57 protein-coding genes and 1 pseudogene (2 of these 58 only partly in view) are annotated in these 55771 nt (G+C 61.6%); 33 read left to right on the forward strand and 25 right to left on the reverse strand.

What is annotated here, in order from left to right:
- From sufD to ELH03_RS10460, 5 genes are all read right to left on the reverse strand, one after another.
- Window positions 1–365 carry the 5' portion of a Fe-S cluster assembly protein SufD gene (gene sufD / locus ELH03_RS10440; RefSeq protein WP_130766276.1) on the reverse strand. 910 nt of this gene lie to the left of the window's left edge, so 365 of the gene's 1275 nt are visible here — the first part of the coding sequence; its start codon is at window positions 363–365; its stop codon lies off the left edge, out of view.
- 24 nt (window positions 366–389) lie between these two features.
- Entirely contained in the window at window positions 390–1145 is a 756-nt protein-coding gene (gene sufC, locus ELH03_RS10445) for a Fe-S cluster assembly ATPase SufC (protein ID WP_018445225.1), read from the reverse strand.
- Between the two features lie 12 nt (window positions 1146–1157).
- A complete protein-coding gene (locus ELH03_RS10450; RefSeq protein WP_128402597.1) occupies window positions 1158–1424 on the reverse strand; it encodes a hypothetical protein in 267 nt (88 codons plus the stop codon).
- The gene (sufB, locus tag ELH03_RS10455; protein WP_130766277.1) at window positions 1424–2893 is read right to left on the reverse strand and encodes a Fe-S cluster assembly protein SufB; all 1470 of its coding nucleotides are present in this window, start codon (window positions 2891–2893) and stop codon (window positions 1424–1426) included. The genes ELH03_RS10450 and sufB overlap by 1 nt, the downstream gene beginning before the upstream one ends.
- Window positions 2894–3037: 144 nt before the next feature.
- Window positions 3038–4204 (reverse strand): cysteine desulfurase family protein, encoded by a 1167-nt coding sequence (locus tag ELH03_RS10460; RefSeq protein ID WP_128402599.1) that lies wholly within the window; start codon window positions 4202–4204, stop codon window positions 3038–3040.
- A gap of 217 nt (window positions 4205–4421) precedes the next feature.
- Between ELH03_RS10460 and ELH03_RS10465 the strand changes: the two genes are divergently transcribed.
- Window positions 4422–5099: an alpha/beta hydrolase gene (locus ELH03_RS10465; protein ID WP_003559715.1), complete on the forward strand. Its 678-nt coding sequence runs from the start codon at window positions 4422–4424 to the stop codon at window positions 5097–5099.
- 142 nt (window positions 5100–5241) lie between these two features.
- The gene (locus tag ELH03_RS10470; protein WP_128402600.1) at window positions 5242–6417 is read left to right on the forward strand and encodes an acyltransferase family protein; all 1176 of its coding nucleotides are present in this window, start codon (window positions 5242–5244) and stop codon (window positions 6415–6417) included.
- Here the strand turns inward: ELH03_RS10470 and ELH03_RS10475 are convergent.
- Together ELH03_RS10475 and ELH03_RS10480 are read right to left on the reverse strand one after the other, a co-directional pair.
- Window positions 6414–6941 (reverse strand): GNAT family N-acetyltransferase, encoded by a 528-nt coding sequence (locus ELH03_RS10475; RefSeq protein WP_128411326.1) that lies wholly within the window; start codon window positions 6939–6941, stop codon window positions 6414–6416. The two genes, ELH03_RS10470 and ELH03_RS10475, sit on opposite strands and share 4 nt — an antisense overlap.
- Window positions 6938–8056, reverse strand: coding sequence for an anhydro-N-acetylmuramic acid kinase (locus ELH03_RS10480; RefSeq protein ID WP_128402602.1), 1119 nt, complete (start codon window positions 8054–8056; stop codon window positions 6938–6940). The genes ELH03_RS10475 and ELH03_RS10480 overlap by 4 nt, the downstream gene beginning before the upstream one ends.
- 131 nt (window positions 8057–8187) lie before the next feature.
- On the opposite strand from ELH03_RS10480, the gene tyrS reads away from it, so the two are divergent.
- Complete coding sequence (tyrS, locus tag ELH03_RS10485) at window positions 8188–9444, forward strand: tyrosine--tRNA ligase (RefSeq protein ID WP_128402603.1); 1257 nt, start codon at window positions 8188–8190, stop codon at window positions 9442–9444.
- Between the two features lie 62 nt (window positions 9445–9506).
- Here the strand turns inward: tyrS and ELH03_RS10490 are convergent, their stop codons facing one another.
- Window positions 9507–9827: a hypothetical protein gene (locus ELH03_RS10490; protein ID WP_128411337.1), complete on the reverse strand. Its 321-nt coding sequence runs from the start codon at window positions 9825–9827 to the stop codon at window positions 9507–9509.
- Window positions 9828–10050: 223 nt separating this feature from the next.
- Between ELH03_RS10490 and ELH03_RS10495 the strand changes: the two genes are divergently transcribed.
- Window positions 10051–11712 carry an alpha-amylase family protein gene (locus ELH03_RS10495; RefSeq protein WP_130766278.1) on the forward strand — a complete coding sequence of 554 codons (1662 nt, stop codon included), beginning with the start codon at window positions 10051–10053 and terminating at the stop codon, window positions 11710–11712.
- Window positions 11713–11753: 41 nt separating this feature from the next.
- Here the strand turns inward: ELH03_RS10495 and ELH03_RS10500 are convergent, their stop codons facing one another.
- Window positions 11754–15152, reverse strand: coding sequence for a YhdP family protein (locus tag ELH03_RS10500; RefSeq protein WP_128402605.1), 3399 nt, complete (start codon window positions 15150–15152; stop codon window positions 11754–11756).
- A 125-nt stretch (window positions 15153–15277) separates the two neighbouring features.
- On the opposite strand from ELH03_RS10500, the gene ELH03_RS10505 reads away from it, so the two are divergent.
- The 5 genes from ELH03_RS10505 (at window position 15278) to ELH03_RS10525 (ending at window position 20151) form a co-directional block, all read left to right on the forward strand.
- Entirely contained in the window at window positions 15278–15751 is a 474-nt protein-coding gene (locus ELH03_RS10505) for a peroxiredoxin (protein WP_018242176.1), read from the forward strand.
- Window positions 15748–16575, forward strand: coding sequence for a ferritin-like domain-containing protein (locus ELH03_RS10510; protein ID WP_128402606.1), 828 nt, complete (start codon window positions 15748–15750; stop codon window positions 16573–16575). The genes ELH03_RS10505 and ELH03_RS10510 overlap by 4 nt, the downstream gene beginning before the upstream one ends.
- A 125-nt stretch (window positions 16576–16700) precedes the next feature.
- Complete coding sequence (locus ELH03_RS10515; protein WP_128411328.1) at window positions 16701–18020, forward strand: peptidoglycan DD-metalloendopeptidase family protein; 1320 nt, start codon at window positions 16701–16703, stop codon at window positions 18018–18020.
- A gap of 138 nt (window positions 18021–18158) precedes the next feature.
- On the forward strand, window positions 18159–19721 hold the full coding sequence (locus ELH03_RS10520; RefSeq protein WP_128411329.1) for a DEAD/DEAH box helicase: 1563 nt from the start codon (window positions 18159–18161) through the stop codon (window positions 19719–19721).
- A gap of 7 nt (window positions 19722–19728) precedes the next feature.
- Window positions 19729–20151 (forward strand): NUDIX domain-containing protein, encoded by a 423-nt coding sequence (locus ELH03_RS10525; RefSeq protein ID WP_128411330.1) that lies wholly within the window; start codon window positions 19729–19731, stop codon window positions 20149–20151.
- On the opposite strand, the gene ELH03_RS10530 is transcribed toward ELH03_RS10525, so the two are convergent.
- Window positions 20152–20469, reverse strand: coding sequence for a TfoX/Sxy family protein (locus ELH03_RS10530; protein WP_018072246.1), 318 nt, complete (start codon window positions 20467–20469; stop codon window positions 20152–20154). It lies immediately after the preceding gene.
- 76 nt (window positions 20470–20545) lie between these two features.
- Window positions 20546–21040 (reverse strand): flavin reductase, encoded by a 495-nt coding sequence (locus tag ELH03_RS10535; protein WP_128402610.1) that lies wholly within the window; start codon window positions 21038–21040, stop codon window positions 20546–20548.
- 183 nt (window positions 21041–21223) lie between these two features.
- On the opposite strand from ELH03_RS10535, the gene ELH03_RS10540 reads away from it, so the two are divergent.
- From ELH03_RS10540 to purB, 5 genes are all read left to right on the forward strand, one after another.
- Window positions 21224–22306 carry an ABC transporter substrate-binding protein gene (locus ELH03_RS10540; RefSeq protein ID WP_128402611.1) on the forward strand — a complete coding sequence of 361 codons (1083 nt, stop codon included), beginning with the start codon at window positions 21224–21226 and terminating at the stop codon, window positions 22304–22306.
- Between the two features lie 64 nt (window positions 22307–22370).
- Window positions 22371–23048 (forward strand): ribulose-phosphate 3-epimerase, encoded by a 678-nt coding sequence (gene rpe / locus ELH03_RS10545; RefSeq protein WP_018242183.1) that lies wholly within the window; start codon window positions 22371–22373, stop codon window positions 23046–23048.
- Window positions 23045–23767, forward strand: a complete 723-nt coding sequence (locus tag ELH03_RS10550) for a DUF2259 domain-containing protein (RefSeq protein ID WP_130766279.1) — start codon at window positions 23045–23047, stop codon at window positions 23765–23767. The genes rpe and ELH03_RS10550 overlap by 4 nt, the downstream gene beginning before the upstream one ends.
- Before the next feature lie 17 nt (window positions 23768–23784).
- Window positions 23785–24270 (forward strand): hypothetical protein, encoded by a 486-nt coding sequence (locus ELH03_RS10555; RefSeq protein ID WP_128402613.1) that lies wholly within the window; start codon window positions 23785–23787, stop codon window positions 24268–24270.
- A gap of 73 nt (window positions 24271–24343) precedes the next feature.
- Window positions 24344–25651 carry an adenylosuccinate lyase gene (gene purB / locus ELH03_RS10560; RefSeq protein ID WP_018072252.1) on the forward strand — a complete coding sequence of 436 codons (1308 nt, stop codon included), beginning with the start codon at window positions 24344–24346 and terminating at the stop codon, window positions 25649–25651.
- Window positions 25652–25703: 52 nt separating this feature from the next.
- Here the strand turns inward: purB and ELH03_RS10565 are convergent, their stop codons facing one another.
- Together ELH03_RS10565 and ELH03_RS10570 are read right to left on the reverse strand one after the other, a co-directional pair.
- Window positions 25704–26183, reverse strand: a complete 480-nt coding sequence (locus ELH03_RS10565) for a low affinity iron permease family protein (protein WP_128402713.1) — start codon at window positions 26181–26183, stop codon at window positions 25704–25706.
- Between the two features lie 151 nt (window positions 26184–26334).
- Window positions 26335–27141, reverse strand: coding sequence for a DUF2189 domain-containing protein (locus tag ELH03_RS10570; protein WP_130766280.1), 807 nt, complete (start codon window positions 27139–27141; stop codon window positions 26335–26337).
- Window positions 27142–27315: 174 nt separating this feature from the next.
- Between ELH03_RS10570 and ELH03_RS10575 the strand changes: the two genes are divergently transcribed.
- From ELH03_RS10575 to ELH03_RS10605, 7 genes are all read left to right on the forward strand, one after another.
- Window positions 27316–27870 carry an RBBP9/YdeN family alpha/beta hydrolase gene (locus tag ELH03_RS10575; protein WP_003559738.1) on the forward strand — a complete coding sequence of 185 codons (555 nt, stop codon included), beginning with the start codon at window positions 27316–27318 and terminating at the stop codon, window positions 27868–27870.
- 96 nt (window positions 27871–27966) lie between these two features.
- Window positions 27967–30264, forward strand: coding sequence for a putative bifunctional diguanylate cyclase/phosphodiesterase (locus tag ELH03_RS10580; protein WP_130766281.1), 2298 nt, complete (start codon window positions 27967–27969; stop codon window positions 30262–30264).
- Window positions 30265–30514: 250 nt separating this feature from the next.
- The gene (gene purC / locus ELH03_RS10585; protein ID WP_018242191.1) at window positions 30515–31279 is read left to right on the forward strand and encodes a phosphoribosylaminoimidazolesuccinocarboxamide synthase; all 765 of its coding nucleotides are present in this window, start codon (window positions 30515–30517) and stop codon (window positions 31277–31279) included.
- A gap of 15 nt (window positions 31280–31294) precedes the next feature.
- Window positions 31295–31537 carry a phosphoribosylformylglycinamidine synthase subunit PurS gene (purS, locus tag ELH03_RS10590; protein WP_012757626.1) on the forward strand — a complete coding sequence of 81 codons (243 nt, stop codon included), beginning with the start codon at window positions 31295–31297 and terminating at the stop codon, window positions 31535–31537.
- A gap of 44 nt (window positions 31538–31581) precedes the next feature.
- Complete coding sequence (locus ELH03_RS10595; protein ID WP_130766282.1) at window positions 31582–32136, forward strand: RNA 2'-phosphotransferase; 555 nt, start codon at window positions 31582–31584, stop codon at window positions 32134–32136.
- Window positions 32133–32804, forward strand: coding sequence for a phosphoribosylformylglycinamidine synthase subunit PurQ (purQ, locus tag ELH03_RS10600; RefSeq protein WP_105006267.1), 672 nt, complete (start codon window positions 32133–32135; stop codon window positions 32802–32804). The genes ELH03_RS10595 and purQ overlap by 4 nt, the downstream gene beginning before the upstream one ends.
- Window positions 32805–32891: 87 nt before the next feature.
- Window positions 32892–33284, forward strand: a complete 393-nt coding sequence (locus ELH03_RS10605; RefSeq protein WP_130766283.1) for a hypothetical protein — start codon at window positions 32892–32894, stop codon at window positions 33282–33284.
- A gap of 43 nt (window positions 33285–33327) precedes the next feature.
- Here the strand turns inward: ELH03_RS10605 and ELH03_RS10610 are convergent, their stop codons facing one another.
- Window positions 33328–33585 (reverse strand): DUF1127 domain-containing protein, encoded by a 258-nt coding sequence (locus ELH03_RS10610; protein ID WP_128412363.1) that lies wholly within the window; start codon window positions 33583–33585, stop codon window positions 33328–33330.
- Window positions 33586–33666: 81 nt separating this feature from the next.
- Here ELH03_RS10610 and ELH03_RS10615 point away from each other — a divergent pair, with 81 nt between their 5' ends.
- From ELH03_RS10615 to ELH03_RS10630, 4 genes are all read left to right on the forward strand, one after another.
- A complete protein-coding gene (locus ELH03_RS10615) occupies window positions 33667–35085 on the forward strand; it encodes an aminotransferase-like domain-containing protein (protein WP_130766284.1) in 1419 nt (472 codons plus the stop codon).
- A 125-nt stretch (window positions 35086–35210) separates the two neighbouring features.
- A complete protein-coding gene (locus ELH03_RS10620; RefSeq protein ID WP_130766285.1) occupies window positions 35211–35792 on the forward strand; it encodes an acyloxyacyl hydrolase in 582 nt (193 codons plus the stop codon).
- A gap of 131 nt (window positions 35793–35923) precedes the next feature.
- Window positions 35924–38155, forward strand: coding sequence for a phosphoribosylformylglycinamidine synthase subunit PurL (gene purL, locus ELH03_RS10625; RefSeq protein ID WP_130766286.1), 2232 nt, complete (start codon window positions 35924–35926; stop codon window positions 38153–38155).
- A 19-nt stretch (window positions 38156–38174) separates the two neighbouring features.
- Window positions 38175–38408 carry a BolA/IbaG family iron-sulfur metabolism protein gene (locus tag ELH03_RS10630; RefSeq protein WP_003579540.1) on the forward strand — a complete coding sequence of 78 codons (234 nt, stop codon included), beginning with the start codon at window positions 38175–38177 and terminating at the stop codon, window positions 38406–38408.
- Between the two features lie 34 nt (window positions 38409–38442).
- Here ELH03_RS10630 and ELH03_RS10635 read toward each other — a convergent pair whose 3' ends face one another.
- The gene (locus ELH03_RS10635) at window positions 38443–39702 is read right to left on the reverse strand and encodes a hypothetical protein (protein WP_130658921.1); all 1260 of its coding nucleotides are present in this window, start codon (window positions 39700–39702) and stop codon (window positions 38443–38445) included.
- A 165-nt stretch (window positions 39703–39867) separates the two neighbouring features.
- Here ELH03_RS10635 and ELH03_RS10640 point away from each other — a divergent pair, with 165 nt between their 5' ends.
- From ELH03_RS10640 to ELH03_RS10670, 7 genes and pseudogenes are all read left to right on the forward strand, one after another.
- On the forward strand, window positions 39868–40098 hold the full coding sequence (locus tag ELH03_RS10640) for a hypothetical protein (RefSeq protein WP_128402625.1): 231 nt from the start codon (window positions 39868–39870) through the stop codon (window positions 40096–40098).
- Between the two features lie 11 nt (window positions 40099–40109).
- Window positions 40110–40280, forward strand: a pseudogene (locus ELH03_RS37905) (c-type cytochrome); the annotation flags it as partial.
- Window positions 40281–40427: 147 nt separating this feature from the next.
- The gene (gene grxD / locus ELH03_RS10650; RefSeq protein WP_018242201.1) at window positions 40428–40763 is read left to right on the forward strand and encodes a Grx4 family monothiol glutaredoxin; all 336 of its coding nucleotides are present in this window, start codon (window positions 40428–40430) and stop codon (window positions 40761–40763) included.
- Window positions 40764–40900: 137 nt separating this feature from the next.
- Window positions 40901–42106, forward strand: a complete 1206-nt coding sequence (locus ELH03_RS10655; protein ID WP_128412358.1) for a multidrug effflux MFS transporter — start codon at window positions 40901–40903, stop codon at window positions 42104–42106.
- A 34-nt stretch (window positions 42107–42140) separates the two neighbouring features.
- Window positions 42141–43421 carry a multidrug effflux MFS transporter gene (locus ELH03_RS10660; RefSeq protein WP_128412357.1) on the forward strand — a complete coding sequence of 427 codons (1281 nt, stop codon included), beginning with the start codon at window positions 42141–42143 and terminating at the stop codon, window positions 43419–43421.
- A gap of 103 nt (window positions 43422–43524) precedes the next feature.
- Window positions 43525–44364: an alpha/beta hydrolase gene (locus tag ELH03_RS10665; protein ID WP_128402715.1), complete on the forward strand. Its 840-nt coding sequence runs from the start codon at window positions 43525–43527 to the stop codon at window positions 44362–44364.
- Window positions 44365–44438: 74 nt separating this feature from the next.
- Window positions 44439–44912, forward strand: coding sequence for a GNAT family N-acetyltransferase (locus ELH03_RS10670; protein ID WP_128402627.1), 474 nt, complete (start codon window positions 44439–44441; stop codon window positions 44910–44912).
- Window positions 44913–44935: 23 nt separating this feature from the next.
- On the opposite strand, the gene ELH03_RS10675 is transcribed toward ELH03_RS10670, so the two are convergent.
- The 10 genes from ELH03_RS10675 to ELH03_RS10720 form a co-directional block, all read right to left on the reverse strand.
- Window positions 44936–45760, reverse strand: a complete 825-nt coding sequence (locus ELH03_RS10675; protein WP_128402628.1) for an inositol monophosphatase family protein — start codon at window positions 45758–45760, stop codon at window positions 44936–44938.
- Window positions 45761–45800: 40 nt separating this feature from the next.
- Complete coding sequence (locus ELH03_RS10680; protein ID WP_128402629.1) at window positions 45801–46628, reverse strand: inositol monophosphatase family protein; 828 nt, start codon at window positions 46626–46628, stop codon at window positions 45801–45803.
- Between the two features lie 46 nt (window positions 46629–46674).
- Complete coding sequence (gene ttcA, locus ELH03_RS10685) at window positions 46675–47544, reverse strand: tRNA 2-thiocytidine(32) synthetase TtcA (protein WP_128412355.1); 870 nt, start codon at window positions 47542–47544, stop codon at window positions 46675–46677.
- Window positions 47545–47604: 60 nt separating this feature from the next.
- A complete protein-coding gene (locus ELH03_RS10690) occupies window positions 47605–48534 on the reverse strand; it encodes a glutaminase (protein WP_128402631.1) in 930 nt (309 codons plus the stop codon).
- 102 nt (window positions 48535–48636) lie between these two features.
- Entirely contained in the window at window positions 48637–49254 is a 618-nt protein-coding gene (gene rpsD / locus ELH03_RS10695) for a 30S ribosomal protein S4 (RefSeq protein WP_003540107.1), read from the reverse strand.
- 224 nt (window positions 49255–49478) lie between these two features.
- The gene (locus ELH03_RS10700) at window positions 49479–50990 is read right to left on the reverse strand and encodes a helicase HerA domain-containing protein (RefSeq protein ID WP_128402632.1); all 1512 of its coding nucleotides are present in this window, start codon (window positions 50988–50990) and stop codon (window positions 49479–49481) included.
- 180 nt (window positions 50991–51170) lie between these two features.
- The gene (gene murI, locus ELH03_RS10705) at window positions 51171–51971 is read right to left on the reverse strand and encodes a glutamate racemase (RefSeq protein ID WP_128402633.1); all 801 of its coding nucleotides are present in this window, start codon (window positions 51969–51971) and stop codon (window positions 51171–51173) included.
- On the reverse strand, window positions 51952–52782 hold the full coding sequence (locus ELH03_RS10710) for an RNA methyltransferase (protein WP_027684518.1): 831 nt from the start codon (window positions 52780–52782) through the stop codon (window positions 51952–51954). Before ELH03_RS10710 ends, murI begins: the two co-directional genes overlap by 20 nt.
- A 4-nt stretch (window positions 52783–52786) precedes the next feature.
- Window positions 52787–54826: an FUSC family protein gene (locus ELH03_RS10715; RefSeq protein ID WP_130766287.1), complete on the reverse strand. Its 2040-nt coding sequence runs from the start codon at window positions 54824–54826 to the stop codon at window positions 52787–52789.
- Between the two features lie 97 nt (window positions 54827–54923).
- Window positions 54924–55472, reverse strand: coding sequence for a hypothetical protein (locus tag ELH03_RS10720; RefSeq protein WP_128402635.1), 549 nt, complete (start codon window positions 55470–55472; stop codon window positions 54924–54926).
- Between the two features lie 186 nt (window positions 55473–55658).
- Here ELH03_RS10720 and ELH03_RS10725 point away from each other — a divergent pair, with 186 nt between their 5' ends.
- Window positions 55659–55771 carry the 5' end (the start) of an NADP-dependent isocitrate dehydrogenase gene (locus tag ELH03_RS10725; RefSeq protein WP_018242215.1) on the forward strand. The gene runs 1099 nt beyond the window's last position, so 113 of the gene's 1212 nt are visible here — the first part of the coding sequence; the start codon lies at window positions 55659–55661; the stop codon falls past the right edge of the window.

A 55771-nucleotide genomic window follows, 5' to 3' on the forward strand; every position in this document is an offset into this window, starting at 1 on the left:
GCGGCAGAGCCGTCAAGCAGACGTTCGGAAAAGGCCGAAACGCCAAGACCGTCGGCCGTAGCCTTCTGGTTGGAATGGCCCTGGATCACCGCCAGCACCGTGGCATCAGCAACGAGTGGCTCCAAAGCCTCCGAGCCGGCATCGCCCGCCTGCGGCGGAACGGTGCGCAGCAGATTCTTGAGGTCGGTATAATGCCAGGCTTCGATGCGGCGCGTCGGCAGGCCGGCCTTCTTCAGGTCGTCGAGAAGCCGGTCGCGCAGGGCCGTCACCGCGCCATTGCCCGGCAGCTCGCCGATCTGCTGGTTGAAGGCCTCGATCAGCGCCGTCTCGGCCGCAGTCAGGCGGCTCGTCGTCTGCATGTTCATGGACGTCGTCCTTTCCACCCGAACTCAGGCCGCCGTGCCGATGATGTCGGCATAGCCATTGGCTTCCAGCTCATGCGCCAGCGTCTTGTCGCCCGACTTGATCACCTGGCCCTTGTAGAGCACGTGGACGGTATCCGGCACGATATAGTCGAGCAGGCGCTGGTAATGGGTGATGACCACAACCGCGCGGTCCGGCGAACGCAGCGCGTTGACACCGTCGGCGACGATCTTCAGCGCGTCGATGTCGAGGCCGGAATCGGTTTCATCAAGCACACAGAGCTTCGGTTCGAGCAGCGCCATCTGCAGGATTTCGGCGCGCTTCTTCTCGCCGCCGGAAAAGCCGACATTCAACGGGCGCTTCAGCATCTCGGTATTGATCTGCAGCTTGCCGGCGGCATCCTTGACCCGGCGCATGAAATCCGGCGTCGTCAGCTCGTCCTCGCCGCGCGCCTTGCGCTGCTCGTTCATCGCCACCTTCAGGAACTGCATGGTGGCAACACCCGGGATTTCAACCGGATACTGGAAGGCAAGGAAGATGCCCTTGGCGGCGCGTTCGGCGGGATCGAGCTCGAGAATGCTCTCGCCATTATAGAGAATGTCGCCCTCGGTGACTTCGTAATCGCTGCGACCGGAGAGCACATAGGAGAGCGTCGACTTGCCGGAGCCGTTCGGCCCCATGATGGCGGCAACTTCGCCGGCCTTCACCGTCAGGTTCAAGCCACGGATAATCTCGGTGCCGTCCTCGGCGATGCGGGCATGAAGGTTTCTGATTTCAAGCATAGTCTCGATCTTTCACTTGGGGCTTTTCCATCCAGGGAAAATGCGTTCCATCAATTCTAACAATTCATCGACCAGTTCGGCTGCTCTACCAAGCAGCAGCACAACGGCACACAGGCCAAGAGACGAAAGGACGATCAGTTTGCCGATATTCCAATTAGCGAAAGCGACAAACATTCCCACGATGACACCGGCCAGCGACGTGGAGAACAAAAACATCAGAGCATTTGCTATCCAATGCCTTTGTTTGCCCGTCTGCCAAAGCGGCGACTTATCGTCCATTACCCCACCGAGCCCTCGAGCGAGATGCTGATCAGCTTCTGCGCCTCGACGGCGAATTCCATCGGCAGTTCCTGCAGGACTTCCTTGACGAAGCCGTTGACGATCAGTGCGATCGCCGCTTCGGTCGGGATGCCGCGCTGCAGGCAGTAGAACAGCTGGTCCTCGGAGATCTTCGAGGTCGTGGCTTCATGCTCGAACTGCGCCGTCGAATTCTTCGCCTCGATGTAGGGCACGGTATGGGCGCCGCACTTATCGCCGATCAACAGCGAATCGCACTGGGTGAAGTTGCGGGCATTCGACGCCTTGCGGTGAGCCGAGACCTGGCCGCGATAGGTATTGTTGGAAACGCCCGCAGCGATGCCCTTGGAGACGATGCGGCTCGACGTATTTTTGCCGAGATGGATCATCTTGGTGCCGCTGTCGATCTGCTGATGGCCATTCGAAACGGCGATCGAGTAGAATTCGCCGCGGCTGTCGTCGCCGCGCAGGATGCAGGACGGATACTTCCAGGTGATCGCCGAGCCGGTTTCGACCTGCGTCCAGGAAATCTTCGAACGGTCGCCGCGGCAATCGCCACGCTTGGTGACAAAGTTGTAGATGCCGCCCTTGCCGTTCTTGTCGCCCGGATACCAGTTCTGCACCGTCGAATATTTGATCTCGGCATCGTCGAGCGCAACCAGCTCGACCACGGCGGCATGCAATTGGTTTTCATCGCGCTGCGGCGCCGTGCAGCCTTCGAGATAGGAGACGTAGGCGCCTTCTTCCGCAATGATCAGCGTGCGCTCGAACTGGCCGGTGCCCTTCTCATTGATGCGGAAATAGGTGGACAGCTCCATCGGGCAACGAACGCCCTTCGGCACGAAGACGAAGGAACCGTCGGTGAAGACAGCCGAATTCAGCGTCGCATAATAATTGTCCGAGGTCGGCACGACCGAGCCGAGATATTTCCGCACGAGATCGGGATATTCGCGAATGGCTTCCGAGATCGACATGAAGATCACGCCGGCCTTCTTCAGCTCTGCCTTGAAGGTGGTGACGACCGAAACGCTGTCGAAAACGGCGTCGACGGCGATCTTCGGCCTCTCGACGCCGGCAAGAATCTCCTGTTCACGCAGCGGAATGCCGAGCTTCTCATAGACCTTCAACAGCTCCGGATCGACCTCGTCGAGCGACTTCGGACCCGGCGTGCTTTTCGGCGCGGCGTAATAATAGATGTCGTTGAAATCGATCTTGGGATAGTTGACGCGCGCCCAGTTCGGCTCTTCCAGCGTCAGCCAGCGCCGATAGGCCTCAAGACGCCATTCCAGCATCCATTCCGGCTCCTGCTTCTTCGCCGAAATGAAACGAATGATGTCCTCGGACAGGCCTTTCGGCGCCTTGTCCATCTCGATAACGGTCTCGAAACCGTATTTGTACTGGTCCACATCGATCAGGCGGACCTGGTCGATTGTTTCCTGCACGGCAGCCATCTCATTCTCCAATCTCGCCGGATACAAGGTCCGGCAGCTTGTAGCGTTTGGGCAATTGTCTTGCCCTTTATGTAAGAGGCCAAAAGGGACTTTTCAGCCCGATTGGCAAGCAGAAATTTGCGTTTCCGCAAGTTTTGACGCGGGTCAAGCCGCCTCGCCCGCCGACCTCCGCCGACAGGCAATCTTCGCGAAAGCCGCAATCGCCCTGTCGACATCGTCTTCCGTCGTCGAAAAGCCGAGCGATATCCGTAGCGCTCCGAGCTTGGCGTCACGTCCCATCGCCGTCAGAACATGGCTCTCCCCGAGCCGACCGGATGAGCAGGCCGAACCCGCAGAAAGGGCAACGCCTTCGAGATCGAAGGCGATCTGCCCGGTCTCAGCCTTCAGCCCCGGCAGGGTGAAGAAGATCGTATTGGCGACACGCTCGCCGCCCTCGCCGTGGATCATCACATCGGCAGCCGCCTCACGCATGCCGGCTTCCAGCCGCTCGCGCAGCGCACCGATCGTCGCATTGCGCGCCTCGAGTTCGTCGGACGCGGCTTCTGCCGCCGCGCCGAAGCCGATCAGCGCCAGCGAATTCTGTGTCCCTGAGCGGTGACCTCGCTCCTGCCCACCGCCCTGGATCAGCGGCCTGGGCATCAGCGCCTCGCCGCGTGCGATGAGCGCGCCGGCCCCCTTCGGCCCGCCGATCTTGTGCGAGGAGACGATGATGAAATCGGCGCCGATCTTCTCGATATCGAGGGCGATGCGACCCGCAGCCTGCACGGCGTCGACGACGAAGAGCCCGCCATGGGCGTGGACGATCGTTGCCGCCGCCTCAACCGGCTGCACGATGCCCGTCTCGTTGTTGACGAGCATGATAGCGACCATCGGCAGCCCGGCGGCCTTGTCATGCGCATCAAGCAGGTGGCCGAGCGCATCGAGATCGACGATGCCGGCTTCCGTCACCGGGATCTCCGTCATACTCTCTCTGGCGAAGCGGCCGCCTTCGCGCACAGCCGGATGCTCGATCGCCGAGAAATAAAGATGGCCGAGCCGAAGCGGCGTGCGGCCCATGCGGAAATCCGGTGTCAGCACCAGGTTAGCGGCTTCAGTCGCACCGCTGGTAAACACCACATTGCCAGCACCGGTGCCGGCAAGTGCCGCCACCTTGCGTCGTGCGCCTTCGATGGCGGCGCGCGCGGCGCGGCCCTCTCCGTGCACGCTGTTCGGATTGCCAAACACATCGATGGCGCGCATGATCGCCGCGCGTGCTGCGGGGTGCAGCGGCGCTGTGGCATTCCAGTCGAGATAAAGGCGTGGCGGCGCCATGATCTTCAGTCCTGCGCTTGACGAGCTTGCTTCAGCGGCCGCGGTTCATTTTTCTTGAAATTTCCGCCGGGCTTGCCTTATGACACGTTCCACGATGCGTGGATCGCCATGCAAGTTTCGAATTGTTCTAAACTGCGTTTTAGAAAAGCTGACAACACTAGTCAAGTCATGTTGTCATCCGGCGCAGTGCGAACGCGAAATAAAACCCGGAGTACCAATGCCCGAAGTTATTTTCAACGGCCCAGCCGGCCGTCTTGAAGGCCGCTACCAGCCCTCCAAGGAAAAAAGCGCGCCCATCGCCCTGATTCTGCATCCGCATCCGCAGTTCGGCGGCACGATGAACAATCAGATCGTCTATCAGCTCTTCTACATGTTCCAGAAGCGCGGGTTCACGACGCTGCGCTTCAATTTCCGGGGCATCGGCCGCAGCCAGGGTGAATTCGACCATGGCGCCGGCGAACTCTCGGATGCCGCCTCGGCGCTCGACTGGGTGCAGAGCCTGCATCCCGATTCCAAGACCTGTTGGGTCGCCGGTTATTCCTTCGGCTCCTGGATCGGTATGCAGCTCCTGATGCGCCGGCCGGAGATCGAAGGCTTCATGTCGATCGCGCCGCAGCCGAACACTTACGACTTTTCCTTCCTGGCGCCCTGCCCCTCTTCCGGCCTGATCATCAACGGCGAGGCCGACAAGGTGGCGCCGGAAAAGGATGTCAACGGCCTGGTCGAGAAGCTGAAGACCCAGAAGGGCATCCTCATCACCCACCGCACCGTTGCCAATGCCAACCACTTTTTCAACGGCCAGGTGGAAACGCTGATGGGCGAATGCGAAGATTATCTCGACCGTCGCCTCAACGGTGAACTGGTGCCGGAACCGGCCGCCAAGCGGATTCGCTGACACCTCCACATCTCTCCGTCATGACGCGGAGACGCTGCGGGACATACCCGGCCGGCTGTGTCAGAACAGATCACCTATCGTGTTGCAATGCATGTTGCAGTGCGGTAGGGTCCTCGCGATCCTAACAAAAGCGAGGTCCGCAATGACCAAGTCGTTCGGGGAAGTCCTGGATAAGTATAGGGGAATTGGTCCGGGGTTCGATTTTCTTCGAATAGGGCTCGCCTTTTCCATCGTATTGACCCATTCCTTTTTGTTAACCGAGAACAATGCCTTCATCAGGGGGTCGGTATTCTGGTTCACTGAATACGCTCTAGTTCCGATGTTCTTCGCTTTGAGCGGATTTCTGATCGCCGGCAGCGCCCAGCGCCTGAGCCTCCGGAATTTCCTGATCAACCGAGGCTTGCGCATCGTACCGGCTCTTGCGGTCGATATCGTCGTTTGTTCGTTGATTATCGGGCCGATCATAACGGTCGTTTATCACTCCGAATATTTTACCGATCAGCGGTTTTTCAAATACTTCCTGAATATCGTCGGCTGGATCCATTACGAGCTGCCGGGCGTGTTCGAGAATAATCCAAGCCAGCGTGTCAATGGCGCTCTCTGGACGGTTCCCTGGGAGATCTTCTGCTATATCATCATGTCGTTCCTGATGATCACCGCCATCGTCAAGACGCGCTACAAGCTGCTCGCGGTGACGATCGCCTACATTGTCATCGGCATTATCGTGCAGAAGATGCCCTACCTGCTGCCGGGCTCGATCAAGCCAATCGCTCGCTTCCTGTTTATGAGCCGAGGCTCCCAGCTGATAACGGCCTTCATGATGGGCATCGTCGCCTTTCAGTTCAAAGCGGTCATTCCGCATTCCCGCTGGCTGTTCGCCGCCGCCTGCCTGGTTTGCATCGTCGCCATTCTGACCCTGGACAGCCGGGCGACAGAGTCGGTGATGAACCGGCCCCTGGTCATCACCTCTCTCGTTTACATCACCGTCTTCGTCGGCCTGTCCGAAGTGCCCATTCCGGCCTTTTTCAGGAAGGGCGACTATTCCTACGGCGTCTATCTCTATCACGACCCGTTTTTGCAGATCTGGATCAGCTCGTTCCCGTCGGTGTTTCTCTACCCGAAATATGGCGCGCTGGCGCTCTATCTCGTCGGCCTGCCATCGGCTCTCGCCGTCGCGGTGCTGTCCTGGCATTTCATCGAGAAGCCGATCCTCGGCCTTCGCAAGAAGTTCTCGTTCATTGCCCAGGTCAGGGGCGTCGAGGATGGCAACCAGGCTGGGCGCGAATCCAATGTCCGGCCGGTCGCCGTAAAGAGTTAGCACTTTGCCGGCTGGATATCGGCGGTGAGTTCAAAAGCTGGGCCAAGCACTCCATCGATCAGGATCGGCGAGCATTCGCGCATGCCGATCTTTCTGAGGACACGCTGCGAGGCGATGTTTTCGGGATGTGTGAAGGCGATGAAGCCTTGCGCAAACTGCCTTTCGAAGAACCAGTCGGCCAACGCGCCTGCCGCCTCGGTTGCCAGGCCCTTGCCCCACGCCTCCTCGCGCAGGGAATAACCGAGTTCGAATTGCTCGCTCCTGAACTGCGAAATGCCCGCGCGGCCGACGAAGCTGCCATCCTCGGCGAGGAGCTTGTATTTGGTCGTACCGTCGCGCGCCTGCTCTTCGAACCAGCCCCGCAGCCGCTGCTCAGCCTTCTCGAGGCTCCACGGCGCATTGCCGGACAGATATCGGGTCGTCGCCATCGTCGAATGCAGCTGCTGCACCAGGGCCGCATCGCCTTCGTCCCACATGACCAAGCTCAGCCGTGGCGTCTTCAGTATGACCCTCTGCTCTCTCATGGCCTTGCCAGTACCCCGCCGCTGACCGGGACGCCCACTCCCGTCGTGCCGGGGAATGTCAACGGCAGCCCGTCCAGCGACCGGACGGCGAGATAGGCCCAGGCCTCGGCTTCCATCGCATCACCGTCGAAGCCTGCCTCCTCGGCGCTCAGTACCTTCGAGCCGAACCTTTCGGCCATGACCGAAAATTCCGCCATCAGAGTGGCATTCAGGCGCCCGCCGCCGCAGACGATATAGATCGCTGGGGTCTCGGCCAGGAAGCTGGCGGATTTGATGATCGAGGCGGCGGCGACATGCGCCAGCGTCCGGGCGCCGTCTTCAAGGCTCGCCTCCTCGGGCCGAAGCGTCGCGAAATCGCCGCGGTCGAGGGAACGGCGAACATTGCCGCGAAAAAACGGGCTTTCCAGGTAACGCTCCGCCAGGCTGGCCACGACCTTGCCGCGCCCGCCGATCTCGCCGCCGGGATCATAGGTTCTGCCGGTCTGCATCTCCACCCACTGGTCGATCAGCGTATTGCCCGGCCCGCTGTCGAAGGCCGATATCCGGCCATCCGTGCCGATGGAGGTGAGATTGGAGATGCCGCCGATATTGACGAAGCAGACCGCCTGTCCCTGCTGCTGGAATTTTCCCGCAAGTGCTGCATGATAGGCCGGCACCAGCGGCGCCCCCTGCCCGCCATGAACCATGTCGTTGGCGCGCATGTCGTAGACCACCGGTATGCCGGTTCGGCGCGCCAGTTCCGGGCCGTCGCCAATCTGGATCGTTAATCCCTCATCAGGGCGATGAAGCACCGTCTGGCCATGGAAGCCGAGAACATCGACGCCATCGGCTAAGAGCCCGAAACGCTCCAGGAATGCCGTAACGGCAATTACATGCCGTAAGGTCAGTTCAAGTTCGATTTCCCGAAGCTCAGCGGGTCGTTCGTTCCTGGCGCTCAGCGGGCGAGCCAGTTCCAGCGCCCGTTTGAGCTGCCCGCGAAAATCGGCGTCATAGGGCACGCCCATGAACGGCCCGCGCTCGATGAAGCCGCGGCCGTCGGTCCTGATCAACGCGACGTCGATTCCGTCCATCGACGTGCCGCTCATCAAACCGATTGCGGTCCTGATGACATCCATGAGGCTTGCCTCCCCTGCGATTCCCGGATGCACTTTTATAAAAACAGTGCTAAACGCGCCGCGACAGATCAACAACAACGAACTTGCGTGAGGCCCACACGGGCAAGCGCAGACACCAAGAGACGAAACCCATGTCCGAGTTCAAGTCCGATTTCCTCCGCACGCTGAAAGAGCGCGGCTTCATTCATCAGGTCTCCGATGAAAGCGGCCTCGATGACCTGTTCGCCAAGGAAACCGTGACGGCCTATATCGGCTTCGATCCGACGGCACCCAGCCTGCACGCCGGCTCGCTGATCCAGATCATGATGCTGCACTGGATGCAGAAGACCGGTCATCGCGCCATCTCGCTGATGGGCGGCGGCACCGGCATGGTCGGCGATCCCTCCTTCAAGGAAGAAGCGCGCCAGCTGATGACCGTCGATACGATCGAAGGCAACATCGCCTCGATCAAGCGCGTCTTCTCCAATTACCTGAACTACGGCGACGGTCCGAAGGACGCGCTGATGATCAACAATGCCGAATGGCTGCGCTCGCTGAACTACCTTGAATTCCTGCGCGACGTCGGCAAGCACTTCTCGGTCAACCGCATGCTGTCCTTCGACAGCGTCAAGACGCGTCTCGACCGCGAACAGTCCCTGTCCTTCCTGGAATTCAACTACATGATCCTCCAGGCCTATGACTTCGTCGAGCTTGCCAAGCGCTACGATTGCCGACTGCAGATGGGTGGTTCGGACCAGTGGGGCAATATCGTCAACGGTATCGATCTCGGTCACCGCATGGGGACACAGCAGCTCTATGCGCTGACATCGCCGCTGCTGACGACGTCATCCGGCGCCAAGATGGGCAAGTCAGCAACGGGCGCTGTCTGGCTGAACGCCGACATGCTCTCGGCCTATGATTTCTGGCAGTACTGGCGCAACACCGAGGATGCCGATGTCTCGCGCTTCCTGAAGCTCTACACGACGCTGCCGATGGATGAAATCGCCCGTCTCTCCGCACTCGGTGGTTCGGAGATCAACGAGGTCAAGAAGATCCTTGCGACCGAGGTAACGGCGATCCTGCACGGCCGCCAGGCCGCTGAACAGGCTGCCGAAACGGCACGCAAGACCTTCGAGGAAGGTGGCCTTTCGGAAAACCTGCCGTCGGTCGATGTGCCCGCCTCCGAGCTCGACGCTGGCATCGGCCTGCTGTCGCTGATCGTTCGCGCCGGCCTTGCCTCATCGAACGGCGAAGCGCGCCGTCACGTCCAGGGCGGCGCAGTCCGCATCAACGACGAGGCGGTCAGCGACGAACGTAAGATGATCGGCAGCGGCGAAATCACTGCCGACGGCATCATCAAACTCTCTCTCGGCAAGAAGAAGCACATCCTGATCCGCCGCGCGGCGTAAACGGCCTTATTTCCGAACAGATACCAAAGCCGGCGCCTGCGCCGGCTTTTTTCTTTGCCTCACTATTCGGGTCGGCGAGCAAGATCATTCAGCTCCCCGCCGGTATTCGGCGTCACCTCGTTTGGTCTCTCGGAGAAGATAGCCGGCGGATCGACGCTTGAAGCGGGCTTCACCCGCGACCACCAGCTGATCGAGAAGATCGGCGGCGTCATCATCGCGTCGAGGGGAACCATGAGGACGTGGTCGGAACGGATGACCGCCTCTTGCGATTTCAGCCGCACGACCTTTTCCGCGGCAAGCGAAGCGTCGGCAATTGTCAAAGCCATCATGGCGGCCGATGCGAAAGAAACTGTCCGGGCGCACTGCATCGCATCCTCCGACATTGCACCGGCCGTTGCTTCATGACCGGGACAGCATAGTACATCAGATTTCCCTAAAATAGGCAAAGCATCACTGCTGGATTTGTCAGCCTGGCTTGGAATCGGCTTGTCGAGGAGGAGCCCGCGCATTTTTCTGCCACGAAGCACTACCACCCCATAGCGAACGCTTTATCGGAACCTTTTCCGCCCGCCGGGATTTGCGACCAGATTGGATTGGAGCGCCGGCATGATCAATGACCTTTGGTATAAGAACGCCATCATCTACTGCCTGTCCGTCGAGACATTCATGGATGCGAACGGTGACGGCGTGGGTGATTTTCAGGGCCTGATGCGGCGCCTCGACTATCTCTCCGGCCTTGGCGTGACAGCGATCTGGCTCATGCCGTTCCAGGCTTCGCCCGGGGGCGACGACGGTTATGACGTCTCCGACTATTACAATGTCGATCCGCGTTATGGCTCGCTCGGCGATTTCGTCGAATTCACCCACGGCGCCAAGCAGCGCGGTATCCGCGTGCTGATCGATCTGGTGATCAATCATACATCCAAGGACCATCCCTGGTTCCAGGACGCCAGGAGCGATCCGCGCTCGCGCTATCGCGACTGGTACGTCTGGTCAGACAAAAAGCCCGCGAATGCGGACCAGGGCATGGTCTTCCCGGGGGTCCAGAAGACGACCTGGACCTATGACGACAAGGCCAAGGCCTATTATTTTCACCGCTTCTACGATCATCAGCCCGATCTCAATACCTCCAACCCCGAGGTGCAGGCGGAAATCCTCAAGATCATGGGCTTCTGGATCCAGCTCGGCGTCTCCGGTTTTAGGATGGATGCCGCCCCCTTCATCATCGCGACGAAAGGCGCCGACGTTATCAAGCCTGTCGAGCAGTTCGACATGTTGAGGAAGTTTCGTGAATTCCTGCAATGGCGCCTAGGGGATTCCATCGTGCTGGCAGAGGCCAACATCCTGCCGAAGGACAATTTCGAATATTTCGGCGATGACGGCGACCGCATGCAGATGATGTTCAACTTCCAGGTCAATCAGGCGCTGTTTTATGCTTTCGCCAGCGCCGATACCCGGCCGCTCAAGAAGGCCATGGAGGCTACGAAACCGCGCCCCGCGACCGCGCAATGGGGCCTCTTTCTTCGCAACCATGATGAACTTGATCTCGGCCGGCTGACGGACAAGCAGCGCGGCGCGGTATTTGCCGCTTTCGGAGCTGAAAAGGATATGCAGCTTTACGACAGAGGCATTCGCCGTCGCCTGGCGCCCATGCTCGGCGGTGACCGCCGCAGGATCAACATGGCCTACAGCCTGCTGTTCTCGCTGCCTGGAACGCCTGTCATCCGCTACGGCGACGAGATCGGCATGGGCGATGATCTAAACCTGCCGGAGCGTGACTGCGCACGCACCCCGATGCAATGGTCGACCGAACCGGAAGGCGGTTTCACCAAGAGTAAAAAGCCTGTTTCACCCGTCATCAAGGAAGGCCCCTACGGTTTCCAGCATGTCAACGTTGCCGAACAGCGGCGCGATCCCAATTCCTTGCTGAACTGGACCGAGCGGATGATCCGGATGCGCAAGGAAGCCCCTGAGATCGGCTGGGGCGACTTTTCTGTGATCGACACCGGGAACGACGGCGTGCTGGCGCTTCGTTATGACTGGCGCGGCAATTCCGTGTTGATCCTGCACAATTTGCATGCGCAGCCGGCGGAAGTGACTTTCGATCCCGACATCGGTGAAGACGGACGACAATTGATCGATATTGCCGATGGTGCAAGCAGCAAGGCAGACGGGAAAGGATTTCATACCGTCATGCTCGATGCATACGGCTATCGCTGGTATCGCGTCGGCGGCCTCGACTATCTCCTCAGGCGCAAGGAGATTTAGGTACGTCTCGCCACGACCTCAGCCGTGACGGTTTCCCCGACTCACTGGAATTCGAAGATCTGCCGGAAAACACCAGGCGCAATGATCGACAGCGGGTTGATCTGCAGGTTCGGCTGGTCGAACTTGCCTGTCAGCTTGAAGGTGATGCCGATCAGGCCGCGGTCGCTGCCATTGCCGAGGATGACGCCGATCAGCGGCAGTTCGGCAAAAAGGCGGTTGAGGCCATAGGCCGGCATGAAGGTGCCGGTCATGTCCATGTTGCCCTTGCGGTCGCGCACGATGCCTTGGAAGGTTGCGCCGATCTGGTCGCCGCGCAACACACCGTTCTCGATGCCGACCATGCCATTGCGCGAGACGACACGGGCAAAGCCGCGCTGGAAGCGCTGCGACGAGGTATCGATATCCCGTTTGACGGCTTCGTTGAGGCTGCGCTGCTCATTTCCGACAGGCGTCGAAACGATCGACTGCAGGCGTTGTTCGTTGACGATCGCGAAGCGGCGCACGTCGAGCGAGCCATCCCAACCGCCCTCCGCCCCCAGCCGGATCGCCAGATTAAGCAGGCCGCCCTGCATGTGCTGGTAGAGATCGGCGAAACGCGATACCGCGCCGGCATCGCCACTGGTGATGTTGATGACGCCGCCGTCCTTCATCTGGCTGACCACGGCCTCGCCGCTGTCGGTAACGGCGGAGAAATTGAGCGCCTGCAGCTTGTCGCCGCGCAGTGATATTTGCGCCTGGAAATTGCCGACCTTCTCGTCGTTGAAGCCGATGACGTTTTTCAGCCTGGCACGCACCGATACGCCGGTGTCGCCGGCATCGCCATCACCATCGCCGTCCGAGCCCGATTTCAACCGCGCGATGACCGGCCGCGCATCGGCGCTGTCGCCGGAGACCGAGACGTCGAAATTGCCCTTGCTGCGTTTCACCGACAAGGCGAAATCGTCGAGCGAGGAGAGCTTGACGCTGTCGAAATCAGCAGAGATCAGCCCGCCTTTGCCAATGTTCAGCGACCCGTTGGCGCCGAAACCATCGCCCTTTAATCGAAAATTCTTGATCTGGGTATTGTCGGCCGGGCCAGACGTTTCAAATTCGGCCGTGGCGGCAATGCCGCTGCCCTTCGACCAGCCGATCCACGGCAGTTGGAGCAGCGATTTGGTGAGGTCGAGTTGGACGTCCTGCCGGTCGTCGTCGATCCGCGTCAGTACCATCTTTACGTTGCCGCCGACGATGCCGGAAAGGCCGGGTATCAGCTTGTTGCGCTGGTCCTCGGAAAGCGTCGCGGTGATCACCCGCTGCCGCACCGCCGTGTCGGATGCCTCGACCGGTTCGGTAAGATCGATATCGGCCGGGACGCCGTCGATTTGGCCCTTGGCGTCGAGCGTGATCCGTTTCGGATTGCCGTTCAGCGTGCCATCGAGATTGCTGATCGTACGGCCGGAAAACGGCTTGGCAAGATCGATATCGGTGAGCTTCATTGCCGCCGTCCATTCGGCCGGCGGCGGGTTTTGCGAGGAGAGCAGGCCGAAATGGGCCTTCACATTCGCCTCGATCCGGCCCTTGAGATCGTCGGGCGTAAAGCCGGCGCGCTGCAGCACGCGGATCGGCCTGTAGGTCAGAAGCTCGCCGACGGCGTCCGCCGCCCCGGAGACCGCGAGATCGATATCGGCCATCAGCGGTTTATCGTAGGTGGCAGGCAAGATGAACGTCCCCTGCCCGAGACCGACGGACCGGCCGGAGGGGAAATAAGACGTGCCACTCTTGATCGCGATCGTCGCAACCGGGCCGGTCAGGTCAAAATGTGCTGACGTGTCGCGGATCGGCGGAATGTCTCCGGCGACGTTCATCCGCGCCCCCGTGATATCGAAGCCGATGCGAATCTGGTTGGCATCGAGCTTCAATCCCTTGCCGCCGGCTGCCTCGTCCAGCCTGCCGAAGGGAATGAAGACGGAAATGGAGGCGTCGGTGACGGTGCCGCCGAAGAGATTGCCGTGCACCCAGGTGCGTACCTTGGGCGCCATCCAGAACGGCCAGAGCTGCTTGATCGCTATCGTCTGCAGTTGCGCCGACTGGCCGGCGAAGCTGATCTCCGGTGATTTGTCGCCGAGTTTGACATCAAGTGATCCGTAGAGCGCCCCGAGCGGGCTGGAAACGGTCATGTTGGGAAACTGGAATTCGCGGCCGGCGACCATGTAGCGCCCGGTCGCCTGGATGTCGAAGGAGAGCGGCTGCTCGCCGGAGCCGCCGGGAGCTGCCGTGCCGCCGCTGACGAGCAGGTCGATACCGAAGCCTTTGCCGGCCTGCGGGTCGAGCTTGTCGAGATCGATCAGCGCGCCGTTGATGGGAAGCGTGGTCGCGCCGAATCGGGCGTTTGACCTGGCGATCTCGAGCGTCTGCTTGGAGAAATCATAGACGAGATTGATTTGCCCGCCTGACAGCTCCTGCGGATCGCCATCCGTATAGATCTGGCCAGGATCGATGTCGATCGTCGCAGCAAGCGCCGACGGCACCCCATCGCGCGCTCTGGTGGCCGACACTGTCAGGTCGGCAAAGGCGCTGAGCCCCTGCCGTATCACGCCCTGATCGTTGCGTTTCAGCGCAAAGGGCGTGAGGTCGGCATGCTTGAGCGTCGCCACGACCTTCGACACGTGGCCGTCTTCCTTCTCGGCCAGCACGTCGAGATCCGCCACCTCGCCGTTGAGCGCGACTTCGCCGGTCAATTGCAGCGAGGACGGGCCGGCATGGGCAAAGACGAGATTGTCGATCACAAGCGACAGTGGACCGTTGGCGGTATCGGCGAGCTTGATGTCGATGCCGGAGATGCGCACCGAATTGGTCGAGCCGCGCGTCACTATGCTGTCGAACATGTCGAACTGCGAGAAGATCTTCTCCATCGCCGCCGGCACGGCGTCGATGCGCAGATCGTCGAGCTTGACGGGATTGCCGGAAGGCAGAAGCGCAGTATCGAGCGCAATATCCTCCGCTTCGATGTCCGCGACGGCGATGCGGCCGCGGAAAAGCTGCAGCGGATCGAGCCCCAGGCGCACCGAACCAGTCGTCGACAGGTGCTGGCCGCTCTCCTGGTCGATCATGTTGACGTTGCGCGCTTCAAGCGCCAGCCGGAAATCCGAGGTGAAGCGGATGACGGTGGAGCCGACCTCGGCGCGGTAGCGCGGTCCGGCCACGCCATTCAGCGCCGCCTGAGCCTGCTGCGACAGCGGCTTGTCGAACATGCCGCTCTCGACGGTGAAAACGATGCCAGCGAGAATAACGAGGATCAGTCCCAGAAATCCTGAGGTCAGCTTCGCCGTGCGGCGCATCTGCGAACGCGGCGGCGGGCAATGAACGATGATCGGATCCTCGGCCTGGGCGGACGGCAAGCGGTCCAGCGCAACGATATCCTTCTTGCGAAACGTGACCTTTTCGCCGCGGATGGCTGACATGCGCCCTCGGGCTCTCCCTTTAACTGAAGAATTGAACCCGGCCATGCTGGACGGGTATCCGTCCACTATATAATTCGGGGAGAGAAAGTGTCATCCACAAACCCGGCAAAAGAAAGGTTTTCCCAATGGCGGTTCCCGGCATCGGCGTCTCGGCCCCTGATTTCAACCTTCCCCGCGACGGCGGCGGCCGCGTCACGCTGGCCGAATTCCACGGCAAGCCGCTCGTATTGTTCTTTTATCCCAAGGACGACACGACGGGCTGCACCGCCGAATCATTGGCTTTCACAGCGTTAGCAAGCGAGTTCGAAGCGGCCGGTGCTGCCGTCATCGGCATGTCGCCCGATTCGGCCGCCTGCCATGACAGGTTCATCAAGAAGCACCGTCTTTCGGTGGCGCTTGCCTCGGACGAGGAAAAGACGACGCTGCAGGCCTATGGCGTCTGGAAGGAAAAGAGCATGTACGGCCGCAACTTCATGGGCGTCGAGCGCACCACTTTCCTGATCCGCCAGGACGGGACGATCGCCACCATCTGGCAGAAGGTGAAGGTGCAGGGCCATGCCGAAACCGTGCTCGAGGCCGTGAGGAATCTGGCGGCGTGACCGGAGATCTGGCGATAAGCTCGCTGCGCGGTGGCGCCATCGATGCCATCTGCTCGGCCGATCTCGACCGCAAGACGGCACTTGCGCAGGAAAGCGCTACCCGCTGGTTCGCCCGCCGCGTGTCGCTGCGCTCGCCGCTCGATGCGGCCCTGCCCGACAGGCCCGGCCGTCCCGAGAAACCAGTGCTGACGCCGCCGACGCAAGTGGAGAAGCGCTCGCTGCATACGCTCAAAGGGCGGATCGCCCTGCTCCACGCCATCGCCCATATCGAGCTCAACGCCGTCGATCTGGCGCTCGATATCGTTGCGCGATTCGCGACCGAGCAGGTGCCGAACTCCTTCTTCGACGGCTGGATGCAGGTCGCCTTCGAGGAGGCGAAGCATTTCCGCATGGTGCGCGCCAGGCTCAACGATCTCGGTGCTGATTACGGTGATCTACCCGCGCATGACGGGCTCTGGCAGGCCGCCCATTCGACGCGCAACGATCTGACGGCAAGGCTCGCCGTCGTGCCGCTGATTCTGGAAGCCCGCGGCCTCGACGTGACGCCGTCGCTGCAGGCGAAGATGCGTCAGACCGGCGATCTCGAAAGTGCCGATGTCCTAGACGTCATCTACAACGACGAGAAAGGCCATGTCGCCGTCGGCGCCAAATGGTTCCGCTTCCTCTGCGCCCGCGAGAAACGCGACCCTGCAAAATCCTTCCAGGAGCTGGTGCGAGCCAATTTCCGCGGACCGCTGAAGCCGCCTTTCAACGACCTTGCCCGCGCCGAAGCCGGGCTGACGCCGTCCTTCTACCGCTCGCTGGCATCGATCAGCCACGCTTGAAGTGTCCCGGGCATGCTGCGCATGCCCGCCATTTGTGATGCGACGGCGATAATGAAAGCATTCATTAACCATAACCGTGTCTAATTTTCCGAAAGAGGCGTAGAGCATCAATCGGGAGAGCCTGCGTGAACAGCGGACATCAGCACCGGGTATTCGGCAGGCGGGCACAGGAACATATCCTCATCCTGGCAAGCGGTGACAAGGTCCGACATATGACGGTCCGACCCTGGATGGCTGCCCTGGCCTTCTGCTTCGTCGGCGTCTTCTCGATCGGCTACCTCTTGGCCACATCCTATCTCGTGCTGCGCGACGACCTGATCGGCGCCACCATGGCCCGCCAGGCTCGTATGCAGCACGACTATGAAGACCGCATCGCCGCCCTCCGCGCTCAGGTCGACCGCATCACCTCCCGCCAGCTTCTCGACCAGCAGGTGGTCGAAGACAAGGTCGACAAGCTGATGGAGCAGCAGATGGCGCTCACCTCGCGCCATGGCAAGCTCGACAATCTGCTCGACCGGGCCGAAAGCTCCGGCCTGACGGAAAAGGATGGCGCCCTGCCTGCACCGTCTTCGCCCGTTCAGTCCTATGCCCCCGATCTCAAGGACAAGCGTGCTTCGCTCACCGGCAACGGCATCGAGGCGATCGAGAAACAGCTGGCGAGCGGCACGCCCGCCGATGCGACGCCCGACAATTCGACGCTTGCCTATGTGCCGGCCACCGACACGGTCGGCGACCGTGCCGACCGCATCTTCTCCAAGGTGACGCTGTCGCTGAAAGATGTCGAACAGGATCAGCGCAGCCGTGTCGAACAGCTGACGAGCGATGCCGGCAATGCCGCCAACGCCATCGAGACCGTGCTGACCCGCTTCAAGATTCCGATGCCCGAGACCGCTGCCAAGAAAGACGATGACGATGCCGTCGGCGGCCCCTATGTCGAGCCCGAAAGCAACGACGACTTCAACAATTCTCTGGTCGCGCTTGACGGCGCGCTGACCCGTCTCGAAGAGGTGCGCAGCACCGCCGAATCCCTGCCCTTCCGCAATCCCGCTATCGGCAAGGACGTGACGAGCCCGTTCGGCAATCGACGCGACCCTTTCCTCGGCCGCCTCGCGCTCCATTCCGGCATCGACTTCCGCTTTTCGCCGGGCGAAAGGATCCGCCCGTCGGCCCCCGGCAAGGTGATATCGGCCGGCTGGACCGGCGGCTACGGCAACATGGTCGAGATCGATCACGGCAACGGCATCTCGACGCGCTACGGACATATGTCCCAGGTCCTGGTCAAGGTCGGCGACACAGTCGACCGCAATGACGTTATCGGCCTTGCCGGCAGCACCGGCCGCTCGACGGGCACGCATCTGCATTACGAAGTGCGCCAGGACGGCCACGCGGTCGATCCAGTATATTTCATGAATGCCGGCCTTAAACTCGCCACCTATATCAAGTAACTCCTGCCCGGTAACCAACGCTTCACTCTGCAATGGGTGCGGCGTCTCTATTTCTTGACTTGCCGGCCATTCGGGGCTATGTCGCGCTGCATTGCGGCATGCAATCCCGCCGACTCGTTCAGAGCTCGGCCGAACGGAATGGAAACAGTTTTCCCTTTGACGACATTTGCTGACCTTGGCTTAAGCCAAAAAGTGCTATCCGCTGTTACGGACGCGGGCTACACGATCCCAACGCCTATTCAGGCGGGCGCCATCCCGTTTGCGCTCGAGCGCCGCGATATTTGCGGCATCGCGCAGACCGGCACTGGCAAGACAGCATCCTTTGTTCTGCCGATGCTGTCGCTTCTGGAGAAGGGCCGTGCGCGTGCGCGCATGCCCCGCACGCTGATTCTTGAACCGACGCGCGAACTCGCCGCTCAGGTCGCCGAGAATTTCGAGAAATACGGCAAGAACCACCGCCTGAACGTCGCCCTTCTGATCGGCGGCGTTTCCTTCGAGGACCAGGACCGCAAGCTCGAGCGCGGCGCCGATGTGCTGATCTGCACGCCCGGCCGCCTGCTCGACCATTTCGAGCGCGGCAAGCTGCTGATGAGCGGCGTCGAGATCCTCGTCATCGACGAGGCCGACCGCATGCTCGACATGGGTTTCATCCCTGATATCGAACGCATCGCCAAGATGATCCCGTTCACCCGCCAGACGCTGTTCTTCTCGGCAACCATGCCGTCGGAGATTCAGAAGCTCGCGGACCGCTTTCTGCAGAATCCCGAGCGCATCGAGGTCGCAAAGCCGGCCTCCGCTGCCGCGACCGTCACTCAGCGCTTCGTCGCTTCGCACGGCAAGGATTACGAGAAGCGAGCGGTTCTGCGCGAACTCGTCCGCGCCCAGACCGAGCTCAAGAACGCTATCGTCTTCTGCAACCGCAAGAAGGATGTCGCCGATCTCTTCCGCTCGCTTGAACGCCACGGCTTCTCCGTCGGCGCCCTGCATGGCGATATGGACCAGCGTTCCCGCACGATGACGCTGCAGAGCTTCCGCGACGGCAACCTCCAGCTTCTGGTGGCCTCCGACGTCGCCGCCCGCGGCCTCGACATTCCTGATGTCAGCCACGTCTTCAATTTCGACGTGCCGATCCATTCCGAAGATTACGTTCACCGCATCGGCCGCACCGGCCGTGCCGGCCGCTCCGGTGCCGCCTTCACCTTGGTCACCAAGCGCGATACCAAATTTGTCGACGCCATCGAGAAGCTGATCGGCGAAAAGGTCGAATGGCTGAGCGGCGACCTGAATTCCCTGCCGCCGGCAGAAGAAAGCCGGGAAACTGAACGTCCGCGGCGCAACAGCCGCGAGCGTGGTGCCAGAGATGGCGCAGCCCGAGATCGCGCGCCGAGAGAGAATGGCGACAGGGATCGTGGCCGCGGACGCGGCAGTCGCAGCGCTGCGAGTCATAAATCTGACAACGACATACAGGATAATGGCGTAGACGTGATCGAAGCAGCACCAGTAAAGGCCGACATCGTGAAGAACGAGCGCAAAGCAGAGCAGAAGCCGCAGAACAATGCGCGTAACAGTCGGCCTTACCCGGCAAATGATGACAGCCGCGACCGCCGCCGTCATCGCGATCACGACGACGGCCCGACCCCGATCGGCTTCGGCGACGATATCCCCGCCTTCATGCTGATCGCCGGTAGCGCCAAGGTCTGAACTTCCAATGGGCAGGCCCGGTATTGATTTTCCGGGTCTCGGCGTCGGCTTGGTGATTCTGCGCGACGCCAGGATCCTTCTCTACAAACGCATGCGTCCACCTGAAGCCGGCTATTGGAATATCGTCGGCGGCAAGGTCGATCACATGGAGCCGGCTGAGGAAGCCGCGCGCCGCGAGGCCGAAGAGGAAACCGGCCTGACGATCGGCCGCATCGAACGCCTCTGCATCAGCGAGCAGATCATCGAGGCCGATCGCCAACACTGGATCTCGATCCTCTATCTCGCCCGTGACGTCGACGGCGAGCCGCAACTGACCGAACCGGACAAGCTTTCGGATTTCGGCTGGTTTCCCCTCACCGATCTGCCCGAGCCGCTGTCAGCCTTCACCAAGGCGGCGATAGCAGCCTTGCCGACTGCCGAACGCGGCTAGTCATTCGGCGCGAAGCGACGCCTCATAGGCAAGCCGCACCCATTTCGCCATCAGATCGGGATCGTCGTAGGCCTCGTCGGGGATCGACCAATAGGGCATCTTCACCGGCTTGCCGTTCTTGCCCTCATAGGTCCACTGCGTGGCGCCGGCAGCGGCAAATTCCGGGGCGCTCGTCTCATCGGCCTTCAGCAGCATCTCGTCACGCACTTCAAGCGCGATGATGCGCCCGAGATGATAGATGCCTTTGCCGCCAAACATGCGCTTGACCGTAACGGGCCCAAGCCCCTGAAACATTTCCTCGATCCCGGCATTGTCCATTCTCTATTCCCTCGAAATCTCGGCCACCCCCAGCGCATCGGCCCTTGTACGTCCGAAAGGACGCATGGCGCTCTAATCACAGCGCGTGATAATCCCGGTTCATATAGATGAGCGCCGGGTGTTTTTCGCTGAATCGGACAGCAGCGACCTCGCCGAAGATGACATTGTGCGTCGGCATTTCCTTGATATCGATCACCCGGCAATCGAAGGCGGCAAGCGCGTCGGCCAGCACAGGCGCACCGGTGGCAAGCATCTCGAAACGGGCGCTGGCGAAACGGTCGTCATTGGCAAGCGACGTGCGCCCGGAAAAGGCATCGGCAACGCCCTGATGATGGGCGCCGAGCGTGTTCAACGCGAAAATGCCGCTGCGGAAGAAGATCTCATTCTTCGGATTGGTGTTGTTGAGGCAGATCAGCACCGAGGCCGGATTGTCCGAAACCGAGCAGGCGGCCGTGATGGTGACGCCGCGGCGCACCTCGCCCATCGCCGTCGTCACGAGCTGTACATGGCCGGCATAACGGCTCATGGCATCGCGATAAAGGCCGGGGTCGATATGCTGCCTGTTCAACACCTGCTTCTCCCGTACGCGCTTATTCTGCCCGGATCGACTTGCTATCGCGCCAATATGGCGAGCATCGGTTACCTTTTCTACAATAGGACCGGTGAAAAGCGCTGTGTTGCGCTTGTTTTTCTTTGACGATCGCGGCCTTGCGGATAAAAGGGCATGGACGATGGCTAGGGATCTCCGCCTTTCATGATCAACCTGCGTGGCATAGCAGCCTGTCTGGCGGTGCTGGGAGCGGCGGCGCAAGGCCATGCGGCCGGCGTGACAATCGGCGTCGTCGCCCCTCAGAACGGCCCGCTCGCCCTCCTCGGCGCCCAGATTACCGCCGGCGCCGGCTTCGAGATTCAGCAGTCAGAAAATACCCTCGTCGCCATCAACGAGACCTGCGAGGATAATAGCGGTGCTGCGGTCGCCGATGCGCTTGTCAATGCCAAGGTGCAGGTCGCGATCGGCTTTCTCTGCAGCGAAACGCTGGAAGGCGCGCTGCCGAAGCTGAAGGACGCCAGCATTCCCGCAATCACCGTCTCCGTTCGCTCCCGCATCCTCATGGAGGATGCGTTGAAGAACGGCTGGCCGCTCTTCCGGGCAGCACCCGCCGACGGTGCCGAGGCGGCAAAGATCATCGAGGTGATCCTGAAGGACTGGGCCGCCGATCCGATCGCCCTGATCGAAGACGGCACCATTCATGGCCGCGAACTGACGGAAGCGGTGCGCAATGCGCTGGAGCAGAGTGGCCTGAAGCCGGTCTTTACCGATACCTACCGGCCGGGACAGGAGCAGCAGATTGCCCTCGTTCGCCGCCTGAAACGGGCCGGTGCCACCAGGGTCTTCATCGGCGGCGACCGCAGCGACGTTGCCGCCATCTCCCGCGACGCCAAGGCGGAGAATATCCCGCTGTCCATCCTCGGCGGCGATGCCATGCGCGCTGCCGACCAGCCGCTGCCGCTGAATGAAGGCGTGCGCGCTGTCGCACTGCCCGAATACGCCATTCTACCGGAAGGCACAGCTGCGGCCGACGCGCTGCGTGCCAAAGGCATCGAGCCGGAGGGTTATGTCCTGCCATCGCTGGCCGCGGCACTCGTTGCCGGCCAGGCGGGGCAAGCCGCCGCTGCGGCGGGCAAGCCCCTGCAGGAGACGCTTCTCGGCACGACATTCCAAACGCCGGTCGGCGCCATCGCCTTCACCAGTGCGCATGAACTTTCGCAAAACCCCTACCGCCTGCTTGAATGGCGGGGTAACGGCTTTTTTCCACCTGCCGCGCCGACGCAATGAGCGGTGCGTCAGCGTTGAATTCGGGCGCCGCGGTCAAACGGCGGCCTTTACGGAGTAAGATTTGATGACGCTGCCCATTCGCATTGCCCCCTCGATCCTCGCGGCGGATTTTGCCAGGCTCGGCGAGGAGGTGCGCGACGTGACGGCCGCTGGCGCCGACTGGATCCATCTCGACGTCATGGACGGGCATTTCGTGCCGAACATCTCCTTCGGCCCCGATGTCATCAAGTCGTTGCGCTCCTATACATCAGCCACCTTCGACTGCCACCTGATGATCTCGCCGGTCGACGACTATCTCGAAGCCTTCGCCAAGGCCGGCTGCGACCGCATTACCGTCCATGCCGAAGCCGGACCGCATCTGCACCGCTCGCTGCAGACCGTCCGCAATCTCGGCAAGAAGGTCGGCGTGACGATCAATCCGGCGACATCGCTCAGCGCCATCGAGAATGTGCTCGACGATGTCGACCTCATCCTGATCATGTCGGTCAATCCCGGTTTCGGCGGACAGAAGTTCATTCCGGCGATGGCGGCCAAGATTGCTGCGGCGAAGTCACTGATCGGTGATCGGCCGATCGAACTCCAGGTCGACGGCGGCGTCACGGTGGAAACGGCGCCTGATATCGCCCGGGCGGGCGGCAACGTTCTCGTCGCCGGTTCGGCAATTTTCAAGGGCGATACGGTCGAGGATTATCGCCGGACTGTCGCCGATCTGCGTCAGGCAGCCGAAGGGGCACGAGCATGAAGAAACGTCTGATCATCGGTGGCATGCTTGCCGTCGCATTTGCCGGCCTGCCCGGCCTGTCACTTGCCGGCGACATCGCTAATATCCAGCCGATCGGCTTTTCCGCCGACGGCAAGGTCTTCGGGTTTCAGGAATTCGGCATCGAGCAGAGCGGCGTCCCCTACTCCAACACTTATTTCGTCGATACCGACAGCGGCCATTATCTCGAGGGCACGCCCTTCCACACGGAACTGACCGATAAGGACGCCAATCTCTCCAAGGCGCGGCGGCAGAACCTGACGGCTGCGCGCAGCCAGATGGACAAATACGATCTCCTGACCAATCCCGGCCTGATCGCCGCCTTCAATCCGCCGACCGAACTCGGCTCCCCTTCGAAAACGATCCGCTACACGACGCTTGCGACCGACGGCCCGCCGAAATCGCCCTATACGCTCTCGCTCGGCGAGATGCCGGTGCCGACACCGAAGGGTTGCGCTGCGGTCAACAAGCGGGTCATCGGCTTCAGCCTGCAGATGATCGAAAAGGAAGGCGCTCCGAACCGTCAGGCGGCCCGCCAGGCGACGGCGGTTCCGGCCGAGCGTGCATGTTCGGTCGAATACCGGATCGGCGGCGCTGTGGTCTACCAGCCGGAAGCCGGAAACCAGGTCCATATCGCCCTCGTCCTGGCCTTCGATGCCGAACGGAACGGCCGCTGGATCGCCGTTCCGGTTCATCCCTGAGGACGGATCGCCCCAGGATGGATCGTCTAAGAGCTGCACGGCCACCCTACCCCGATCTGATCGCCGGCGCGTTGCTTTGGGGTATGCAGATGCTTGCAGCCGCCATGCTCGGCCTTTACTTGCGCAACGGCCTGCAGACGAGCCGCCTTGCCGAGGTCGCCGCGCTCTATTTCGCCGGCGGCCTGTTCGCCTGGCCATTCGCCCTGCCGGTCGCCCGCTTCCTTGCTTATGGCAGGCCGCCGGAAGCGCGTTTTGCCGCTTTTTTCGTGACGCTGACGGCAGCCACGATCCTGATGACCGCCTTCCTCTTCGCCATGGAATACCGGATCTTCTATTCGCGCTGGCATGCGCCCTTCGGCAGTATCGTCTGGGCTTTCCAGTTCGTCTTCACCGGTGCCAGCGCCGTCTACCAGTTCTTGGTGATCGGCCTGCGCCTTTTCCTGCCGCTTGGCCTCGTCTGCCTTGTCGCAAGCAGCTATCATCTTGCCAAACGCATGCGTTGAGATTGCCGCCCGTCTTTGCTACAGGGGCGCTAACCTCGATAAAGCAAACCTCTTGAAGTGAAGGCAGTCGCCCATGATCCCGCGTTATTCCCGGCCCGAAATGGTCGCCATCTGGTCTCCCGAAACCAAGTTCCGCATCTGGTTCGAGATCGAGGCGCATGCCTGCGACGCGCTGGCCGAACTCGGCGTCATCCCAAAATCGGCCGCAAAGACGATCTGGGAGAAAGGCGGCGCTGCCACCTTCGACGTCGACCGCATCGATGAGATCGAGGCCGTCACCAAGCATGACGTCATCGCCTTTCTCACCCATCTCGCCGAGATCGTCGGCCCGGATGCGCGCTTCGTCCACCAGGGCATGACCTCGTCCGACGTGCTCGACACCTGCTTCAATGTCCAGCTGGTCCGCGCCACCGACATCCTGCTTGCCGATATCGACCGGCTGCTCGAAGCGCTGAAAAGCCGCGCCTTCGAACACAAGGACACCGTCACTATCGGCCGATCGCATGGCATCCATGCCGAGCCCACCACCTTCGGCGTCAAGCTGGCGCTCGCCTATGCCGAATTCGAACGCTGCCGCCAGCGCCTCGTCGCCGCCCGCGAGGAAGTCGCGACCTGCGCCATATCGGGCGCCGTCGGCACCTTCGCCAATATCGATCCGCGCGTCGAGGAACATGTCGCCGAGGCGCTTGGCCTGAAGGCCGAACCGGTCTCGACACAGGTCATCCCGCGTGACCGCCACGCCATGTATTTCGCCACGCTTGGCGTCGTCGCCTCCTCGATCGAGCGGCTGGCGACCGAGATCCGCCACCTGCAGCGCACCGAAGTGCTCGAAGCCGAGGAATATTTCTCGCCTGGCCAGAAGGGCTCCTCGGCCATGCCGCACAAGCGCAATCCGGTTCTGACCGAGAACCTGACGGGCCTTGCCCGCATGGTCCGCTCCTACGCCATGCCGGCGATGGAAAACGTCGCTCTCTGGCACGAGCGCGATATCTCGCATTCCTCGGTCGAACGGATGATTGGCCCCGATGCGACGGTGACGCTCGATTTTGCCCTGTCACGGCTCGCTGGCGTCATCGAAAAGCTGTTGGTCTACCCTGAGAATATGGAGAAGAACCTCAACAAGTTCCGCGGCCTCGTCCATTCGCAGCGCGTCCTGCTGGCACTGACCCAGGCTGGCACCTCCCGCGAGGACGCCTACCGCCTCGTCCAGCGCAACGCCATGAAGGTGTGGGAACAGGGCAAGGACTTCCTGGAAGAGCTGCTTGCCGACGCCGAAGTCCGCGCTGCCCTGTCGGAAGAGGACATCCGCGAAAAATTCGACCTCGGCTACCACACCAAACACGTCGACACGATCTTCCGGCGTGTGTTTGGCAACGCGTGAGCGGTTCGGGATCAACGATACGGCGGCGCCCTTGCAGGCGCCGTTTTCATACCTAACTTTTCTGAAGCGGCCGCTGTTCTTGCTTCGGCGCTTTGGCAGCCACAGGACGCTTGCGTGCCTCCGCCTTTTTCGACGGTGCCGCATCCGCTGCCTCTGATGTCCTGCAAGCCTCCCTCTCGCCCCTGCCTTTGGCGGCCTTGGCAACCAGCTCGTCGAGACTTTTCAGTTCTTCCTCGTCGAGATTCTCGATACCGATGAAACGGTTCTCGGCATGGCTGGTCAGGATGATTTCGTTGAGCTTGGCCTGGATCGCCCGCGTGTCGCGTGTCTGGGCGTTCTGCAGCACGAAAACCATCAGGAAGGTGATGATCGTCGTGCCGGTATTGATGACCAGCTGCCAGGTTTCCGAATAATCGAAGAAGGGGCCGAGTGCCGCCCAGATGACGACGGCGATCAGTGCCAGGATGAAGATGACGGGTTTGCCCGCCCATTCCGATACCTTGGTTGCAAAGTGGGCAAACAGATGCTTCATCGTCACCTCAAAGATCCTCCCTCGAAGTCTCCGGAACATGATGTCGATGACATCATGCTCTCGGCTAAACAAACTCCGAGGCAGGTTCGAGGTTCCCCCAGGGATCCGAGATTCCCTAGGGCGCCGGGATTCCCCGCAAAAAGGGCCGTGGTTACGCTGTGGCTTCCCGCGCAATCAGCTTGCGATAGAGATGCCAGGTCGCATGGCCAAGGATGGGGATAACCAGCGCAAGCCCGGCAAAGATCGGGATCGTGCCGATGACGAGTAGCGCAGCGACGATAAGGCCCCAGAGCAGCACCGGCACCGGATTGACGAGCAGCGCGCGGATCGAGGCGCTTACGGCTGCCACCGCCCCGACATCGCGGTCGAGCAGCAGCGGAAAGGTGATGACGGTCATCGCCAGCACGACGAGCGCAAAGACGAAGCCGATGAGATTGCCCCAGATGATCAACTGCATGCCCTCTGACGTGCCGAAGACCTGGCGGAAGAAATCTGCCATGCTGCGCGGAAAGACCTCGCCGAGCAAATTGCTGTAGAGCGTCTGTGCCGTCACCAGCCAGACGACGAAGAGGCCGCAGAGCATCAGCCCGACCGCCACAATTGACGGCAGTGCCGGCGAATGGCGCACATCGAGCGCATGCGTCCAGGACGCGTCGAGGCCGGCCTCGCGCCGGCGGCTGATTTCATAGAGGCCAATCGCTGCGATCGGGCCGATCAGCACGAAACCCGCCATAAGCGGGAAGACCATCGGCAAAAGGTTGGCGCCCGAGCTCCACAGCGTCAGGAAGACGCCGGCGATCGGATACATCAGGCACAGGAACACATAGTGGGACGGCTTCTCCATAAAATCCTCGTATCCGCGCTTCAGCGCGTCGAAGACGTCAGCGATACCGATGCGATTGACGACGGGCCGCGCCAAGCTTTCGCTGGCACCCGTCATGACATGAAATGCCGCCATGGTTTTCTCCTCCTCAGCCGAGACCTGATCGGCGGCGGAAAGCATCGGCGGGCAAGCCGACACGAATTCCGCAACCGGCACTGGAGCAATATAGCAACTTTCAACGCCCGTGTCGCTCTCTCCCTTGACACCCCTCTTGACATCTTGGACCAGCTTTCTCACATCGGCGGCACTATGAAAGCCTCAGACGCAGATATCCTCATCATCCCCGGTTACACCAATTCCGGCCCGAGCCACTGGCAAAGCCGCTGGGAGGCAAAGCTCAGTACGGCGCGGCGCGTCGAACAGGCCGAATGGACGAAGCCGGTCCGCGAGGATTGGATCGCCCGCATCGCCGAGGAGGTGAATGCCTCGACCCGTCCGGTCGTTCTCGTCGCCCATTCGCTGGGCGTGCCCTCGGTGATCCACGCCATCCCGCATTTCCGCAACCGCGTGGCGGGCGCTTTCCTCGTCGCCCCGCCCGATGTCGCCAATCCCGACATCCGCCCGAAGCACCTGATGACTTTCGGCCCCTATCCGCGCGATCCGCTGCCCTTCCCGTCGATCACTGTCGCCAGCCGCAACGATCCGTTCGGCAGCTACGAGCATGCCGACGAGATTGCCAGCAGCTGGGGCTCCTTCCTCGTCGATGCCGGCGAGTCCGGTCATATCAATGCCGATTCCGGTCACGGCCCCTGGCCCGAAGGCACCATGGTCTTTGCCCAGTTCCTCGGCCGGCTCTCCCCCTGATCGAGGAAAAGGCGCTATCCCGCTTGTTGAGCAAGCGCTTTCTAAGTCTTTCTTAATGGAATGACAGCAGACTGCGCCGAGGTGAGATAAGCGAGAATGCCCGTGAAGAAAGCCCATTCAGAGGCCGGTGATCCGCATGGCGATGCCGCAGCGGCTGAGGCAGGTATCGGCAATGGGGCGACCGACGATTCCGACCTGGCAGAGCGGGAAAGCCGCTGGAACCATGCGCTCGTCGGCTCGGGTCTTGGCGTATGGGATCACAACTACCGTCTCGACCGGAAATACTACTCGCAGACGTGGAAAGCTATCCGCGGCATGGCGCCCGACGAGGAAGCCGCTGGCGATTACGACACCTGGCTGCAGCTGGTCCATCCCGAGGATCGCGATTTCGTCGTTCATGCGATCGACCGGCAGAACGCCGGCGATCCCAATTACCAGATCTTCGAATATCGCGAGCGCCATCAGGATGGCCACTGGGTATGGATCGAGTGTCGCGGCGCCTGCGTCGAATGGGACGAGAGTGGCGTGCCGACGCGTATCGTCGGCACGGATACCGATATCACCGCCCGCAAGCAGGCCGAGGAGACGCTGTCGCGTTTGTCGCGCCGGCTCGATCTGGCGCTGGAGATTTCCCGCATCGGCGTCTTCGAGGCCGATATCGAGCATGATGTCGTCGAATGGGACGACCGCCTCATTGCCATTTACGGCCTGCAGGGCGCCTCGCGGCAGATCGCCAGCGACGCCTGGGCGAAAAGCCTGCATCCCGACGACCGCGAGCGCGTCCTTGGCTTGTCCGACCGTAGCGTCGAAAGCGGCAGTGATTTCCAGCAGGAATACCGCATAATTCGCGGCGACGGCGTCGAACGTGTCATCCGCGCCCGCTCGGCCTTCTTCATCGACGGCAACGGCCACCGCAAGCTGATTGGCGCCAACTGGGACGTCACCGAGGAAGTCGCGCTCCGCAACGAGCTGCGGCGCGCCAAGGATCTGGCTGAGGCGCGCAACCGCGAGCTCGAAGCCGCCAAGGAGAGTATCGAGCACCTGGCGATGCACGATTATCTCACCGGCCTGCCGAACCGCCGCTATCTCGACAAGATGCTGGGCGAGCGTTCGGCCGAATGCCGGGCAAAGGGCCTGGCACTGGCGATCCTGCATATCGATCTCGACCGCTTCAAGCAGATCAACGACACGCTCGGCCACCGGGCCGGCGACGCCATGCTCCAGCATGCTGCAAGCGTGCTGAGAAATTCCGTCCGCGCCGCCGATTTCGTCGCCCGCATTGGCGGCGATGAATTCGTCATCCTCTGCGCCGTCGATCCCGCGTCGAAGAAGATCGCCGGCCTTGCCGAACGTGTCATCCGCGAATTGCGCAAACCCGTCAGATATGAGGGGCACGATTGCCGTTTCGGCGCCAGCATCGGCATCGCCATCGATAACGGATCGACGCTCGACGCCAAGCAGATGCTGCTCGACGCCGATATCGCGCTTTATCGGGCCAAGGGCCTAGGCCGCAACCGCTTCGAATTCTTCTCGGCCTCTGCCCGCCGCGACATCATCTCCGCCAAGCACCTTGCCGACGAGATCCTGATCGGCCTCGAGCGCAATGAATTCGTGCCCTTCTATCAGCTGCAGTTCGATGCCCGCACGCTCGATGTCGCAGGCATTGAGACGCTTGCTCGCTGGCAGCACCCGGTGCACGGGCTGCTGACGCCCGACCGCTTCCTCGATATCGCCGAGGATCTCGACGTCGTCTCGACCATCGACGCCCTGATCCTGGAGCGAGCGCTGGCCGACCGCAGCGTCTGGATCAAGGACGGGCTGTCGATCCCGAAGATATCGGTCAACGTCTCCGCCAGGCGGCTCGCCGACCCTGATCTCGGCAAGAAGCTTCGCGCCCTGAAGATCCAGCCCGGCACAATCTCCTTCGAGCTGCTGGAATCGATCTCGCTCGACGATTGCGACGAGGCGGTGGCCGCCAACCTGAAAAAGCTGCGCAAGCTCGGCATCGACATCCAGATCGACGATTTCGGCACCGGCCATGCCTCGATCGTCAGCCTGCTACGCCTGAGCCCGAAGACGCTGAAGATCGACCGCGAACTGATCCGCATGCTGCCGCAATCGTCCGAGCAGCGCAAACTGGTCGGCTCGATCATCGATATCGGCCGCTCGCTCAACATCCTCGTCATTGCCGAGGGCGTCGAGACGGTGGATCATATCCGCATTCTCGAAGAACTCGACTGTGACACGCTGCAGGGCTTCGCGCTCGCCCGGCCGATGCCGGCCATGCAGATCCCCTCCTTCATCCGCGCCGGAAGCTGGCGCCACGGGGAAATCGCCGCTCGCGCCTTGCAGACGCAGCTTCGTCGCGCGCTGCGAAGCAGAGCCGCCAAATAAAAACCTGCATAAGCGGCTCGCCATTTCGCCTTCATTCCACCGTAGAGGAAAAGGCGCTAGACTTGTCTTGCGAATTCATTCGATTCTCTTGGCGGTATTCCGTAAAATTGGAAACCAGGGCCGTGAAATCCGGAAACCAGGGAAGGAGCGACAGGCGGATTGTGAAACCCTCTCTTTTCCTTTAAGGGGACGCCACGAGATCGATCCACTCGCGCTATCCCAAGAGCGCCAACAACAGAGAATGACCACGATGAACCGTCGCCGCCGTATCTACGAGGGCAAGGCAAAGATTCTGTATGAGGGCCCGGAACCGGGCACTTTGATCCAGTTCTTCAAGGACGATGCCACTGCCTTCAACAAGAAGAAACACGAAGTCATCGATGGCAAGGGCGTCCTCAACAACCGCATTTCCGAGTATATTTTCAGCCATCTGAACAAGATCGGCATCCCCACTCATTTCATCCGCCGGCTCAACATGCGCGAGCAGTTGATCAAGGAAGTGGAGATGATCCCGCTGGAGATCGTCGTGCGCAACGTCGCGGCCGGTTCTCTCGCCAAGCGCCTCGGCATCGACGAAGGCGTCGTGCTGCCGCGCTCGATCATCGAATTCTATTACAAGTCCGACGCGCTCGACGATCCGATGGTCTCCGAAGAGCACATCACCGCCTTCGGCTGGGCAAACCCCGCCGAACTCGATGACATCATGGCGCTTGCCATCCGCGTCAACGACTTCATGACCGGCCTCTTCCTCGGCGTCGGCATCCAGCTCGTCGATTTCAAGATCGAATGCGGCCGCCTCTTCGAAGGCGATATGATGCGCATCATCCTCGCCGACGAAATCTCGCCGGACAGCTGCCGGCTCTGGGATATCGAAACCCACGAGAAGATGGACAAGGACCGCTTCCGCCGCGACCTCGGCGGGTTGCTCGAAGCCTATTCCGAAGTTGCGCGCCGTCTCGGCATCATCAATGAAAACGAGCCCGTGCGCGGCACCGGCCCGGTTCTCGTCAAGTAAGGCAGGAAAGACAAAGTGATCAAGGCTCGTGTCACCGTCACGCTGAAAAACGGCGTTCTCGATCCGCAGGGCAAGGCTATCGAGGGTGCGCTTGGCGCCCTCGGCTTCTCGGGCGTCGGCCATGTAAGACAGGGCAAGGTCTTCGACCTGGAGCTGGAAGGGGCCGACAAGGGCAAGGCCGAGGCCGACCTCAAGGCTATGTGCGAAAAACTGCTCGCCAACACGGTGATCGAGAATTACGCAATCGCGATCGACTGATGATCACAGACCCGTCGTCTGGCGGACTTTGAGGATTTGGCGTCATGATGAAAGCAAAGCTGGAGACGGAAGTCTCGAAATATATGAGCTATGTTTTGCGTCATGCGCCGGAATCTGCGGGCTTGACGCTTGATAGCGAGGGTTGGGTGTCGTTCGACGAGCTCGAAAAAACGTTGGCGTCGAAATACGACGTTTCCCGCACCGATATCATCGAGATTGTCGAAAACAATCCAAAGAAGCGCTTCACGCTCGCCGATAACAGAATTCGCGCAAACCAAGGTCATAGCGTCGAGGTCGATCTCGCATTGAACCAGGTCGAACCGCCCGCCGCTCTTTTTCACGGCACGTCTCTGACGAACTGGCAGTCGATCCAGCGCGAAGGCTTGAAGAAGATGCAACGGCACCACGTTCATCTCTCGGCAGATGTCGAAACGGCGAAAATCGTTGCAATGCGCCGCAAGGGTGAACATCTCATCCTGCGTGTGGACGCGGCCCGCATGTTTTCAGAGGGTCATTCTTTCTTTGTCTCCGACAATGGAGTATGGCTCGCCGAAAGCGTTCCAGTTCAATATCTTTCGCGAAACGCAGGGACCTCATGAAATCAGCCGTCGTTCAACTTCCGGGCCTCAACCGCGACCGCGACATGATCGCAGCCTTGACCAAGATCTCCGGCCAGCCACCGGTAACGATCTGGCAGACGGAAACCGAGATCCCCGATGTCGATCTGATCGTCATTCCCGGCGGCTTTTCTTATGGCGACTATCTGCGCTGCGGCGCGATCGCCGCCCGCATGCCGGTCATGCAGGCAATCATCGACAAGGCTGCAAAAGGTGTGAAGGTGCTCGGCGTCTGCAATGGCTTCCAGATCCTCGTCGAGGCCGGCCTGCTGCCCGGCGCGCTAATGCGCAATTCCTCGCTGAAATTCGTTTGCCGCGAGATCAAGCTCGAAGTCGTCAATGCCGAGACGGATTTCACCCGCGCCTATGCGCAGGGTCAGGTCATCCGCTGCCCGGTCGCCCATCACGACGGCAATTATTTCGCCGACGAAGCGACGCTGGCCGCAATCGAAGGCAATGGCCAGGTGGTCTTCCGTTATGCCGAGGGCACCAATCCGAATGGCTCGATCAACGATATCGCCGCCGTCATGAATGAAAAGGGCAACGTGCTCGGCATGATGCCGCATCCCGAGAACCTGATCGAGGCCGCCCATGGCGGCTCGGACGGCCGTGGCCTCTTTGCCTCGGCGCTCGACGTCATCGCCGCCTGAGCCCTGCACGTCGTCCAAAACCGCGCAGCGGTCTTGGGCAACGGCATGCACCCGAAAATTCTTCCGTCCGGATCTGGAGCAAGATTGATGCGCCTTCGCCTCGCAAACGCCGCCCTGTTGACCGCTGTCGCAGCCATGGTCGCAGCCTGCCAGACGCCGGCGCCGGCGACAGGCCCGAACCGCGCCGCACTGCCGACGATGGAACGCGTGGCGCTCGGCGCCAATGCCTGCTGGTTCAAATCGGGCGATCCGGCTTTTGCTGCTTATAAGCTCGCACCGGAGCTCAATTCCTTCTCCGGCCGGCCGCGTATCCTGCTTGTCCACAAGGGCAGCCCGGAAAGCCGGCCGCTGCTCGTCGTTCAGGCCGAGGGAAGCCCGTCGCGCCTGCAGGCCTTCGGGCCAGTGATGCAGGAGCCGGTCGCCGGCCGCATCACCGCCGACGTCAATCGCTGGTCGACAGGCAACAAGGCCTGCAGCTGATCGCCCAAGCAGCCCTGGAAGAATGATCTGCCAAAAAGCATGATCAGTCCCAGAAAAGCGACTTGCTGACTTCGCGCGCCGCGTCGGACTGTGACACTCCGATATCCTTGAGCTCGGTCGCCGTCAGGCCCCTCAGCGCGCGCCGGCCTTCCCGCTTCTGATGCCAAAGAAGAATAGCGGCCCAGATCCGGCCCAGGCGCGTCGTCTCCTCAGCGGGCGCGACGGGGAGGATGATCTGTCTCCTGTCTTCGTAAGAGACAATCGGTACAATCGGCATTTTGATCTCAGGTAAGGCAGACATTCCAGGAATCCTCTCGGCTTGCCATTGGAATTGACTCATACGCTTGACGGGTACAATGTGCCAATATATACAATTGTCACCATGACAAATTGGCTTCCTGATATTTCCCGCGGTTCCGGGCCGGTCTATCTCCGACTCGCCGACAGCATCGAATCCGCCATATCAAGCGGCGTCCTGCCCGCCGGCAGCAAGCTGCCGCCGCAGCGCAACCTCGCCTACGATATCGGCGTGACGATCGGCACGATCGGCCGCGCCTATGCGCTGGTGCATGAGCGCGGTCTGGTCGCCGGCGAAGTGGGGCGCGGCACCTATGTGCTGAACCGCTCGGAGACGACGCCCGGCGAGCAGATCGATCCGCTGACCGTGTCGCTCGGCGGCACCCGCGTCCAGGATGCGCCGGCGAACAAGATCCGCTTCGACACGACAGCCGCGCCCGATCTCGGCCAGGGCAAGATCATAGCAGGCATCCTCGCCGAGATCGGCGAACAGCATCTTTCGGAAATCTCCTCCTATTCCCGGAGTTTCCCGCGCAACTGGTTCGAGGCCGGTCGCCTCTGGCTTGCCCGCAGCGGCTGGACGCCGGAGGTCGAAAACATCGTCCCGACGCTCGGCGCCCATGCGGCAGCGATCGCCGTCATCGCCGCCGTTTCGGCGCCGGGCGACAAGATCGTCTTCGAGGATCTCACCTATACCCAGGTCAGCCGCAGCGCCCGTCTGCTCGGCCGCCGCACACTGACGGTCGATTCCGATGAACTCGGCGTGATCCCCGAGGATTTCGAGCGGCTCTGCCAGCAGCAGCATCCGAAGATCGCCTTCCTGATGCCGACCGTTCACAATCCGACGCTGGCGATCATGCCCTATGAGCGGCGCGTGGCTATCGCCGCAATCGCTAGGAAACACAGTGTCTGGCTGATCGAGGACGACCTCTACGGCGGCATGGCCGACGACGATACGCCGCTGCTCGCCTCGATTGCGCCCGATCGCACCTTCCTCGTCAACGGCCTGTCGAAATCGGTCGCCGCCGGCGTGCGCGGCGGCTGGGTCGCCTGCCCGCCGCATTTTGCCCAGCGCATCAAGGTGACGCACAGGATGATCACCGGCGGTCTGCCCTTCATCCTAGCCGAGACCTGTGCGCGTCTCGTCGAAAGCGGCGCGGCGCACGAGATCCGCAAGGCAAGTGTCGAGGAACTCTCCCGGCGCGTCCGTCTCGCCCGCGAACAGTTGCAGGGCTTCGATTTCGAATCGCACGTACACGCGCCCTTCCTCTGGCTGAAACTGCCGGAGCCCTGGATGTCCGGCACCTTCAAGAATGCCGCCTTCCGCGACGGCGTGCTCGTCGACGACGAGGACGAGTTCAAGGCGGCGCGCGGGGAAAGACCCTATCATCGCGTTCGCATCGGTTTTTCCTCGCCGAAAACAGGGCAGGAACTGATCTCGGGCCTGATGATCCTGCGCCGGCTATTGGAAAACGGCGGCTCCGCCTATGACGGCGAAATATGACCTGTTGCAAATACACGTCATAGATCGGAAAAATGCCTAGGCCCGCCCCGAATACGTCGCGAATGGGACCTTCGTGTTAGCTCTTTGTCATTCCGCTGGGTGATACGGAATCATAAGGACAGCAGATGAGGATCGACTTCGGAAGGGTCGCTCTGCGCTTGTTAGGTATTGCGTCAGTGGCAGTGGTGGTCGGCATGCCGACAATGGCCGGCTCGGCAAATGCCGGCGAGCAGATATTCGATGAATTGCGCTTCGGCGCCTCGGCCTCGATACAATCGGGCCATTCCAGGGAAGACGGCGTCTTTCCAAAGATTACCGCTCTCTTCGATCCCTTCAGCCACGATACGGCGGTCGGCTGGCAGCAACAGCTGCTGCATCCTCGTGTGCATCTCGGCACCTCGATCGGCACGTCAGGCGAGGCCAGCCAGTTCTTCACCGGCTTCACCTGGACGGTCGATTTCAACGAGAAGCTTTTTGCCGAGGCCGGCTTCGGCGGCGTCATTCATACCGGCGATCTCGAGGGCGATGATGACGGCCCGGAACTCGGCTGTCGCGTCCTCTTCCACGAATATCTGGGCGCCGGCTATCGTTTCAACGCCCACTGGAACGTCATGGCCCAGATCGCCCACTCCTCGCATGCCAATCTCTGCGACGGGCCGAACGACGGCATGACGCGGGCCGGTCTGCAGATCGGCTACAAATTCTAGCAGCGACCACTTTTCATGGTAGGGAAGAAGTTGCCTGCCCGCTGTTGACGGCGGGCATTTTCCTGTCGCGCGCCGTCCCTACATAGGCTAAAGAGCGGAAAACGCGCAACGGCAGGGACTTTCGAGAGCTCATGACCATTCCAAACACCATCCCGATCACGCCGGAACTCATTGCAAGCCATGGCCTGAAGCCAGACGAGTACCAGCGTATTCTGGATCTGATCGGCCGCGAACCGAGCTTCACCGAGCTCGGCATCTTCTCGGCCATGTGGAACGAGCACTGCTCCTACAAATCCTCGAAGAAATGGCTGCGCACGCTGCCGACCAAGGGGCCGCGCGTCATCCAGGGCCCGGGCGAGAACGCCGGTGTTGTCGATATCGATGACGGCGATTGCGTCGTCTTCAAAATGGAGAGCCACAACCACCCCTCCTATATCGAACCTTATCAGGGTGCTGCGACCGGCGTCGGCGGCATCCTGCGCGACGTCTTCACCATGGGCGCCCGCCCGATCGCCGCGATGAACGCCCTGCGCTTCGGCGAGCCGGATCATCCGAAGACCCGCCACCTCGTTTCCGGCGTCGTCTCGGGCGTTGGCGGCTACGGCAATTCCTTCGGCGTGCCGACGGTCGGCGGCGAAGTCGAGTTCGACGCTCGCTACAACGGCAACATCCTCGTCAACGCCTTTGCCGCCGGTATTGCGAAGTCCAACGCCATCTTCCTGTCCGAAGCCAAGGGCGTCGGTCTTCCGGTCGTCTATCTCGGCGCCAAGACCGGGCGCGACGGCGTCGGCGGCGCGACGATGGCATCGGCCGAATTCGACGAATCGATCGAGGAGAAGCGCCCAACTGTTCAGGTCGGCGACCCCTTTACCGAGAAGTGCCTGCTGGAAGCCTGCCTCGAGCTGATGAAGACCGGCGCCGTCATCGCCATCCAGGACATGGGTGCAGCCGGCCTCACTTGCTCGGCCGTCGAAATGGGCGCCAAGGGCGATCTCGGCATTCTGCTCGAGCTCGACATGGTGCCGGTGCGCGAAGAGAGAATGACGGCCTACGAAATGATGCTGTCGGAAAGCCAGGAGCGCATGCTCATGGTGCTGCAACCGGAGAAGGAAGAGGAAGCCAAGGCGATCTTCGTCAAGTGGGGCCTCGATTTCGCCATCGTCGGCAAGACGACCGACGATCTGCGCTTCCGCGTCATGCATCAGGGCGAGGAAGTCGCCAACCTGCCGATCAAGGATCTCGGCGACCAGGCGCCGGAATATGACCGCCCCTGGCGCGAATCCGGCAAGCATGGCCCCCTGCCCGCAAATCTCGTCGCCGCACCGAAGGATTACGGTCAGGCGCTGCTGCAACTCGTCGGCTCCGCCAACCAGTCGAGCCGGCGCTGGGTCTATGAGCAGTACGACACGCTGATCCAGGGCAATTCGCTGCAGCTTCCGGGCGGCGATGCCGGCGTCGTGCGCGTCGACGGCCATCCCTCCAAGGCGCTCGCCTTCTCTTCCGACGTCACCCCGCGTTATGTCGAGGCAGACCCCTTCGAAGGCGGCAAGCAGGCGGTCGCCGAATGCTGGCGCAACATCACCGCGACAGGCGCCGAACCGCTCGCCGCCACCGACAACCTAAACTTCGGCAATCCCGAAAAGCCTGAGATCATGGGCCAGTTCGTTCAGGCGGTGAAGGGCATCGGCGAGGCCTGCCGCGCGCTCGACTTCCCGATCGTCTCCGGCAACGTCTCGCTCTACAATGAGACCAACGGCGTCGCCATCCTGCCGACCCCGACGATCGCAGGCGTCGGCCTGCTGCCGGATTGGCGCAAGATGGCCCGCATCGGCACGGCCAACGACGGCGATAGCGTCATCATGATCGGTGTCGACGGCAGCCATCTCGGCCAATCCGTCTATCTCCGCGACGTGCTTTCCAGCCGCGAAGGTCCGGCGCCGGAGGTGGATCTGTTTGCCGAGCGCCGCAACGGCGATTTCGTTCGCTCCGTCATCCGCAACGGCCAGGCGACCGCCTGCCACGACATTTCCTCAGGCGGCCTTGCCGTCGCGCTCGCCGAAATGGCGATGGCCTCGGGCAAAGGCCTGACGATTGATCTGAGCGAAGGCAAGGGTGCGCCGCATGCGCTGCTCTTCGGCGAAGACCAGGCGCGCTACGTGTTGACGTTGCCTGCCGATGTCGCCGATTTCGTCTGCGCCAATGCGGAAGGTGGCGGCGTTCCCTTCCGCCGTCTCGGCACGGTCGGGGGAACGGCGCTCATCGTCGGCGATCTCATCTCGCTGCCGATTCAGCAATTGCGCGATGCCCATGAATCGTGGTTCCCTGATTTCATGGAAGGCCGCGGCGAACTTGCTGCGGAATGATGCGCAAGGAGTAACGATCATGGCCATGAAACCCGGCGATATCGAAGACATGATCAAGGCTGGGATTCCCGGTGCCAAGGTGACGATCCGCGATCTGGCGGGCGACGGCGATCACTACGCCGCCGAAGTCGTCGCCGAAGCCTTCCGCGGCAAGAGCCGCGTGCAGCAGCACCAGATGGTCTACGAGGCGCTGAAGGGCAATATGGGCGGCATACTGCACGCGCTGGCGCTGCAGACCTCCGCACCGGAATAGAGCCCAATACAATCCCGATGACGATGCCCGGCCCTCAGCCGGGCATTCTCTTTTCGTCGGAACTGGCAAAGACCGAGGCCGGCATCGGCCCAGATGTCAGCAGCGTGAAGTCGAAGGGTGCCTGCAGATCAGGTCCAAGCACATATTGCCGGTGGACGCGCAACTGGTCCTTGCGGATCTTGCGGTAGTGCTCTCGCGTCAGCATCTGCTTGACGCGGATCAGGATCACCTTCGCCTGAGGCGCATCCGCATGGCCGGAGACGGCAACGACCGGCACCTTGTAGAAATTGATCGAATCCGTCAGGCACTGCACGTCGAGCCAGGAAATCTCGGGACAGCGGGCGATCAGCCCGACGCGGGCGCGAAGCAGTGTTGCCGATGACATGAGCGCGCATTGCAGGATGGCGCTGCCGAGTGTGGCAAACACCACACGCTTGCCCTGGAATATCTCCGGCTCCCTTTCCAGCAATATGCCGATGACATGGGCGGCGACGCTCGATCCCATGCTGTGCGAGGAGATCACATATTCGTCCGCCTCTTCGTCAAGCGCCTTGCGCACGGCAGCGGCCCGGTCTTCCAGCCAGTCGTTGAAATCTGTCCGGTCCATGCGGCCGAGCGCCACGGCCATTACCCAATCGGCGAAGAGATGCAGCGTATGGAAGCGTTCGGAAAACGGCAGGAAGGCGAAGATGAAGAAACAAAGCGCCAGCGGTCCGCTCCAGAGCATGTGCCACGGCGAAAAGGCGAGACCATAGGGCATGATGGCGATCTGCGCCGTCAGCGCGATCGCCAGCGCCGTCAGCAGGAACGGGAAGAGGAAGAACAGGCCGAAGCGCCAGGCGTGGCGGAAATATCCCCGCATGCCGCCTTCGAGCATGATCTCAGCGCAGCTTCGGAAGCCTGCCATGATCTGGCTCAGCGTGTTGCCGCTGCGCAGCCTGCTTACCAGCGTATCGTGATCGACCATGTGGATCCGGCTTTTCGTCTGCCAGCCGGGGGAACCGGTCCCTTCCCCGGCCGCCGCTTTGTCGGCTGCCACCGGCGCCGCTTTTGCGGCTGCCACGGGCGCCGCTTTGTCGGCTGCCGCGGGCGCCACTTCGGCTACCCGTTCGCCCGTCGTGACCACGAAACTGAGGGGATCACTTCCCGCCTCCGGCGCGCCCGTTTCAAGCGAATAGCCCCAGACGGCGGCACTCTGTCTGGCCGAACGCTCGTAGCGTGCCCTGTGGGCAACGCCGTCGAGCGGCTCGAAGCCCGTGAAATGCAGGACGACCCGCTTTTCGATCAGTTTCATTCCACTCTTCCGGCCGGGCAAATGGCCGGCATGTTGCTGCGATCCGGCTGCTGGCCCGCTGATAGGGGCAAAAAAGCAGCTATGGTCTCGAAGCCGTCTTGCTAACCGAACTCTTCCGGAATTCAATAGCATCCATGTCGTTTCCATCACGAACGGAGGGGTTTTGTGGCCGACCTAGTCAAAGAATTGATATCAGGCGTCGTCGATAGCGTGCTGAAGGAGATCCTGAAAAAAACCACCGGCCGCGTCACGACGAAGCGCAGGAGGCGTAAGACACGCCCCGCCGCGACGACGAAGGTTGCGCGCAAGACGACCTCGGCCAAGCCTAAGCCCGCCCGCAAACAGGTCAGCAAGCGCCGCACCGCCGCTGGCCGCAGCCGCCAGCGACGCAGCTAGGGCACGATCATTGCAGCCACTGTCATAATCTCGATACGGCAAAGCAGTCGGAAGCGCGCACCGGCAAGAGTGTCCGCGGCCGCGATCTCGGCGTAATGACACAGGTTTCCCAATGGGATTTCAGCCATTTCACCGATGTCGAAATCGAACAGATTCAGACCTATCTCGCCATTCGACCGTAACGCGACGGCAACAACCCCGGCAACGGCCTGCACGAACTGGTCTTTTTTTTTGGTTCGGGCGGCTGGAATTCCTGCCGTCCCATGCTATCTAAAGGCAACGATTGAAACGGTGGGCCTTTAACCCGCCTGTTGAAAGGATTAGGTCCCATGAGCGGCATTCACGAATTCATCGGCAACGAAATCAAGACCAACGACGTCGTCCTCTTTATGAAGGGCACGCCGCAGTTTCCGCAGTGCGGTTTCTCCGGCCAGGTCGTGCAAATTCTTGATTACATCGGTGTCGACTACAAGAGCGTCAACGTGCTCGCCGATTCGGAAATCCGCCAGGGCATCAAGGAATATTCCAACTGGCCGACAATCCCGCAGCTTTACATAAAGGGCGAGTTCGTCGGCGGCTGTGACATCGTCCGGGAAATGTTCCAGGCTGGTGAGCTGCAGCAGCATCTCCAGGAAAATGGCATCACCGTTCGCGGCGCCGCCTGACCGGTCACCGGACGTCCGCCCGGTTTCCAAATCTGTTTCTTGAGTTCGAGGCGCTGCGGCCAGCAGCGCCTTGACCTGTTTATGGGAATTTCATTGTGACAGATTCATCACAAGCCGTGTCCGCGGGCCGCCTGCCCATGGGCAAACGTGAATTCATCGCGCTTGCAGCCTTCCTGATGGCCATCAACTCGCTGGCGATCGACATCATGCTTCCGGCCTTGCAGCAGATCGGCGCGAGCCTCGGCGTCGAGAGCGAGAATCACCGACAGTTCGTCGTCTCCTCCTATCTGCTCGGCTTCGGCTGCGCTCAGCTGTTCTATGGACCGCTTTCCGATCGCTTCGGCCGCCGCACCCCGCTTCTGATCGGCCTCGTCGTCTATATCGTTTCCGCCATCGGCATCGTCTTCGTTCCCTCCTTCGCCGGCCTGCTGGTGTTGCGCTTCGTCCAGGGCATCGGCTCGGCCGCCACCCGCGTCATCACCATCTCCATCGTCCGCGATATCTATGGCGGACGGCAGATGGCCGAAGTCATGTCGCTGATCATGATGGTCTTCATGATCGTGCCGGTCATTGCGCCCGGCACCGGCCAGATCGTCATGTTCTTCGGCAACTGGCACCTGATCTTCCTTTTTATCGCCACCATGGCGACTGCTATCGCCGTCTGGGCCTATCTCCGTCTACCGGAAACCCTGCATCCGCAGAATGTCCGCCCATTTACCGCCCGCTCGATCTTCGGCGCCTTCAAGCTGGTGCTGACCAATCGCGTCGCGCTCTGCTACACCATTGCCAGCACCTTCATCTTCGGCGCGTTGTTCGGCTTCATCAATTCGGCCCAGCAGGTCTATGTCGGCATCTACGATCTCGGCGTCTATTTCCCCTTCGCCTTCGCCGGCGTGGCGATTTTCATGTCGCTGTCGTCCTTCTTCAATTCGCGCTTCGTCGGCAAGCTCGGCATGCGCCGCCTGTCGCATGGCTCGCTCATCGGCTTCATCGCCATCAACACCATCTGGCTGATCGTCCAGATGGCGAGCACTGAGCCGATGCCTTTCGCACTGTTCATCTCCTTCTTCGGCCTTTCCATGTTCCAGTTCGGTTGGATCGGCTCGAACTTCAATTCGCTCGCCATGGAGCCGCTCGGCCACGTCGCCGGCACCGCCTCTTCCGTCCTCGGCTTCATGAGCACGGTGGGCGGCGCCATCATCGGCGCCGGCATCGGCCAGGCCTTCGACGGCACTGCGCTGCCGATGGTTGCCGGTTATTTCACCGTGTCGATCATCGGGCTCGTCTTCGTGCTGATCGCCGAGAAGGGCCGCCTCTTCCAATCGCAGAACCCTGCCGTCTGAACGGCCGGCCTCATTCGCATCCAGGATTCACCACATGACGCCGCCGCATAAACTGCACCAGGAGAACCAAGGCTCTCGCCGCATCGGCATGGGCTTTGGCGAATTCATCATCACCATCGCCATCATGACCGCCAGCATCGCCATGGCGATCGACAGCATGCTGCCGGCATTGCCCAATATCGGCCATTCCCTCGGCGTCACCAATACCAACGACGCCCAGCTCATCATCGGCGTGTTCTTCCTAGGCTTCGGCGTCTCGCAGATCTTCTTCGGCAGCCTTTCGGATACGTTCGGCCGCCGCAACATCCTGCTCGGCGGCATGGCCTGCTACATTGTCGGAATGTTTGCCGCGGCAGCAACCGGCAGCTTCGAAATGCTGCTGGTCATGCGTTTCGTTCAGGGTGTGGGCGGCGCGGCGGTGCGCATCACCACCATGGCCATCGTCCGCGACTGCTTCGGCGGCCGCGAAATGGCCCGCGTGATGTCCTATGTGATGATCGTCTTCATGATCGTGCCGATCGTTGCCCCTTCCGTTGGCCAACTCATCATCCTCTATGCCAACTGGCATTGGATCTTCATCCTGCTCGGCATCATTGCCACCATCCTGTTCGTCTGGGCTCTTCTGCGGCTGAAGGAATCGCTGCCGCCGGAAGAGCGGCTGCCGCTGTCGGTCAGCTCTGTCGTGGACGGCTTCAAGACCGTGCTCACCAACCGCATCACCTGCGGCTACATGGTCGGCCTCACCATGTTCACCGGCGTCATCAGCGCCTATGTGATCTCGGTGCAGCAGGTCTTCGGCGAGGTCTACGGCCTCGGCGACTGGCTGCCGATCGCCTTTGCGGCGACTGCCGGCGGCATCGCCGTCGCCAATTTCGCCAACGGCTTCTTCGTGCGCAAATTCGGCATGCGCCGCATCTCGCACGCCGCCCTGCTGATCTTCACGGCGCTGTCGGCCGCCGGCTTTTTCTATTCACTGGCCGGCAAGCCGGATTTCGCCATCGCCTACGGCATCTTCACCATCGTGCTGATGATGTTTGCCGTGATCGCCACCAATTTCACCGCCATCAGCCTCGAACCCATGGGCAATCTCGCCGGCACGGCGACCGCCATCACCGGCTTCGTCTCGACGACGGCCGGGGCCATCCTCGGTGGCCTGGTCGGCCAGATGTTCAACGGCACGGTGCAACCGCTCTTCGGCGGCTTCGCCCTCTTCGGTGCGGTGACGATCGCAGCCACGCTCTGGGCTGAGAACGGCAAGCTCTTCACCCATCCGGGAGACAGCCCGCAGCTCGATCCGGGTGCCGCCCACTTCTGAAATAGGAAATCTGCCGGAGCGGTTGATCCCCGGCGGCATTGCATTAGATGGCAAACTCGGCACGTTCCTAAATCTGGATGCCCCTGGAAGAAGGAGCCTGGTTTTGGATGCAGGATATCAACGTCTCCCCCCGCCATTGCAGGGCGAGATATTTCAAGTCAAACCAGATACCGGCACTGGCGTTGTGGTACTCGGCGGCTCCAGCGGCCGGGTCGATGTGGCCCGCGCCAGGTTGTTTGCGAGCCAGGGGGCAACGGTCATAGCGCTTCGCTGGTTCGGCGGCGAAGGCCAGGTGCCAGGCATTTGCGAGGTGCCGCTGGAAACGTTTTTCTCTGCTACGGACCACCTGATGGGACTCGGCTGTAAACGCATCGTCCTGGTGGGAACATCGAAAGGCGCCGAAGCTGCGCTGCTCACGGCCGTATACGATCCGCGCATCAGCGCGGTCGTCGCGCTGAGCCCTTCGTCAGTCGTCTGGGGAAATATTGGTCCAGGGCTTGATGGCATTAGCTGGCCGGAACGCTCGTCGTGGACATTGCGAGGCACACCGCTTCCCTTTGTTTCGTCGGACCCAGAATGGGTGCGAGAATACAGAGACGAACTGGTCGCCTATCGGGGCCTGTTCGAACGATGCCTTCAGGTACACGAGTCTGAGATCGACGCAGCGGCTATCCCTTTGGAGAGAACGAATGCCGAAATTCTGCTCGTAGCAGGATGCGATGACGCGCTCTGGCCATCAGACAAATTTGCCGCATCACTTGTTCGGAGACGCGCAGGTTTTGGTTTGTCCACACAGCTTGTGTTGGGAGAAGATGCGGGCCATCGCATTCTGCTGCCCGGCGAAACCACTCCCCGATCATCGCTGCGCGCTCATGGTGGAAGTGACGAGGCCGACGCCCAATTGGGACGACTCGCATGGGAACATATTCTTGAGATGCTATAGCGTGAGCGCTGCAGTGATTTGATCGATGGTTCAATCCATCGAATTGGTGCGGCAGTGCGCGAAAGGCACCCTCGATGGACGACCGAATTCTGATCAGGCCTTACGCGCCAGGCGACGTGAACGCGACGATTGAAATTTTTCTGCGCGCCATACGAGAGGCCGCGTCGAAAGACTACTCACCCGCTCAGATCCAGGCTTGGGCAAAGGTGGAAGATCGCGGACTATGGGCAGAGCGAAGGATAAGCAGGCCTGCCTGGATCGCAGAATTTGACGGGCAGCCTGTCGGGTTTTCCGACCTGACCGGCGGCGGGTGCCTGGACATGATGTTTGTGCACCCCGAATTTCAGGGGCTTGGAATAGCAAGCCACCTGTTAAGCAGGGTCGAAGGCGAAGCTCTGAAACTGGGGTTTAGCCGAATTTATACCGAAGCCAGCCGAACGGCCCGACCGTTTTTTGAGCGCAAAGGGTTCCGCGTCATAACGAAGCAAATCGTCGAGAAACGTGGGCAAGGCCTGGAAAACTTTCTCATGGAAAAGCTCTACCAGTAATATGCGGCAGGTCGAGCGGTTGTTCAGACTGTGAACACCTCACGCCGCAGCACCTCCCAGGAGGCCTTGTCGGGGGTAATCAGCAGCCCGCCATCGAGATGATGCGGCAGGTAGGCCGAGCCGTCGAAGCGCGCCGCATAGGCGCCTGCCTCCTGCGAAATCAGGGTGCCGGCAAGGTGATCCCAGGGCATCAGCTTGTTGTACATGAGATAATGCACATGGCCGCCGGCAAAGGTGCGGTATTCGTGGGCTGCACAGCGGTAATTGGTGAGGAAGCGCACCTTTGCGAGATTGCCGAGCACTTCGGCGCGCTTCTCCTTCGGCAGGTAGCCGGTCGAGGCCATGCCGACCATATGCTCCAGGCCCACGGGCGCTGCGACCGAGAGCCGCTCTGCGCCACCCTCCGGCCGCCGCAGCCAGGCACCACCGCCCTTTTCCGCCATCACCCAGTCGTCGCCCATCGGATCGTAGATGATACCGGCAATCGTCTCGCCGCCGGAGATAACGGACGCCATGACGCCGAAGGCCGGGATGCCGGCGGCAAAATTGAACGTGCCGTCAACAGGATCGACGACGATCGCGAGATCGGCATGTTCGAGGCTGCCGAGCAAATCAGGATCGGCCGCGACCGATTCTTCGCCAAGGAACAGTGCGCTAGGCCAGAGCCGCTGAGCTTCCGCCTTGATCATCCGCTCGGCCTGCTCATCGGCCTCGGTGACGAGATCGGTCGCCTCGCTCTTGGCGCGCACGTCGTCCTGACCAAGCCGGCGGAAGCGTGGCAGGATCTCTGCCGTCGCCGCGCGGCGCAGCAGATCGGCCAGAACGATCACGTCAACAGTCGAAGTCATGTCAAATCCTCACGCTTAGGTCTCTCAGGAGAACCTTGAATCAGATGCCGACGATCTCGCGCCGGATGAGCTGCCAGCTCTCCTTGTCGGGCGCGGAGATGATCCCGCCCACGGTCTCTCCGGGGCGATAGGGCGTGCCGTCGTATTTCGCCGTATGGCCGCCGGCCTCCTGATGCGCAAGCACGCCGGCCAGGTGATCCCAGGGCATCAGTTTCGTATGCCCGATGAAATGCAGCTTGCCGGAGGCAACCATCCAATATTCGTAGGCCGAGCAGTTGAAGGCGAAGGTCATCCGGATCTTTGCCATGTTGGCACAGATACGCGAGCGATCCGGTTCATCCATATGCCCCCACGACATGCCGCCGACCATCTGGTTCAGGCTAGCAGGCTCGGCGACCTTCAGCTTTGTCGATTGCCCGTCCTGGCGCGTCAGGAAGGTGCCCGCCCCTTTGATCGCGGTCACCGTGTCGCCGAAAACGGGATCATGAATGATGCCGGCGACCGTCTCGCCCTTGATCGTCACGGCCAGCATCGTCCCGAAGACGGGAAGCCCGGCGGCGAAATTGAACGTCCCGTCGACAGGGTCGATGACGAAGGCGAGCTCGGCATCGGCAAGTGCCGGCACGACGGACCGGTCGGCGTCATAGGCTTCCTCGCCGACGACGAGTGCTGCGGGAAAGCGCTCTCTCAGCGCCGCGGTGATCCGGTGTTCGGCAAGCACGTCCGCCTGCGTCACCAGATCGATTGCCGAAGTCTTCTCCGAAACATCGGCAGCGCCGAGATTGCGGAAACGCGGCATGATCTCGGCGCGCGCCGCCTCCCTGACGCAATCGCCGAGAAAGAGAATATCCTGGTCTGAAATAATCATGCGAAATCCTGCCTTCATTCAATAGCCAGCCTGCATAGCCGGCCTTTCATGAAGGATCGGTGACACCAAGGGTGGAAAAGTCGAAGAGTTTCGGGTCGAGCAGATGCGACGGGTTCACATGCGAAAGCGCCCGCAGCATCGTATCCTTGCGGCCCGGCATCCGCCGCTCAATATCGGCGAGCATGTCCTTCATCGCATTGCGTTGCAACCCGTCCTGCGAGCCGCAGAGATCGCAGGGGATGATCGGAAACTGCATGGCGGCGGCAAACTTCGCGAGGTCGTCCTCAGCGGCATAGGCCAGAGGCCGGAGCACCATCAGGTTGCCCTCGTCGTTTAGAAGCTTCGCCGGCATCGAGGCGAGCCGGCCGCCATGGAAGAAATTCATGAAGAAGGTCTCGAGAATGTCCTCGCGGTGGTGGCCGAGCACCAGCGCATCGCAACCCTCTTCCCGCGCGACGCGGTAGAGATTGCCGCGCCGGAGCCGCGAACAGAGCGAACAATAGGTGGCGCCTTCGGGCACTTTCTCCTTCACGATCGAATAAGTGTCGCGATATTCGATCCGGTGCTGAACGCCGATCTTGGTGAGATAATCCGGCAACACGTGCTTGGGGAAGTTCGGCTGGCCCTGGTCGAGATTGCAGGCGATGAGTTCGACCGGCAGCAGGCCGCGCCATTTGAGATCGAGCAGCAGCGCCAGCAGCCCATAGGAATCCTTGCCGCCGGAAAGGCCGACCAGCCAGCGCTTCTGGCCCTTCAGCATGTCGAAATCGTCGAAGGCCTGACGCACCTGCCGCAGCAGGCGCTTGCGCAGCTTGTTGAAGGAGACGGAACGCGGCGCATCGGCAAACAGCGCATGACCGCCGGTGTCGGCCTCGCCACTCTCCAACTCGTCGGCGATATTGGCTGCGATGTTCATTGGTTCGTCCTACAGAAATTCCACACTTGCTCTAGCAGAAACCCGCCTGGCAACACAGCGTCAATCGCCGAAAACCGACCAGCCGGTGCGCGCTGCGAGCATTTCCAGCGCCGCGGCGCCGAGCTGCGAATTGCCGACCTTGTTCAACCCCGGCGACCACACCGCGATCGAGGCAATACCGGGTGCCACGGCGAAGATGCCGCCGCCGACGCCGCTCTTGCCGGGCAGGCCGACATGATAGGCGAAGTCGCCCGAACCGTCGTAATGGCCGCAGGTCAGCATCAGCGCATTGATGCGCCGCGCCCGCTTCGGCGAAACCACCGAATGGCCGGTCGTCGGATTGCTGCCGCGCGCCGCCAGGAACAGCCCGGCGCGGGCCAACTGCTCGCAGCTCATCGACAAGGCGCATTGATGGAAATAAACGCCGAGCACGTGGTCGACGGGATGGTCGAGATTGCGGTAGGCGCGCATGAAATTGGCAAGCGCGAAATTGCGGTATCCCGTCTGCGTTTCGGAGCGCGCCACCTTGTCGTCGATGGTGATCGACTCGTCATCGGCGAGATAACGCACGAAGCGCAGCAGTTCGCCGATTGCCTCGCGCGGCGCATGGCCGGCCATGACGACGTCGCTGACGGCGATCGCGCCGGCATTGATGAAGGGGTTGCGAGGAATGCCGCTCTCATGCTCGAGCTGGACGATCGAGTTGAAAGCCGATCCGGAGGGTTCGCGCCCGACCCGCTTCCACAGCCCCTCGCCGACCTTGCCGAGCGCCAGCGTCAGCATGAAGACCTTCGAAATGCTCTGGATCGAGAAGGCGGTATCGGCATTGCCGACGCGATAGACTTTGCCGTCGACAGTGACGATCGCCATGCCGAACTGCTTCGGGTCGACCTTGGCGAGCTCAGGAATATAGTCCGCGACCTTGCCCTCGCCGATCCGTGGCTGGATATCGGCGTAGATGCTATCGAGGATCGCCTGCAAATCTGCCATTGCTTCTCTCCAGATCGCAAAAAAGCCGCTCGAAAGAGCGGCTTTCCGTATATCGACGCATGCTGTTGTCTCGCAATCGGTTTCGACTGCGAGACGAATGCATTAACGCGAATAGAATTCGACGACCAGGTGCGGTTCCATAACGACCGGGAACGGAACGTCGCTGAGCGTCGGAACGCGGCCGAAGGTTGCGACCATCTTGTTGTGATCGACTTCGATATAGTCGGGAACGTCACGCTCTGCGAGGCTGACAGCCTCCAGAACGATCACCAGCTGCTTCGACTTTTCGCGAACTTCGATGACGTCGCCGGCCTTGCAACGGTAGGAACCGATGTTGACGCGCACGCCGTTGACCGAGACGTGGCCATGGTTGACGAACTGACGGGCAGCAAAGACCGTCGGAACGAACTTGGCGCGATAGACGATTGCGTCGAGGCGCGATTCCAGCAAGCCGATCAGGTTTTCGGAGGTGTCGCCCTTGCGGCGGTCGGCTTCGGCGAAGATCGCGCGGAACTGCTTTTCGCGCAGGTCACCGTAGTAGCCCTTGAGCTTCTGCTTGGCGCGCAGCTGCACACCGAAGTCCGAAAGCTTGCCCTTGCGGCGCTGGCCGTGCTGGCCCGGGCCGTATTCGCGGCGGTTCACCGGGGACTTCGGACGGCCCCAGATGTTTTCGCCCATACGGCGGTCAATTTTGTACTTGGACGATTCGCGCTTGCTCATCGTATTTCCTTTCAAAGGTTTATGACGGTTTGTTGCCAAACCGCACGAAGGAAACACGCCCTCCTCTGATCTCTGCCAAGATCTGACAGGATGTTCCGGTTAGCGAACAGGAACGATCCACGGGACATGTCAAATGAAACACCGGACATTGCTGCCCGGTGCTTGCGGCGGTCTTTAGAGGGCCGTCATGAAAATGTCAACAGCGGCAAACCCCGAAAGCGCCACTATTCCGCCGCCAGCGGCTGATCGCCCGTGTCGGGGGCGTTGGCGTCGCCCGGCGCCGTCTGGCAGTCCATATCAGGGAAAGCGACGATACGCTTGCCGGAAAAATCGGCGTGCACGACGATGATGCCCTGCTCCTCGAAATAGCCAAGCAGGCGGCGGGCGCGGCGGGCGGAATGCGTGCCGTAGGCGCGGGCGATGCGCGCATCCGACGGGCACGGCTCGCCGCAGACGGCGGCCTTGGCGAGCATCAGGAAGACGCCCTGCAGGTCGTCGGTGACACCCGATGACAGCGACAGCGCCGTCGCCCAGGCATCGGTCGCAGCTGTCGTCGCATCGACGCCGGAACGCGAGATCGCCACCCGCCGGCGGAAATCCGGCAGCGCAATCGGCGGTCCCGGTACGCGGCGCATGCGCAGCCTTACCAGAAAATCCTGGTAGAGCACCGAATCGGTGCGGAAGGCGGAGGTAGGATCGTCGAGTATTTCGGCAAGAACGCCGGCTAGGCGCTCCTCCCGCTCCTCGGCGGAGACCTCAACCTGGCTCGCCCTCGCCTCGGCAGGTGCTGCCGATGCCGCCGGCGTCGAGCGCGAGAGCTCGGCCAGAATGTCGGTCGTCGGCCGCGGCGCCGGCGCGGCGCGGCGCACGGGCGGGCGCTGGAATTCCTCCGGATCGGGCGTGAAGATCAGGTCCTCCACATCCTGTGGAGCATCCGGCAACGGCATCAGCTTCGGGCTGGAAGAGCGCGCCGAGGTCTCCACGGCGCCGATTTGTATCGGCAGAGGCCGGCGTGACAGTGCCGGTCCGAGAGCGACGAAATTGCCGCGCTTGAGATCGCGGAACATCTCGGCCTGGCGCCGGTCCATGCCGAGCAGATCGGCAGCGCGCGCCATGTCGATATCGAGAAAGGTGCGGCCCATCAGGAAGTTCGAGGCCTCGGCGGCGACGTTCTTGGCGAGCTTGGCAAGCCGCTGCGTCGCGATCACGCCGGCAAGGCCGCGCTTGCGGCCGCGGCACATCAGGTTGGTCATCGCGCCGAGCGACATCTTGCGCGCATCCTCCGAGACATCGCCGCCAACCGACGGCGCAAACATCTGCGCCTCGTCGACCACGACGAGAACCGGATACCAATATTCTCGATCGGCATCGAACATGCCGTTGAGGAAAGCCGCTGCAGCACGCATCTGCTGCTCGATATCGAGGCCTTCGAGCGTCAATACGCAGGAAACGCGATGCTGGCGGATGCGGTTGGCAATGCCCGCCAATTCCGCCTCGGTCCGTTCACCGTCGACGACGACATGGCCGAACCTGTCGCTGAGGGTGACGAAATCCCCCTCGGGATCGATGATGACCTGCTGCACCCATTGCGCCGATTGCTCGAGCAGGCGGCGCAGCAAATGCGACTTGCCCGATCCGGAATTGCCCTGCACGAGCAGACGGGTAGCCAGCAGCTCCTCGATATCGAGCGTCGCCGGGCTGCCGGACGCCAATCCCATATCGATGCCAACCTGCAATGCACATCCTCGCGGCGAAGAGACTCACATGAACGAAGCGCCATTCTTCCGAAACGGCATCGCCCCGTCTATCAAAGAATGCATTGTCTTTCAGGACCGGATTTCACCAACCCACAGGACAATTCCCGGCATCATCCGAGAAGCTGATCCATCGCCGTGATCGGGCATCTCTTCGCGGAACTACGCCCTCAAACCGAAGCCCTGCATCAGCCGCCGTGTGGCGAAATCGGGATTGCCCGAGGTGAGCACCGCGAAGTCGAAATTGTCGGGATGCACGGCATCGGCGACCAGCGGCACCAGCGTGCGAGCGCGGCGCGCGATCGCTTCGGCGGGGTCGAGCCAGTCGACCGGCCAGGGCGCAAGCCGCCGGAAAAGATTGGCCATGAAAGGATAGTGCGTGCAGGCAAGCACGACGATATCAGTCTTCTGACCGTCCTTCTCGACGAAGCATTGGTCGATTTCGGCAAGCACGGCGTCGTCAGAGACGGCATCACCGCGAATATAAGCCTCCGCCATGCGCGCAAGGTTCTCCGAACCGACGAGGCGGACATGGCATTGCTGGGCAAAGGACTGGATGAGATCGCGCGTATAGGCTCGCTTGACCGTGCCCGGCGTCGCGAGCACCGAGACCAGGCCGGAGCGCGTACGCTCCGCCGCAGGCTTGATCGCCGGCACGGTGCCCACGAAGGTCATCTGGGGAAAGGCGGCGCGCAAATCGGCGCCGACCAGCGTGAAGGCGGTGTTGCAGGCGATGATGCAGACCTCCGGATCGTGCTCTGCGAGCAGTCGGCCGAAAAGCCCGATGATCCGTTCCTTCAGCGCCTGTTCCTCCCAGCCGCCATAGGGAAAGCCGGCATCGTCGGCGACATAGATGAAGCCGCGTTCGGGCATCAGTACGCGCGCCTCGCGCAAGACGGTCAGCCCGCCGATGCCTGAATCGAAGACGAGGACGGGTTTCAGCTCATGCGTCGGCGCTGTCATCTGGCGGTGTTTCCTTGGTCGCGGTCGGGAACCGGCCGCCGCGCGGGCTCTTGCGCGAGAAGCGGTCGAGGGAAGAGATAACGCCGCGCAACACACTGATTTCCTGCTCCGTGAAGGCCCGGCGGGATAGAACAGCGCGCAGATTGTCGATCATTTTCGGCTTTTTCCCGGCAGGATGGAAATAACCGCGCGCATCGAGCGCCTCTTCCAGCTGGTCGAACAAGCCGAACAGCTGTTCCTTGGTCGAAGGCGTTTGCCCCATCGCCTGAAAAGGCACGGCGCCGAGATCCTCCATGCCGGATTTCATCCATTCATAGGACATCAGCAGCACCGCTTGGGCGATGTTCAGCGAAGCAAAGGCCGGATTGACAGGAAAGGTGACGATCTCGTCGGCAAGCGCCACCTCCTCGTTGGTCAGCCCCCAGCGCTCGCGCCCGAAGAGGATGCCGGTGCCCTCGCCGGCGCGGAACCTCGCCCGAAGCGTCTCCGCGGCGATGACGGGCGAACGCACCGGCTTATAACCGTCGCGCTCGCGCGCCGTCGTCGCATAGACGAAATTGAGGTCGGCGACCGCCTGTTCCAGCGTGTCGTAGACCTTGGTCGCCTCGATCACGTGATCGGCCTTGGAGGCGGTCGCCAGGGCTTTCTCGTTCGGCCAGCCATCGCGCGGATTGACGAGGCGCAGTTCGGCAAGACCGAAATTCGCCATGGCACGTGCCACCATGCCGATATTCTCACCCATCTGCGGCTCGACCAGAATGATGGCCGGCCCTTCGGCCAGAAGTTGACGCTCGCTGTTCGTGCCTGCCATGACCTTATCCCTGTTTCGAGCGCGCAATAACCTCGGCCGGTGCAAACGGCAAGACATCAGCCTGCGGATAGAGCCTTTCCAGCGCCGAACCGATCATTTCGAGCCCCAGTCTCGCGCCCTCGCGCGACAGCGGCAGGTGCCGCCCTGTCGTCCGCGAAGCCTTGCGCTCGATGAAGAAACAGGTCGAGCCGCGCGGGGCCGCATCCTTCATCAGCGCCTCATCCGCCGCGATCAGCCTCTTCAGCTCGTCGGCCTCGGCCGGCGCTGTGGAACTCTTCGCCAGGGTGCGCGCCCAGTAGGTGCAGGAGAGGAAGATCGCCAGCGTCTGGCGGATCTGGCCCGGACGCGTCACCACCGACCAGGACGAGCCGAGCGGCTTGGCGGCCACCGTCACGTCGCGGTAGCAGGCATCGATCTTCTGCGACAGGGCGATCAGTTCGAAGCCACTCTTGCCCTCACCGATCGCGTTCAGCAGGTCCTCCAGCGCCTGGAACCAGCGGGCAAGTGCCGCATCGAGCGCGCCGCGCGTGCGGGCCGGAAAGACCAGGAAGGCGACCGCCGTTCCGGCCACCGCGCCGATCACGGTCTCGCCGATGCGCAGCTGCAGCAGGTCGAGCGTCAGCACGCCGGTCATGCCGTAGACCAGGCAGAGCACGATCGAGATGAAAAAGGTCATCGTCGCATAGGAAACTTGCAGGAAATAGAAGGCGAGGAAGATGCAGATGGCCGCAACCGGAATGGCGATTGCCAGCTGCCCCGAAATCAGCGTCGCCAGCAGGAGGCCGATGGCTATCCCGAACACCGTGCCGAGCGAGCGCGACAGCGCTTTCATCGCCGTGTCGCCGCGCGAATTGGTATTGGTGAAGACGAGGAAGGCGGCCAGCACCGCCCAGAACCAGCGCTCGCGCGACAAAAGCAGGCCGAAGCCCATGGCGATCGCCGAAGCGAGCGTGATCTGCAGCGCCGAGCGCAGCAGCGGATTGGCAAAGGAAAAGTCTATCTTTTCAGGCTGCGCAGTGTCCTTGACGGCATCGATGCCGGCAAAGCCGGAGGCCTGCCCCTCGCCGATCGCCTGCGTTAGCTGTTGCCGCGCCTCGCCGAGCCAGAGAAGCGCCCGCACAGTTTCGCCCTGCGGCTCGTCCTTGATGGCTTCCGCCATGGCGCTATAGGATGCAAGTTCGGCTGCATCCGCCTCGATCACCGCATGGACGAGTGCGAAGGGCGGCGAGCTCTGGAAGCTCAGCACGATCGCGCTCTCGGCAGCAAGATGCGCATCGAAGAGCCGGATCGCCAGCTCTGCGGCGGGATCGGCGGTGGCATCGAAAACCCCGCCGGCCGGGCGTGGAATGAAGGTTTCGGCCATCAGCACCACTTCCTTCAGCCGGTCTTCCAGCTGACGCAGCTCCTGCCTGTCGGCTTCGCCGATCTCGGCGCCACCGGCAAGTGCGGCGAGCTTGAAGAGGATCTGGTTGATCCGGCCGCGCACGCTTTCGAGCGAGCGCAGCAGGTCGCGCCGCCAATCGTCCGGCAGGAGCACGGCTCTCACCAGATGCCCGAAGAGCACCGAAACGACGGGGCCGATCGCCACCGCCGGCAGCTCAGCAAGAGAAGGCCGGAAATAAGACCCCATGAAATAGGAGGTGAACGCGAACATGCCGATCGCAAAACCGCGCGGCCCGAACACGCGGCCCGCCGATGCGAGCGCGATCACCACGAGGAAGACGAGGTCGGAGAGAAAACGGCGATCCTCGAGGCCCGCCGCGATGGCGACGACGCCGAGGCTTGCGACGCAACCGAAGAGCCGCGTCACCAGTTGTCGCGTATTGCCCTTGTCGCGAACCGCCACCCCGCCCTCGATCGACAGGACGATGCCAAGACCGAAAGCCGCCGTCGCCAACGGCACGATGAACATTTGGATGGCGAGGAGGACCAAAAACGAGAAAAGGATCGTCAGCGTCACCCGCGAGGCCATACGCAGGCGCGAAAGCGCCGGATCGTTGGCAAGCAGCCAGTCACGGAACTGAAAACCGGAAAACAAATGCAAGAGCCCCTCATGCCGCCCAGGGATCAACAGATACCGCCGCAAGAGCGGAAATCAAATCGCCCCAGATCGAATCTCGATGCTCTTGAATGTCGCGCGCCTATTGGCCCTTGGCAATCAGCGCCATCGTCGTCTTCAGGGAATCGCGCGCCTGCGTTTCGATATTCTCGGTGACGATATCGTCGATGACGGGCTTGCCGCCTTCTTCGACCACTTGGAAACGAACGGTCGTATAGTCCTTGGCATCGGGCGCATCCGAGCAGGCGGATTTCTTGAAGCGTACGGTCACCTCGGCCACGCCGTCGACCACAGGCGCTGCCGCCATCGTCAGATCTTCCAGCGGGCAGGCATCCTGGCCGTTGACGATGACGTCGTAGTCGAAGGGCGATATGCCGTCGTCGTCGACGGCGGGAAACTGCGCCGCCGCCTGGTATTTCGCGACGAAATCGCGGCTGTAGAGATGGTCGAGCCGGCTCGCATCGAAGATGTCGGTCCAGTCGCTGTTATTGTCGGCCCAGTTGCTCCTGGTCGCATCCATGATCTCCTTCACGGGAGCGGTAACGTCAGCGGCATCACCGATGCCGCCGGCGGCGTGGCTGATGCCTGAAAAGGCGATAAGGCTTGCGATAACAACGGCGATTGTCTTCATGGTCGAATGTCCGGAGCGGCAGATCGAGGCGGACACTAGCTAAATTTCAGCGCTTGGCAATGCCGGCAAAAACGCATTGTCGAACCCCTTGCAGCTTTGCGTTCCCGGTTCACAATGCTATAGCGCTCCGGATCATATCACCCACCCGGGACCCCGTCCCCATTCAAGCTCGAACGAGGCAGATACATGAACAAGATCAAGGTCGCCAATCCCGTCGCCGATCTCGACGGCGATGAAATGACGCGCATCATCTGGCAGCTCATCAAGGATAAGCTGATCCATCCGTATCTTGACCTCGA

Origin of the sequence: Rhizobium beringeri (assembly GCF_004306515.1) — a bacterium.
GTDB classification, from domain to species: Bacteria; Pseudomonadota; Alphaproteobacteria; order Rhizobiales; family Rhizobiaceae; genus Rhizobium; species Rhizobium beringeri.

What these genes read in the sequence shown, in the direction of transcription:
- ELH03_RS10660 (WP_128412357.1), top strand. Translation starts at nt 42,141, where the DNA reads ATGACGCCGCCGCATAAACTGCACCAGGAGAACCAAGGCTCTCGCCGC.
- ELH03_RS10450 (WP_128402597.1), bottom strand. Translation starts at nt 1,424, where the DNA reads ATGGACGATAAGTCGCCGCTTTGGCAGACGGGCAAACAAAGGCATTGG.
- ELH03_RS10670 (WP_128402627.1), top strand. Translation starts at nt 44,439, where the DNA reads ATGGACGACCGAATTCTGATCAGGCCTTACGCGCCAGGCGACGTGAAC.
- ELH03_RS10495 (WP_130766278.1), top strand. Translation starts at nt 10,051, where the DNA reads ATGATCAATGACCTTTGGTATAAGAACGCCATCATCTACTGCCTGTCC.
- ELH03_RS10555 (WP_128402613.1), top strand. Translation starts at nt 23,785, where the DNA reads ATGGATCGTCTAAGAGCTGCACGGCCACCCTACCCCGATCTGATCGCC.
- rpe (WP_018242183.1), top strand. Translation starts at nt 22,371, where the DNA reads ATGACGCTGCCCATTCGCATTGCCCCCTCGATCCTCGCGGCGGATTTT.
- ELH03_RS10575 (WP_003559738.1), top strand. Translation starts at nt 27,316, where the DNA reads ATGAAAGCCTCAGACGCAGATATCCTCATCATCCCCGGTTACACCAAT.
- ELH03_RS10520 (WP_128411329.1), top strand. Translation starts at nt 18,159, where the DNA reads ATGGAAACAGTTTTCCCTTTGACGACATTTGCTGACCTTGGCTTAAGC.
- ELH03_RS10690 (WP_128402631.1), bottom strand. Translation starts at nt 48,534, where the DNA reads ATGGCAGATTTGCAGGCGATCCTCGATAGCATCTACGCCGATATCCAG.
- ELH03_RS10570 (WP_130766280.1), bottom strand. Translation starts at nt 27,141, where the DNA reads ATGGCGGCATTTCATGTCATGACGGGTGCCAGCGAAAGCTTGGCGCGG.
- ELH03_RS10655 (WP_128412358.1), top strand. Translation starts at nt 40,901, where the DNA reads ATGGGCAAACGTGAATTCATCGCGCTTGCAGCCTTCCTGATGGCCATC.
- purB (WP_018072252.1), top strand. Translation starts at nt 24,344, where the DNA reads ATGATCCCGCGTTATTCCCGGCCCGAAATGGTCGCCATCTGGTCTCCC.
- ELH03_RS10595 (WP_130766282.1), top strand. Translation starts at nt 31,582, where the DNA reads ATGATGAAAGCAAAGCTGGAGACGGAAGTCTCGAAATATATGAGCTAT.
- ELH03_RS10475 (WP_128411326.1), bottom strand. Translation starts at nt 6,941, where the DNA reads ATGAGAGAGCAGAGGGTCATACTGAAGACGCCACGGCTGAGCTTGGTC.
- ELH03_RS10490 (WP_128411337.1), bottom strand. Translation starts at nt 9,827, where the DNA reads ATGTCGGAGGATGCGATGCAGTGCGCCCGGACAGTTTCTTTCGCATCG.
- ELH03_RS10580 (WP_130766281.1), top strand. Translation starts at nt 27,967, where the DNA reads ATGCCCGTGAAGAAAGCCCATTCAGAGGCCGGTGATCCGCATGGCGAT.
- ttcA (WP_128412355.1), bottom strand. Translation starts at nt 47,544, where the DNA reads ATGAACATCGCAGCCAATATCGCCGACGAGTTGGAGAGTGGCGAGGCC.
- ELH03_RS10470 (WP_128402600.1), top strand. Translation starts at nt 5,242, where the DNA reads ATGACCAAGTCGTTCGGGGAAGTCCTGGATAAGTATAGGGGAATTGGT.
- ELH03_RS10550 (WP_130766279.1), top strand. Translation starts at nt 23,045, where the DNA reads ATGAAGAAACGTCTGATCATCGGTGGCATGCTTGCCGTCGCATTTGCC.
- ELH03_RS10710 (WP_027684518.1), bottom strand. Translation starts at nt 52,782, where the DNA reads ATGGCAGGCACGAACAGCGAGCGTCAACTTCTGGCCGAAGGGCCGGCC.
- ELH03_RS10500 (WP_128402605.1), bottom strand. Translation starts at nt 15,152, where the DNA reads ATGTCAGCCATCCGCGGCGAAAAGGTCACGTTTCGCAAGAAGGATATC.
- ELH03_RS10620 (WP_130766285.1), top strand. Translation starts at nt 35,211, where the DNA reads ATGAGGATCGACTTCGGAAGGGTCGCTCTGCGCTTGTTAGGTATTGCG.
- murI (WP_128402633.1), bottom strand. Translation starts at nt 51,971, where the DNA reads ATGACAGCGCCGACGCATGAGCTGAAACCCGTCCTCGTCTTCGATTCA.
- ELH03_RS10615 (WP_130766284.1), top strand. Translation starts at nt 33,667, where the DNA reads ATGACAAATTGGCTTCCTGATATTTCCCGCGGTTCCGGGCCGGTCTAT.
- ELH03_RS10530 (WP_018072246.1), bottom strand. Translation starts at nt 20,469, where the DNA reads ATGGACAATGCCGGGATCGAGGAAATGTTTCAGGGGCTTGGGCCCGTT.
- ELH03_RS10540 (WP_128402611.1), top strand. Translation starts at nt 21,224, where the DNA reads ATGATCAACCTGCGTGGCATAGCAGCCTGTCTGGCGGTGCTGGGAGCG.
- ELH03_RS10605 (WP_130766283.1), top strand. Translation starts at nt 32,892, where the DNA reads ATGCGCCTTCGCCTCGCAAACGCCGCCCTGTTGACCGCTGTCGCAGCC.
- ELH03_RS10680 (WP_128402629.1), bottom strand. Translation starts at nt 46,628, where the DNA reads ATGATTATTTCAGACCAGGATATTCTCTTTCTCGGCGATTGCGTCAGG.
- ELH03_RS10720 (WP_128402635.1), bottom strand. Translation starts at nt 55,472, where the DNA reads ATGAAGACAATCGCCGTTGTTATCGCAAGCCTTATCGCCTTTTCAGGC.
- rpsD (WP_003540107.1), bottom strand. Translation starts at nt 49,254, where the DNA reads ATGAGCAAGCGCGAATCGTCCAAGTACAAAATTGACCGCCGTATGGGC.
- purL (WP_130766286.1), top strand. Translation starts at nt 35,924, where the DNA reads ATGACCATTCCAAACACCATCCCGATCACGCCGGAACTCATTGCAAGC.
- grxD (WP_018242201.1), top strand. Translation starts at nt 40,428, where the DNA reads ATGAGCGGCATTCACGAATTCATCGGCAACGAAATCAAGACCAACGAC.
- ELH03_RS10460 (WP_128402599.1), bottom strand. Translation starts at nt 4,204, where the DNA reads ATGGCGCCGCCACGCCTTTATCTCGACTGGAATGCCACAGCGCCGCTG.
- ELH03_RS10635 (WP_130658921.1), bottom strand. Translation starts at nt 39,702, where the DNA reads ATGAAACTGATCGAAAAGCGGGTCGTCCTGCATTTCACGGGCTTCGAG.
- ELH03_RS10525 (WP_128411330.1), top strand. Translation starts at nt 19,729, where the DNA reads ATGGGCAGGCCCGGTATTGATTTTCCGGGTCTCGGCGTCGGCTTGGTG.
- ELH03_RS10675 (WP_128402628.1), bottom strand. Translation starts at nt 45,760, where the DNA reads ATGACTTCGACTGTTGACGTGATCGTTCTGGCCGATCTGCTGCGCCGC.
- ELH03_RS10505 (WP_018242176.1), top strand. Translation starts at nt 15,278, where the DNA reads ATGGCGGTTCCCGGCATCGGCGTCTCGGCCCCTGATTTCAACCTTCCC.
- ELH03_RS10610 (WP_128412363.1), bottom strand. Translation starts at nt 33,585, where the DNA reads ATGTCTGCCTTACCTGAGATCAAAATGCCGATTGTACCGATTGTCTCT.
- ELH03_RS10480 (WP_128402602.1), bottom strand. Translation starts at nt 8,056, where the DNA reads ATGGATGTCATCAGGACCGCAATCGGTTTGATGAGCGGCACGTCGATG.
- tyrS (WP_128402603.1), top strand. Translation starts at nt 8,188, where the DNA reads ATGTCCGAGTTCAAGTCCGATTTCCTCCGCACGCTGAAAGAGCGCGGC.
- ELH03_RS10565 (WP_128402713.1), bottom strand. Translation starts at nt 26,183, where the DNA reads ATGAAGCATCTGTTTGCCCACTTTGCAACCAAGGTATCGGAATGGGCG.
- sufB (WP_130766277.1), bottom strand. Translation starts at nt 2,893, where the DNA reads ATGGCTGCCGTGCAGGAAACAATCGACCAGGTCCGCCTGATCGATGTG.
- purC (WP_018242191.1), top strand. Translation starts at nt 30,515, where the DNA reads ATGAACCGTCGCCGCCGTATCTACGAGGGCAAGGCAAAGATTCTGTAT.
- purQ (WP_105006267.1), top strand. Translation starts at nt 32,133, where the DNA reads ATGAAATCAGCCGTCGTTCAACTTCCGGGCCTCAACCGCGACCGCGAC.
- ELH03_RS10630 (WP_003579540.1), top strand. Translation starts at nt 38,175, where the DNA reads ATGGCCATGAAACCCGGCGATATCGAAGACATGATCAAGGCTGGGATT.
- sufC (WP_018445225.1), bottom strand. Translation starts at nt 1,145, where the DNA reads ATGCTTGAAATCAGAAACCTTCATGCCCGCATCGCCGAGGACGGCACC.
- ELH03_RS10465 (WP_003559715.1), top strand. Translation starts at nt 4,422, where the DNA reads ATGCCCGAAGTTATTTTCAACGGCCCAGCCGGCCGTCTTGAAGGCCGC.